Source organism: Paracoccus spongiarum, assembly GCF_030732095.1.
In the GTDB taxonomy this organism is placed as follows: domain Bacteria; phylum Pseudomonadota; class Alphaproteobacteria; order Rhodobacterales; family Rhodobacteraceae; genus Paracoccus; species Paracoccus spongiarum.
Genome location: NZ_JAVAMQ010000012.1, coordinates 1 through 54,297, shown reverse-complemented (window position 1 = coordinate 54,297; position 54,297 = coordinate 1). Strand labels below are relative to the sequence as shown.

Here is a 54,297-nt window from a genome sequence, read left to right as displayed (position 1 = left end):
ACCCGCGTTGCAGCTGTCGGACATCCTGCGGCAGGATGCCTCGGGCAAGGGGGTGATCAACATCCTTGCTGCGGACCGGCTGATGCAATCGCCGCGGCTTTACGCCACCTTTCTGCTGTGGCTTCTGTCGGAACTGTTCGAGCAGCTGCCCGAGGTCGGCGATCCCGACCGGCCGCGGATCGCCTTCTTCTTCGACGAATCGCACCTGCTGTTCGCCGACGCGCCCAAGGCGCTGGTGGACAAGGTCGAGCAGGTCGCCCGGCTGATCCGCTCGAAGGGGGTCAGCGTCTGGTTCATCAGCCAGAACCCCGCCGACATCCCCGAGGACGTGCTGGGCCAGCTGGGCAACCGCGCCCAACACGCGCTGCGCGCGTTCACGGCCAAGGACCAGAAGGCGCTGCGGCTGGCCGCGCAGAATTATCGCCCGAACCCCGACTTCGACATTGCCGAGGCGATCCAGTCCGTCGGCACCGGCGAGGCGGTGACATCGCTGCTGGAGGCGAAGGGGGTGCCGGGCATCGCGCAGCGTACCCTGATCCGGCCGCCCTTCAGCCGGATGGGGCCGGTCAGCGCCGCCGAACGGGCCGAGACGATGAACGCCTCGCCGATGGGGCTGAAATACGGCGCCCGCCTTGAACGCGACTCGGCGCAGGAGATCCTGGCGAAGCGGGCCGAGGAAGCCGCGCGGGCCAGCGCCGAGGCAGAGGCCAGGGCCAAGGCCGATGACGGGCTGTTCGATCTGGGCCGCGAGGAATATCGCAATGCGCGCCGCTATCAGCCGCCCCGCGAGGCCGCAACGCCTCGGCGCAGCGGCGGCGGGTCATCGCGTGGCGACAGCATCGCCGAGACCTTCGGCAAAAGCCTCGCGCGGCAGTTGGGCACCCGCTCGGGCCAGGCGCTGGTCAGGGGTGTGCTGGGATCGCTGTTCCGAGGCCGCTGAGCGCCGATCCCGCGGCGCGGGCGATCCGTTCGGCCGCGCCTGCCACCGCGCCGGCCTCGGGCACCGGCTGCGGCGCGGCGGCGACGGCGGCGCGCATCTCGGCCAGGATCGCGATCATCAGCAGCACATGGCGGCGCATGTCGTAATCGGCGGCGCGCTCGGTCCGGGCGTCGTTCAGCATCGCCTCTTCCGCACGCAGGCGGGGCAGGGCGGCGCCCGGGGCCGGGCACCGGTCGCTGTGCAGCAGGCGGGGCAGGTCGCGGTCGCGCCTCCAGCCGGCCTGGCCTTCCCGCGCGGCGCGGATCAGCACGGCCGGACGGCGCAGACCCGAGCGGACGGGGCGGGGGCGGAAGGCAATCACATTCGGCATCGCGGTCATGGCAGTTGATCCTTCTGGCAGTCGATTTGCGCAGCTTCACACAACCTTAACGTGCGTTGCCAAGACCCTGACAGCAGCGCGCGCTGACACTACGCATCTTTAGGGTTTGTTAGTGAATGTTGCGGCTATGTGCAGAAATCAGCCTGTTTTTCACAGGGCGCAACACAACCCAGGGTGGTCGTCTGCCAGGCTGCCCGAGGATGACAAGGGACCTGACATGACCATACTGACCGGTGATTTCGCAATCGGGGCGAAAGGCGCGGATTACCGTTCACACGCCGCCTGCCACGGCCCGACGCGCGGCGATCTTCCCGATGATGCGCGGCTTTATCTGCGCCATGTCGAGGATGGCGAGACGATCCGTGCTCTGGCGCGCGAGGCCGGCTGCCACGCCTCGACCATCCTGCGCCGCATCCGCCGTTTCGAGGCGCGGCGCGACGATCCGCTGATCGACGGGGCGCTGTCGGCGCGCGCCCGGCCTGCGCCCGACGAACAGGATCGCGCCGCGCTGCGCGTGCTGCGGCGCCTGGCCGAGCCGGGCGCGGTCCTGGCCACGGCCGAGGGCATGGACAAGGCGATCGTCAGCCGCGACGACATCCGCACCGCGGTGCTGGACCGCAGCCTGGCCGAGACGATGGCGCTGCGGGGCTGGGTGGTGCAGGTCGGGCGGGGCGGGCGGCTGCAACGCTATACGATTGCCAGCGCCGGACGCGACGCACTGCGCGAGATGCTGGGCGCGATGCGCCAGTCCGGCGCTGTGCCCGGTCCCGGCGATTTCAGCGATGCCGAGCCGGTGACCGGATCGCCCGAGACGGGGATGGCCGAGGCCGCCGCGGCCTTCGATCACGCCGCGCGGCATCGCGTCTGGCAGGATCGCAGCATCGAGGATCCCGAGGACGGGCAGCGCCGCACCGCGCGCGTCAACATCGCCGAAAGCCCGCTGCTGATCCTGGCGCGGCGGCGCGACGCGAACGGCCAGCCGTTCCTGACGCAGGGCATGGTCGCAGCGGGCGAACGGCTGCGCGAGGATTTCGAACTGGCGCAGATGGGGCCGCGCGTCACCCAGAACTGGGACGGGTTCATGACGGCGGGCATCGATGTCAGCCGGCAGGGCGGCGGCTATCGCGGCGGCTCGGAAACGGCGCGCGACCGCGTGGCCGTGGCGCTGCGCGACCTGGGCCCGGGGATGGGCGACATCGTGCTGCGGGTCTGCTGCTTTCTGGAGGGCATCGAGACGACCGAGCGGCGCCTGGGCTGGTCGGCACGGTCGGGCAAGATCGTCCTGCGCCTCGCCCTGATGCGGCTGGAACGGCATTACCAGGAAGTCTATGGCGGCGGCTCGCGGCTGATCGGCTGAGGCGCCGAAGTGCGGGACGCCGACCTGCGCATGCGTGCCATGCGCAGGTCGGCGTTGAACTTTGGCGCCGTTTGTGACTATGCACGGGGGATTTCATCCGAAAGGTCGGACATGTCCGAGACGACGATCCCCCAGCCGCCCCGCCTGCGCCACCCCGAGAAGGCGCATCGCTCGGATCAGGCGCAGCCGAAGAAGCCCGACTGGATCCGCGTCAAGGCGCCCACATCCGAGGGGTATCGCCAGACCCGCGACATCCTGCGCGAGAACCGCCTGTCGACCGTCTGCGAAGAGGCGGGCTGTCCGAATGTCGGCGAATGCTGGAGCCAGGGTCACGCCACCATGATGATCATGGGCGAGATCTGCACACGCGGCTGTTCCTTCTGCAATGTCATCACCGGCAAGCCGCAGGCCCTCGACGTGTTCGAGCCGGGCCGCGTCGCCCATGCCGTCCAGAAGCTGGGACTGAAGCATGTGGTCATCACCTCGGTCGATCGCGACGATCTGGACGATGGCGGCGCCGAGCATTTCGCCCAGACCATCCGCGCGATCCGCCACCGCTCGCCCGATGCGACGATCGAGGTGCTGACGCCCGACTTTCTCAAGTCCCGCCCGGGCGCGCTCGAGGCGGTGGTCGAGGCGCGGCCCGACGTCTTCAACCACAATCTTGAAACCGTGCCGGGCCTTTACCCGACGGTGCGGCCGGGGGCGCGCTACTTCCATTCGCTGCGGCTCTTGCAGCGGGTGAAGGAGCTTGACCCCGCCATGTTCACGAAATCGGGGATCATGGTCGGGCTGGGCGAGGATCGCCAGGGCGTGCTGCAGGTCATGGACGACATGCGCGCCGCCGACATCGACTTCATGACCATCGGCCAGTATCTGCAACCCACGCCCAAGCATCACCGCGTCGACCGCTTCGTGACCCCCGAGGAGTTCGCCGGCTACGAGAAATCGGCCTATGGCAAGGGCTTCCTGATGGTCTCGGCGACGCCGCTGACGCGATCCTCCTATCATGCGGGCGACGACTTCGCCCGCCTCCGCGCCGCGCGCCTGGCAAGGCTCGGCCGGGCCTGATCCGCGGGCCTTGCGCGGCAGGCAACACCCGCGTCTGCCCGATGGGGCCGTCTGCGGCCCCGATCCGGCGCGCGATGTCGCGTTGCGGAACCGCGTTCCGGACTGCATTGATCCTGCCGAAACCGCGCATTATAGAGAAGCCGTCCCCCGCGACTACCATCCGGGGGGTCTGACCTGCGGGTGTGGCGGAATGGTAGACGCGAGGGTCTCAAACACCCTTTCCGCAAGGAGTGTCGGTTCGAGTCCGACCACCCGTACCAAGGCTCCGCGCGGGTGTTGCGCCAACCGGCAGGCCGCGACAGGGCCACGCGCCCGCTTCCGGTTCCGGACCCCGGGCGGGCGCTGGCGCACAGGTTGCGTATCGCGAGCCCGGCGAAGCCTGCTCCGGCACGACCTTTGCCCGCGCGGTCAGGGCCGCTTACCCCTTCGCACGGGCCGGTGACGTCTGCCGCCACCCAGACCCGCGTGCCCGCCGGACCCCGGATCGCGTCGCAAGCGCCGGATCAGCCGCGGCGGCGCCTTTCGCGAAGGACGGTAACCTCCCGGGACGTCCGGTGCCGATCCCTTTCCCTGGCCAGGCTAGCCGGCGGTCAACGCGCCCTGTCGCGACCGGACGGGGCTCGGGACCCCGGATGCGATGGTGTTCATCCCTGACGAGGGTGGCGCCTGCGCCTGGACGCGCCACACTGACCGGCAGCGAGGCCGGCTGACCTGCACCCTGGCGCGCAGCGTTCCGCCCCGTGGGTCTGCGGTCCTGATCCGCGACCTGTGACGGTCCCCGCCGGCCCCATCGCGGCAGGGGCAACCGATCCGCGACCGGACGATCCCAGCACCCCTCCGGGCGGCAGGCGCGACTTCACGAGAGCGGAGGCGCCAGCGCCGCGGCGCCAGACAAATTTGCCGGGCCGGCGCGAAGCCCCGGAACCCTGACCGGCGCGACCGGCAGCGATCGGGCCGGGGTGCAGATCGACCGCCCGGGCGGACGATGCCCGCGCTTCGGGCGCCCGCGATCCGCCGCGGGGTCTTGGCTTGCAGGGTTCGTTTCGAGGGTGCGGATGCGCTGCCCGTCATCAGCAGAAGGGCCAGACCGAACCGCCCGGTCTCGACGCGGCGGGCCCGGGGGGGGGGCGACGACCGTCTTCGGGGGGACGCCTGCATGACCTCGCGCCCGGGGACGCATCGGTCATTGTCCACGGCTTGCCGCCGCGTCCTGTCGATACCGTCGCGCGGGCCGGAATCCGGACAAGCCGAGACATGCGTGGGCAGACAACCGGATCGTGCGGCTAAATCGCCTCGTCAAGGACCGCGACAGTGAAGTTCCGGACTTGCCCCATCCAGCGGGGACCGGCCCGCCCGGAGGGCGTGTCCGCGGGGAATGGCACGCTGCGACCGACATCGCCGTTTCACCGTCATCCAGACGACCGCCAGCACCGTCCCCAGGGAGTTCGCTCGCGTGACCCATCTCGAGATGCTGATCCGCAAATATCGGGAAGACGAGTTGTTCCGCCGCCTGACCGTCGGATCGCCGACCTGGTCCGAAATGGTTGCCGAGGCGATCATGAAGGACCGCACCGGGGTCGATCATCGCATGACCAGCCACGGCAGTGCCTCGATCGACCTGGTTGCCGCGGATGGTCGGCATGTTCAGGTCAAGACGGTCGGGACCCGCGGATCATTGGCCGCCATCAGGCGCGGCCGCGACACGGCGCCTGAAATCATGGTGATCGCCACTTTCGGGGACGCGCCGCGCTTCTTCCTTGTGCCGATGGAGGCTTTCAAGGAGCGGTCCGCCATCTACGATTATCCGCATCGAGATCACTATTCCTGGGAGATATCCGGATCCCGCATCGCCAAGGGGGTGCTGGACGCCTACGAGATCACCCCCTCGGTCGATCTGCGCGCGTGCATCGTCGCAAAGGGCCGGGCCACCGCGCCATGATCAGGTCTTGCCGGCCGCCATCCCGCGTCACGGCGTTGTGACGCCTCTGGCCGGACGCGGGGTTGGACGTCATCGCGCAGAATGCCTAGCATCGAGACATGCTCCTGCGCGCCCTCGCCCTGCTTGCCCTGCTTGCCATCACCCTCGCGACGACGCAGAGCGGTGCGCATCTGGCGCGGGCAGGTATTGGTCCCGGCCCGGAACAGGCCGCGCATCTTGGCCATGCGGGACCTGCGGTCAAGCGGGCCGATGCCGCCTGCGCGGGCGCGCAGCACTGTCCCTCGGGCGATGCCGCGCTGTGTGAGATGGCCTGCGCAAGCCTTGCAGTCCCGTTGATGGCGCCCGGCGGCACCGAGGCCGCCGCCTGCGGTCCGGTCCGGAAGGGCCTGCCTGCCCATGACTGCGGCTCGGGACGGCCGTCGGACCTCGACGACCGACCGCCCAGACCTCGTCTCCTCTGATCGCGCCCGGGCGCGGCCCGCGGCATTCCATCGACCGTGATGAACGGGACCTGGTCCCGAGGAGACGACATGACCCAACTTTCCCGCCGCGGCTTCCTTGCCGCGAGTGCTGCCGCCATGGCTGCGGCGCAGATGCCCCGGCTTGCCCGTGCGCAATCCGCGGCCCCGATCGCCCTTGCCGCCGCGTCCCGCACGCTGGATATCGACGGACGCGCGGCCACCGTCTTCGGCCTTGCCGGTCCCGCTGGCCAGGGCCTCGTGCTTGACCCCGGCCAGAGGTTCCGGGTCTATCTGACAAACACCCTCGACGAGCCGACGATCATCCATTGGCATGGCCAGATCCCGCCGAATGCGCAGGATGGCGCGCCCAACACGGCGCCCCTGCTCGCCCCCGGCGAGACGCGCTCCTACGATTACGAGACCCGGCCCGGCACCTTCTGGATGCATGCCCATGTGGTGACGCACGAGATGAACCTGCTGGCCGCACCCCTGATCGTGCGAACCCCCGAAGACCTGACGGCCGACCGGCAGGAGGTGATGCTGTTCCTGCACGACTTCTCCTTCGCGCCGCCCGAGGAGGTCCTGGCCGAGATCAGCAACAGCGGTGCAGATCACGGCGCGGCCCCGGCCAAGGCAGGCATGGCGATGGGCGGCATGCCGGGCATGGATCACGGCGCCATGGGCAACATGCAGGGCATGGGCGGCATGGCCATGGACCTCAACGACTACGATTTCGACGCCTATCTCGCCAATGACCGCACGCTCTCGGACCCCGAAGTGGTGCAGGTCGAGCGCGGCGGCCGCATCCGTCTGCGCGTGGTCAATGCCGCCGCGGCAACGGTGTTCTGGATCGACACCGGCGCGGTCGCGGCGCGTCTGGTCGCGGTCGATGGCGATCCGGTGCAGCCGCTGACCGGCACGCGCTTCGGCCTCGCCATGGCGCAGCGGATGGATTTCGAGATCGACCTGCCCGCCGGGGGCGGCGCCTTCCCGATCCTCGCCCTGCGCGAAGGCGCCCGCGATCGGACCGGGATCATTCTCGCCACCCCAAAGGCCGAGGTGCGGCGCATCGAGCCCATGGCGGATGCGGAGGCGCCGGCCTTCGATACCGGCCTGGCGCAGGAATCGCGGCTGATGGCGCTGCACCCGCTGCCCGACCGGCCGGTGGAACGCAGCCATATGGTGATGCTGGGCGGCGCGATGCAGCCCTATGTCTGGACCATCAATGGCGCGGTCTGGGGCCAGCACCAGCCCATCGCCGCGCGGGCCGGTGAACGGGTCTCGCTGATGTTTCACAACATGTCGATGATGGGTCACCCGATGCATCTGCACGGCCACGTTTTCCAGGTCGTCGGGCTGAACGGCCGGCGCGTTGCCGGCGCGCTGCGCGACACGGTCTATGTGCCGCCGATGGCGATGGTCGAGATCGCCTTCGATGCCGGAGAAACCGCGCCATGGCTGCTGCATTGTCACCACATGCCGCATATGGCGACCGGCATGATGACCACGTTTTCCCTGACCGCCTGATCCGGTCGCGGGGCAGGGCTACCGGCGCAGCGTCACGATGTTGCCTGCGCCGGTGATCTCGACCGCGCCGATCCGCGCCAGCTGCACCGAGGACAGCGGCAGGGCGGCGGTGATCTGGTCGGTCTCGACCCGGGCGGGCAGGGCGGCGGCCGGATTGTCCGGGGCAGGGGGGACGCCGACCATCCGCAGCCGCAGCACGCCGTCTGCATCGGGGCTGATCCGGCCGGCCGGTTGCGGGCGCGCGGTGATCAGCGCGACCGAGGAATAGCCCTTGGTCGGCGCCATCGCGGTGACGACCAGCAGGCGGCCCTCGTTCGTCGGCTCCCACCGGGCGCCGGTGATCTGGGGGATGCCCGGCCGCAGGTCGCCCGACTGGGCATAGCCCGCCTCGGGCGCCAGTGTCGCGGGCGGCGCCTCTGGGCCGAACCAGCGCAGCGGGTTCAGACCGCTGTCGCTGAAGCGGCCGCCGCATCCCGCCATCAGCAGGATCACCATCAGCATCGGCGCCCTCGAAGTCCTCATCGCATCATCCCCCGGATCTTTGGCCCGATTGTTAGGGGAAAGCGTCTGGCGGTGAAAGCCTCTTTGACCTTGGCGGGCGCGCGCGCTAACCCTCGGGCCAAAGGAGACCCGCATGGCCAGCCCCGCATTCGAAGAGATCGCCGAGACATTCGACTTCCTCGACGACTGGGAGGAGCGGTATCGCCATGTCATCGAACTGGGCAAGGCGATGCCGGCGATGGACCCCTCGCTGCAGGTCCCGGCCACCCGTGTCGAGGGCTGCGCGAGTCAGGTCTGGATCATGCCGCGGGTCGAGGAGGGGCGCTTTGACTTTCAGGGCGACAGCGACGCGATGATCGTGCGCGGTCTGATCGCCATCCTGCACGCGCTGTATGCCGGCCTGCCGCCCCGCGAGGTGCTTGGCGTCGACGCCCCGGCCGAGCTTGCGCGGCTGGGCCTAGACGAACACCTGTCCTCGCAGCGATCGAACGGGCTGCGCGCGATGGTGGAACGGATCAGGCTGCTCGCCGCCGACGCAGGCTGATCCAGCCGCCGCCCAGAACCCGGGTGCCGCCGCTTTCGTAGAACACGCAGGCCTGGCCGGGGCTGACGCCCTCCTCGGCCTCCAGCAGTTCGACCTCGGCCCGCCCGCCGCCCAGCGGGCGCAGCAGGGCCGCCCGCGGCGGCCGGGTCGAGCGGATGCGCACCATGCAGGACACCTCGCCCTCAAGCGGCTGATCGCCCAGCCAGTTCACCTCGCTGACCGGCACGATGGTGGTGGCCAGCGCAGATTTCGGGCCGACGACGACCTGCCGGCGCTCGGGATCGAGGCGCAGGACATAGAGCGGATCGCCCAGCCCGCCGATCCCGAGGCCGCGCCGCTGCCCGATGGTGTAGTGGATCACGCCGCGATGCCGCCCCAGCACCTGCCCGTCCTGATCGACGATCTCGCCCGGATCGGCCGCGCCCGGACGCAGCTTCTCGATCACCGCGGCATAATCGCCGTTCGGCACGAAGCAGATATCCTGGCTGTCGGGCTTGTCGGCGACCGCCAGCCCGTATTGCGCGGCCAGTGCGCGGGTTTCGGCCTTGCTTTCCAGATGCCCCAGCGGGAAGCGCAGGAAATCCAGCTGTTCCTGGGTGGTCGAGAACAGGAAATAGCTCTGGTCGCGGGCGCTGTCGGCGGCCATGTGCAGTTCGGCCCGCTGCGCGCCGTCGCGGCGGCGGATATAGTGGCCCGTCGCCATGCAGTCGGCATCAAGATCGCGCGCGGTTTCCAGCAGGTCGCGGAACTTCACCCGCTCGTTGCAGCGGATGCAGGGCACCGGCGTCGCCCCGGCCAGATAGGCGTCGGCGAAGTCGTCGATCACGCTTTCCCGAAAGCGGTTCTCGTAATCCAGGACGTAATGCGGAAAGCCCATACGCTGGGCCACGCGGCGGGCATCGTGGATGTCCTGGCCCGCGCAGCAGGCACCCTTCTTGGCCAGCGCCGCGCCGTGATCGTAAAGCTGCAGCGTCACGCCGACCACGTCATAGCCTTCCGTTTTCAGGCTGGCGGCGACCACCGAACTGTCGACGCCGCCGGACATGGCGACCACCACGCGCGTCTCGGCCGGCGGCTTGGCAAAGCCGAGGCTGTTCACGGCGGCGGTCTGCGCCGGGGCGGGCTGGGGCGTCATCATCGTCATCTGGATCCTGGGGGCGGGCGGCAACTGCGGCAAAATATAGGCAAATGCGATGCATTCTCAACCCGCACCGGGGGAAAAACCCGGCCTGCCCTAACCTCGACTTAAAGGCTTTGCGTCAGGGTCGACGGACACGACCGAAGGACAGGTGGAATGTTCGTGAAAAAGACCAGTGGCCCCCGCATCGTCACCTTGCCCAACGGCAGCATCCTGACCGTGGCCGACCTGCCGCCCAAGGACACGCGATGGGTCGCCAGCCGCAAGGAAACCGTGGTGCTGGCGGTCACCCACGGGCTGATCACCCGTGACGAGGCGCTGCGCCGCTATGGCCTCTCGGAAGAGGAATTCGATGCCTGGACCGAGGCGGTCAGGCGGCATGGGCGCGCGGCGCTGAAGGTGACGGCATTGCAAAGATTCAGACAACCATAGGTTGCGACATCTGCAAATTCGGTCCATAAGTAACGACATATTAACCTTAAGGGTCGATGGTCGGGACATGACCTAGACGAATCGGGGGCTAGACCACTCATGCGTATACTTCTGGTTGAGGACGATCCCAGCACCGCGCGCGCAATCGAATTGATGCTGACCGCCGCCAGCTACAACGTGTTCCTGACCGACATGGGCGAGGAAGGCATCGATCTGGCCAAGCTTTACGATTACGACCTGATCCTTCTCGACCTGGATCTGCCCGACATGCACGGGATGGAGGTCCTGCGCCACCTGCGTCTGGCCCGCATCGACACCCCCATCCTGATCCTGACCGGATCGGACGACACCGAAAGCAAGCTGCGCGGTTTCGGCTTCGGCGCCGACGACTACATGACCAAGCCCTTCAACCGCGAGGAATTGCAGGCCCGCATCCAGGCCATCATCCGCAGGTCCAAGGGGCACAGCCAGGCGATCATCCGCACCGGCGAGATCATCGTCAATCTCGACGCGCGCTCGGTCGAGGTGAAGGGCAAGCCCGTGAACCTGACCGGCAAGGAATACCAGATCCTCGAACTGCTGAGCCTGCGCAAGGGCACGACGCTGACCAAGGAGATGTTCCTGAACCATCTCTATGGCGGCATGGACGAGCCGGAACTGAAGATCATCGACGTGTTCATCTGCAAGCTGCGCAAGAAGCTGTCCGAGGCGATCGGCGGCGAGAACCACATCGAGACGGTATGGGGGCGCGGCTACGTGCTGCGCGATCCCGGCCCCGCAAACGAGGAACGACTGGCGATCGGCGCCTGACAGCGGCCGGTCGCGGGGGATGAAAGGGCCGGCACCCGGACGGGTCCGGCCCTTTCCGCTGGCGGCCTTCCCGGTGACGGGCCTCGTTTGAGGGGCCTCGCTTGACGGGCCTCGTTCGAGGGGGCCGCACGGGCTGCTCCGGCCGGCGGCTGTGCGCCGCGGGGCGTCTTGTTTCCGGCCGACGCGCGCCCCCGATCGCTGCGCCTTGCACCGAGGACGCTTCTGCGCGACATCTCGGCATCGGGTCCGCCGGCCGCAAGGCCCGCGGGCGGGCAGGGCAGGACGGCGGGGCAGGCGCGGGGCGCGGGATGGATCACGACAAGCAGGACCGGGCAATGCAGGAGGGCGGCGACGCGACCGCGCGAACCTCGGGGCTGACCGCGCGTCAGGCCGCCGCCGAGATGGCCGACCTGGCGGCGCGGGTCGCGCGGGCCGATGCCGAATATCACGGCGCGGACGCACCGAGCCTCAGCGACGCCGATTACGACGCGCTGAAGCGGCGGCTGGCCGATCTCGAGGCCGACTTCCCCGACCTCGCACGATCCGACAGCCCGACCCGCAAGGTCGGCGCCGCCCCGTCCGAGGGGTTCGGCAAGATCACTCACGCCCAGCGGATGATGTCGCTGGAAAACGCCTTCACCGATGCGGATGTCACCGATTTCGTGGCCCGCATCCGCAGCTTTCTGGCTCTTGGCGCCGATCGCGACCTCGCCTTCACCGCCGAGCCGAAAATCGACGGGCTGTCGCTGTCCCTGCGCTACGAGGATGGCGTGCTGGTGCAGGCCGCGACCCGCGGCGATGGCAGCGTGGGCGAGAACGTCACCGAGAACGCCCGGACCATCGCCGATCTTCCCGCGCGCCTGTCGGGCGATCTGCCCGCGATCCTCGAGGTCCGCGGCGAGGTCTACATGGCGCAGGCCGATTTCGCGCGGCTGAACGCCGCAGACAGCGGCCGCACCTTCGCCAATCCGCGCAATGCCGCCGCGGGATCCCTGCGCCAGCTTGACCCGGCGATCACCGCCAGCCGGCCGCTGCGCTTCTTTGCCTATGGCTGGGGCGAGGTCTCGGCGCCGCTGGCGGCCACCCAGATCGAGGCGGTCGAGCGTCTGAAGGCGTTCGGCTTTCGCACCAACCCGCTGATGCGCCTCTGCGCCGATGCGGAAGGGATGATCGCCGCCTGGGCCGAGATCGAACAGCAGCGCGCGACGCTTGGCTATGACATCGACGGCGTCGTCTACAAGGTGAACGACCTTGCCTATCAGGCCCGGCTCGGCTTCCGTTCGACGACGCCGCGATGGGCGCTGGCGCACAAGTTCCCCGCCGAGACCGCCTGGACCCGGCTGGACCGCATCGAGATCCAGGTGGGGCGCACCGGCGCGCTGTCACCCGTGGCCCGGCTTGAACCCGTGACGGTGGGGGGCGTCGTGGTATCGAACGCGACGCTGCACAACGAGGATTACATCGCCGGCCGCGACAGCGCCGGGGCGCCGATCCGCGAGGGGCGCGACATCCGCGAGGGCGACTGGGTCAAGGTCTACCGCGCCGGCGACGTGATCCCGAAGATCGCCGATATCGACCCGCAGCGACGTCCCGCCGACAGCCGGCCCTATGACTTTCCGACACGCTGCCCCGAATGCGGATCCGACGCCATCCGCGAGCCGGGCGATTCGGTCAGGCGATGCACCGGCGGGCTGGTCTGTCCGGCGCAGGCCATCGAGAAGCTGAAGCATTTCGTCGGCCGCGCCGCCTTCGACGTCGACGGGCTGGGCGCCCGCCAGATCGAGATGTTCTTTGCCGACGACAGCCTTCCGATCCGCGAGCCGGCCGACATCTTCACGCTGGCTGCCCGCGACGCGGCGCAAATCGGCCGGTTGAAGAACCGCGACGGCTTTGGCGCGCGCTCGGCCGACAAGCTGTTCGCGGCAATCGAGGAACGGCGAAGCATCCCCCTGAAACGGCTGATTTTCGCGCTTGGCATCCGGCATGTCGGCGAGGTGGCGTCGGCGACGCTGGCGCGGCATTTCTCGACCTGGGAGGCACTGGTGGCCACCGTCGATGCCGCCGCCCGCGAGCCCGCCTTCACCGCGCCCGACGACAAGGCCCGCCGCGCGGTCCTGCCCGACAGCCCGAACTGGGCCGAGCTGGCCGGCATCGACGGAATCGGCGCGGTGCTGGTGCAGTCCCTGGTCACCACCTTCGGCCAGCCTGCGGAACGCGCCAGCATCGACCGGCTGGCCGGGCAGCTGACCATTCTGCCCGACGAGGCGCCGCGGCGCGACGACAGCCCGATCAGCGGCCAGACGCTGGTGTTCACCGGCACTCTGGAACGGATGACGCGCGCCGAGGCCAAGGCCCGCGCCGAGGCGATGGGCGCCAAGGTCGCAGGCTCGGTCAGTGCACGGACCGACCTCCTGATCGCGGGGCCCGGCGCCGGATCGAAGGCGCGCAAGGCCGCCGAACTGGGTGTCAAGGTCATCGACGAGGACGAATGGCTGCGGATCGCGGGCCAGTGACGCCGCCGAAGGGCCGGCCACCGGCGCTGTTTCCGCTGTTCGCGGGGCTCGATACGTTGCCCGGCATCGGCCCCAGGGGCGCGGCGGCGCTGGCCCAGATGGGCATTGAGCGGCCGCGCGACCTGATCCTGACGCTGCCCGCCAGCGGCGTGACCCGCCGCCGCATCGCGCGGCTGGCCGACGGGTGCCCGCCCGAGACGATCACCGTGACGATCACCGTCGGCCGCCATCATCCGCCGCCCGCGCGCGGCCGTCCCTGGCGTGTCCATTGCGGCGACGGGGCGGGCGGCGACCTGACGCTGGTGTTCTTTCACCCCCGCCGCGACTGGATCGAGGCGCAGCTGCCGGCCGGGGCGCGCCGCGTCGTCAGCGGAAAGCTGGAACTGTTCGACGGCCTCGCGCAGATGGTCCATCCCGACCACATCCTGCGCGAGGACGCCGCGTTGCCGCCGGAGTTCGAGCCGGTCTATCCGCTGTCCGCGGGGCTGACCCAACGCAGCATGGCCCGCGCGACCGAGGCTGCGCTGGCGCGGATGCCCGAGGTCGCCGAATGGATCGACCCGCAGCTTGTGGCGGCACGGGGATGGCCCGGTTTCGCCGAGGCGCTGTGCAGCGCCCATGCGCCCGCGGCACCGCGCGATCTGTCGCCCGACAGCCCGGCCCGCGCGCGGCTGGCCTATGACGAGTTCCTGGCCCACCAGATGACGCTGGCCCTGGTGCGTCGCGACCGGCGCCGGGCAAGGGGCCGGGCCAGCACCGGCGATGGCCGCCTGCGCCGCGCGGTGCTGGACAGCCTGCCCTGGCCGCCGACCGCCGCTCAGCGCCGGGCGCTGGCCGAGATCGAGGCCGACATGGCCGCGCCGCTGCGCATGAGCCGCCTGTTGCAGGGCGATGTCGGCGCCGGCAAGACGCTGGTTGCGCTGCTGGCGGCGCTGATCGCGGTGGAGGCGGGCGGGCAGGCGGTGCTGATGGCCCCGACCGAAATCCTGGCCCGTCAGCATGCCCGCGCGCTGGAACCCCTGGCGCGGGCCGCGGGCATCCGGCTGGCCGCGCTGACCGGGCGCGACAAGGGCGACTTGCGCGCGCAGTTGCTGGCCGATCTGGCCGAGGGGCGTATCGACATCCTTGTGGGAACCCATGCGGTATTCCAGAAGGACGTGCAGTTCCACGACCTGCGGCTGGCGATCATCGACGAACAGCACCGTTTCGGCGTTGCCCAGCGGCTGCAGCTGTCGGCCAAGGGCGATGCCCCGCCCGACATGCTGGTGATGACCGCGACGCCGATCCCGCGATCGCTGGCGCTGACGCAATATGGCGATCTGGACCTGTCGGTGCTGGACGAAAAGCCGCCGGGCCGCCAGCCGATCACCACCGTGATGATTTCGGACCAGCGGCTCGACGAGGTGGTGGCGCGGTTGGGCACCGCGCTGGCGCAGGGCGCACGGGCCTATTGGGTCTGCCCGCTTGTCGAGGAAAGCGAGGTCAGCGACCTGACCGCCTCCGAGGCGCGCTTTCAGGCGCTGCGCGGCCGCTTTGGCGACACCGTGCGACTGATCCACGGCCAGATGCCGGCTGATGCGCGCGACGCGGCGATGGCGGATTTCGCCGCCGGCCGCGCCGCGATCCTGGTCGCGACCACGGTCATCGAGGTCGGCGTGGACGTGCCCGAGGCGACGATCATGGTGATCGAGCGCGCCGAAAGCTTTGGCCTTGCCCAGCTGCACCAGCTGCGCGGCCGGGTCGGGCGGGGGCAGGGCGCCTCGACCTGCCTGCTGATCTATCACGCGCCGCTGAACGAGGCCGGCGCGCGGCGGCTGACCACGCTGCGCGACACCGAGGACGGCTTTCGCATCGCCGAGACCGACCTCGAGATGCGCGGCGCGGGCGATGTCATCGGCACCGCGCAATCCGGCCTGCCGCGGTTCCGGGTCGGCGATCTGGAACATCAGGCGGGACTGATGGCTGTTGCCCGCGACGATGCCCGCGCGCTGCTGGAACGCGATCCGGGGCTGGAAAGCCCGCGCGGTCAGGCGCTGCGGATGCTGATGTGGCTGATGAGCCAGGACGAGGCGATCCGCCTGATCGCGGTCGGCTGACCGGAACCGGTAACCTTCGTTAAAATGTTCCTAAAAAGTTCTTTACTTCCTCGCGGGAAAATGAGAACAAAGAGGCAACAGAGAGGAGTTGCCATGCCGCATCATCTTGTGTCCCGCGAATTCATCTGTGACGCCCTCGGGCTTGCCGCGCTGTCGGTGACGACCGCCGTCATGCTGTACATGCCCTCGATCCTGCAGTCCTGATCTTCTGCCCCGCGATGCATCCCCGGCGCCCCACGCCTGTGCGCCGTCCTGTCCTGCACGCGCAACTTGACCGGCCCCCTCGCGGGCCGGTTCTTTCATGCGCTCAGGCGGCGGCCAGGGCCTGGTCCATCGCCTCCAGCGTGGCATCCCATGCCAGAAGGATCGAGGCGTGACGGTTGGGATAGTCGCGCGCCGGCAGCAGCGCCTCGAGTGCCTCGAAGGGCGGCGCGGGCGGATCGCCCGCCTCCTTCAGCATCGCGCGCAACTGGTCGCGGGCCGCAAGGATCTCGTCGCGGCTGCGGCCGATCACCGCGCCGCCCAGCACCGCCGCCGAGGCCTGGCCAAGCGCGCAGGCGCGGACCTGCTGGGCAAAGCGCGCGATGCGGCCGCCCTCGGTCGCAAGCTCGACCGCCACCGACGACCCGCATTGCGGCGACCGGCGCATCGCGGTGGCCTCGGGCGCCTCGAGGTGGCCCTGATGCGGAATGGCCGTCGTCAGCGCCAAGATGCGGCGCGAGTAAAGCTTCATCAGATCGCTGTCGGCCATCGGTTCTTTCCCGCCCGCACCATCCATCCTAGATAGGTCGGGATGTCCCGAAAGGAAACCCGATGTTCGATCCGGCCAGCCTGAAATACGATGCGAACGGCCTCATCCCCTGCATCGCCCAGCAGCATGACAGCGGCGAGGTGCTGATGCTGGCCTGGATGAACCGTGACGCGGTGGCGCGCACCCTGTCCAGCGGGCGGGTCACCTACTGGTCGCGCTCGCGGCGGGCGTTCTGGGTCAAGGGCGAGACCTCGGGCCATGTGCAGGAGCTGGTCGAATTGCGGCTGGATTGCGACCGCGACTGCCTGCTGGCGATCGTGCGCCAGACCGGCCCGGCCTGCCACACCCGGCGGCGCAGCTGTTTCCACACCGCGCTGCGCGACGGCGCCGAGGTGACGATCATGGAGCCGGTGGCCTAGAGGCCGACCATGCGGCGGATGTCCTGCGGCGTGGCGCCTGCCGCGCGGTAGTGGCGGATGGCGCGGGCGTCGTCGCGCTTGGCCAGCCGCTTGCCGGCATCGTCGCGGATCAGCGCGTGATGGTGGTATTCGGGCGTCGGCAGGTCCAAGAGGCGTTGCAGCAGCACATGGATCCACGTCGCCTCGAACAGGTCGGCACCGCGCGTCACGCGGGTGATCGCCTGATCGGCATCATCGACAACCACCGCAAGGTGGTAGGAGCTGCCCATGCCGCGCCGCGCCAGGATCACGTCCCCGATCCCCGTGCGGAAGCCGTCCCGGTCGAGACAGGGGCGGCGCGCGGCGCCCGGCGCGGTCTCGCGGAACTGCAGGCGGTCATCGCCAAGCGCGGCAAAGGCCCGCGCCGCGTCCAGCCGGATCGCATCGCCCGGTCCGGCCTCGGCCATGCTGCGCGACCGGCAGGTGCCGGGATAGATCAGCCCGTCGGGGCCGGCTGGCGGCATCCCCTCCTGCGGGGCGGACAGCGCGGCGCGGATGTCGCCGCGCCGGCAGCGGCAGGGATAGCACAGCGGCGCAAGCCGGCGCAGCGCGGCGCGATAGGCGTCCATCCGCTCCGATTGGCGCATCACCGGCCGCGGCCAGTCCAGCCCCAGCCATGCCAGATCCTCGAAGATCGCGGCTTCATAGCCGGGCCGGCAGCGCTCGGCGTCCAGATCCTCGATGCGCAGCAGGAACCGGCCCGGATCAGCCTCGCGCGCGGCGATCAGCGCCGCATAGGCATGGCCCAGATGCAGCAGCCCGGTGGGCGAGGGCGCGAAGCGCGTGCGCGTTACTGCGTCGCCAGCCATGCGCTGAAATCGTCCTTGGCCCGCCCGGTATAGGCCGGATAGCGGTCCTTGCGGCCCCGGCGGCCGCCGCGCGCGTCGTCCAGCGGCGGAAACAGCCCGAAATTCACGTTCATCGGCTGAAAGGTCTTGGCCTCGGCGCCGCCGGTGATGTGGTTGACCAGCGCACCGGTCGCGGTGGTCGACGGCGGCGGCGGCAGGTCGCGGCCCAGCGCCTGCGCCGCTGCCATGCGCCCGGCCAGAAGCCCCATCGCGGCGCTTTCGACATAGCCCTCGACCCCGGTGACCTGCCCGGCAAAGCGCAGGTTCGGCCGCTGGCGCATCCGCATCCGGTCATCCAGAAGCGTCGGCGAATTCAGGAAGCTGTTGCGGTGGATGCCGCCCAGCCGGGCGAAGGCCGCGCGTTCCAGACCGGGGATCATGCGGAACACGGCGGTCTGCGCGCCATATTTCATCTTGGTCTGGAAGCCCACGATATTATACAGTGTTCCCAGAGCGTTATCGCGGCGAAGCTGAACAACAGCATAAGGTTTTTCCTGCGGCTTGTGGGCATTGGTCAGCCCGACCGGCTTCATCGGCCCGTGGCGCAGAGTCTCGCGGCCCCGCTCGGCCATGACCTCGATGGGCAGGCAGCCGTCGAAATAGCCGGCGGTCTCGCCCTCGCGGAACTCGGTCTTCTCGGCGGCCAAGAGGGCGTCGATGAAGGCCTCGTATTCGGGCCGGGTCATCGGACAGTTGACATAGGCCTTCTGCTCGGCCTCGGTCTCGCCCTTGTCATAGCGGCTCTGTTCCCAGGCCACCGACATGTCGATGGTCTCGGCATGGACGATCGGGGCGATCGCGTCGAAGAAGGCCAGCGCCTCGGTGCCGGTCACCGCGCGGATCGCGCCGGCCAGGCGGTCCGAGGTCAGCGGCCCGGTCGCCACGATCCAGTTGCCGTCCTGCGGCAGGTCGGCAACCTCGCCGGCGCGAATCTCGATCAGGGTCTCGGCGCGAAGGGCCGCGGTGACGGCGGCCGAGAACGCCTCGCGGTCGACGGCCAGCGCACCGCCGGCGGGCAGGCGGTGGCGGTCGGCGGTGGCCATGATCAGCCCGCCCGCTGCCCGCATCTCCCAGTGCAGCTGCCCGACCGCGTTCATCACGTCGTCATCCGACCGGAACGAGTTCGAGCAGACCATCTCGGCGCAGTCGCCGGTCTTGTGGGCGAAGGTCGCGACGGCGGGACGCATCTCGTGCAGGATGACGGGCACCCCGGCGCGGGCGATCTGCCACGCGGCCTCGGACCCCGCCAGACCGGCGCCGATGATGTTCACGGGCTGCATGGCTACCTCTTGCGCGGTGACGACCGGCTGCCGGTCCTAGCAGCGCGGCCCGAAAATGGAAAGGGCGGCGCCAGCGGCACCGCCCCCGATGACCCTCGCGCCCCGCGACGGGGGCGCGGGCCTCATGCGTCGGCCTCGTCCGCGGCCTCGTCGGCGCCGTCGTCCGACGTGTCATCGCTCGAGCGCAGCGCCGAGGGCGCCGTGATGTTGGCGATGGCGAAGTTGCGGTCGATGGTGGCCTTGGTGCCGGCCGGCAGGGTGATGTCGTTGACATGGATGTTGTCGCCGACTTCCAGGCCTTCCAGATCGACGGTGACGTGATCGGGAATGTCGCCGGCCGTGACCACCAGCTCGATCTCGGGGCGCACCGTGACCAGCGTGCCGCCCTTGCGCAGGCCGGGGCACTTGTCGTGGTTGATGAACTCGACCGGGATGAACAGGTTCACCTTCGAGGTGCGGCGCAGGCGCATGAAGTCGATGTGGATCGGCAGATCCTTGACGACATCCTTCTGGACGCCGCGGCAGATGACGCGCACGTCCTCCTGGCCCTCGACCTTCAGGTTCCACAGCGTGGACATGAAGCGGCCGGCCCGCAGCGTGGTCAGCAGCTTGTTGAATTCGAACGCGATTGCGACCGGGTCCTTGTGGTCGCCATACACGATGCCGGGCACCTTGCCTTCGCGGCGAGCTTGGCGGGCGGCCCCCTTGCCTGTCCCCGCGCGTGCCTCGGCCACCAGATCCGGGATCTCTTTGGCCATGATGTATCTTCCTGTAACAGTTGGTGACGCCGCCATCCTCCAAGGGTGCATGGCGGCAGAGCGCGGGCCATACAGCAGATCGGGCGGCAAGGAAAGGGGGCATCGGACCCGGCGGGGGGACGAAAGGTTTGACAGGGGGTGTCGGCGGATATATGCCGAAAGCGGGTTTTCGGGTGCTTTGCCAGCCATCGCGGCTTGCACATCGGGCGCAGTCAGTAACGAGTTTCGGGTCGTGCAGGAACGTATCTATTCCATCGACTATCTGCGCGTTCTTCTGGCCGCGTTCGTGGTTATCGGCCATGCGGGGCTGGGGCGCGAAAGCTTTGGCGTGGCGGGGCTGATCGTGCTGAACACGGTGCTGCGGCTGGCCGTGCCGCTGTTCGCGATGACCGCCGGCTTCTTCCTGTTCCGCACGCGCCTGCGTGGCCGCTACTGGCTGTGGGTGCGTCGCATGGCGATGATCTATCTGGTCTGGTACGCCATCTATTTCGTCTTCATGGGGCTTTGGGACCAGAGCCTGCGGCAGAGCCTGCGCGAACTGGTGCTGGGATTCCGGCATCTGTGGTTCCTCGAGGGGCTGGTGCTGGGCGCGGCGATGATGCATTTCGCCATCCCGCGCGGGCCGCGCTTCATGCTGGCCACGGGCGTTGTGGCCGGGCTGCTCGGGCTGGCGATGGAATACCCGGCCGTCGCCCATCTGGTGCCGATACCGCTCGAGCTCTTCCGCAGCGGGCCGTTCTTCCTCTATCCCTTCATGGTGATGGGCTACCTGTTCGCGATGCAGCGCGACGACGCGGCCTCGGTCCCGTGGCGCATTCCCGCGCGCGGCAGGCTGATCGCGGTGGCGCTGGCGGGGCTGGTGATCGCGATGGTCGAGAACACCGTCTTCCTGACGATGGTCAGCAAATACGCGCTGCTGGAGGTGCAGGTCGGCATGTATCTGATGGCGCCCATGATCTTCGCGCTGGCGCTGGGCATGTCGGCCCCGGCCACCGACCTGCCCCTCGGGACCATCGCCTCGGCGGTCTATGTGATCCATTATCTGGTGCTGCATTTCGCCAACCAGTTGCAGCCCGATCACCCGCTTGGCCCGGCTCTTGCCGCCTTCTTCCTGCCGGCGCTGCTGGTCCTTGCGATGACGCGCCTGGGGCGCGGGCAACGCTGGATGGCGCAACTGTTCTAGGTCGAAGGGGCGCCGCTCAGGCGCCGTATTCGGTCTCGAATCCCTGCGGGACCAGCAGGTTGTGGCGGCCCAGATCGGTCACCCGCGTCTCGCCGCACAGCGCCATCGTGATGTCCAGTTCCTTGCGGATCACCTCCAGCGCGGCGGTGACGCCCGCCTCGCCCATCGCGCCGAGGCCGTGGATATAGGCCCGGCCGATCCAGGTGCCCGTCGCGCCCAGGGCCAGCACCTTCAGCACGTCCTGGCCGCTGCGGATGCCGCTGTCGAGATGGATCTCGACACGGTCGCCGACCGCGGCAACGATGTGGGGCAGCATGCGGATCGCGCTCAGCGCGCCGTCAAGCTGCCGGCCGCCATGATTCGAGACGATGATCGCGTCGGCGCCGAAATCCGCCGCGATGCGGGCGTCGTCGGGATCGAGGATCCCCTTCAGGATCAGCTTGCCGCCCCACATGTCGCGGATGCGTGCGACCTTGTCCCAGTCCAGCCGCTCGTCGAACTGCGCCGCGGTCCAGTGCATCAGCGAGGCCGCGTCGCCCGCCGAAACGCCCTTGGCATGGCCGACGATATTGCCGAAGAACCGCCGCCGCGTGCGCAGCATCCCCATCCCCCACCGCCAGCGGGTCGCCATGTCCATCAGCATCGGCAGGCTCAGCCGGGGCGGGGCGGACAGCCCGTTCTTGAGGTCGCGGTGCCGCTGGCCGAGGATCTGGAGATCCAGCGTCAGGACCAATGCGCTGCACCGGGCGGCCTTTGCGCGCTCGATCAGGCCGGCCAGAAATTCCTGATCCTTCATCACGTAAAGCTGGAACATGAAGGGATCGGGCACCGCCGCCGCGACATCCTCGATGGAACAGATCGACATGGTGGACAGACAATAGGGCACGCCCGCCTGCGCCGCCGCCCGCGCCGCCAGGATCTCGCCATCGGCATGCTGCATCCCGGTCATGCCTACCGGCGCCAGCGCCACGGGCATCGACACGTCGAGGCCTGCCATCCGCGTGGCGGTGCTGCGGCCCGACATGTCCACCGCGACCCTCTGGCGCAGCTTCAGCCGGGCGAAGTCCGCGCTGTTCTCGCGGTAGGTCTGCTGGGTATAGCTGCCCGAATCGGCGTAGTCGTAGAACATTCGCGGCACGCGCGCCCGGTGCAGCGCCTTCAGGTCCTCGATGCAGGTGATCACGGGCATGGCGTTCCCTGAATGACGTGGCGGCGGATCATGGGGCGGCGGATCATGGGGCGGCGGATTGCATCCGCGCGCGGGTGGCGGCGTCGATGACCGGGCGGCGCAGCGCCTCGGCCCGCCGGCGCAGCGCCGCGGCGCGGGCCTCGCTGTCGGCCTCGGCGGCGGCCGGGCCGTCGGCCGCATCGGTCGCGTGGTCGGGCAGCCGGGGTTCGGCCAGGATGCGCTCGGTCGGCAGCAGCGCGGGATAGGTGTCCTGGCCGGTCGCGCAGGCCGCGGGCGACAGCAGCAGAAGGCAGGCGGCAAGGCGGCGCAGGGCGTTCATCCGCGCAGGTTATCGTCGCCCCGCTGCGGCGGCAACCGTCGCCGGTCGGGCGCGGCCATGCGCCGGGGGTCTTTAACCCCGGGCGCGGGCGTCCTATGACGGCGCATGGCCCGCACCCAAGGTTCCCGCGCCGAGATCACCGGCCCCCTGATCCGCGACGAGGCCCGCCGCCTCTTCGCGCGGCAGGGTTTTGCCGCCGTCTCGATGCGCCAGATCGCCGCCGCGGTCGGCGTCCAGGCCGGCGCGCTTTACGCCTATACCGACGACAAGCAGGCCCTGCTGCACGAGTTGCTGCAATCGCACATGCAGGATCTGCTGGGTGCATGGCGCGACGATCCCGCGGCCGATCCGCTGACCCGGCTCGAGGCGTTCGTGCGCTTTCACATCGGCTTCAGCCTCGACCATTCGGACGCGGTGTTCCTGTCCTACATGGAGCTGCGCAACCTGACCCCCGAGAACTTCCAGGACATTGCCGAGCTGCGCGGCCGCTACGAGGACGGGCTGCACCGCATCCTCTGCGACGGCATCGAGGCCGGCGTCATGCGCGTGGCCGATTCGCGGCTGGCCACGATGGCGCTGATCGCGATGCTGACCGGGGTGACGAACTGGTATCGCGAGGGGGGGCGGCTGGACCGCCGGCGCATCGGCGATGTCTACTGGGCGCTGACGCGCGGTGCCGTCGGTGCCGACTAGGCGCGCGCCGGCCGCGACCGCGCGCGCCTTTACCTCGGGCCCGGCAGAGCCGATAGTTTCGCCATGAGTATTCCGCCGGGCTTTCTTGACGAGTTGCGCAACCGCGTTCCGATCAGCCGGGTGATCGGGCGCAAGGTCGTGTGGGATCTGCGCAAGTCCAATCAGGCGAAGGGCGACTGGTGGGCGCCTTGCCCGTTTCATCAGGAAAAATCCGCCAGTTTTCATTGCGATGACCAGAAGGGCTATTACTACTGCTTCGGCTGCCAGGCCAAGGGCGACGCCATCGGCTTCCTGCGCGAGGCCGAGGGGCTGGACTTCATCGAGGCGGTCCGGCTGCTCGCCGCCGAGGCCGGGATGCAGATGCCCGAGGCGGACCCGCGCGCCCGCGAACGCAGCGACCGGCACAGCCGGCTGTTCCAGCTGACCGAGGCCGCCTGCCGCTGGTTTCGCCTGCAGCTTCAGACCGGCGCCGCCGCCGCGGCCCGCGACTATCTGGCCCGGCGCGGCCTTGACGAGGCGGCCTGGGCGCGTTTCGAGATCGGCTTTGCCCCCGACAGCCGCCATGCGCTGACCGCCGCCCTGCGCGAGAAGGGCTTTGACGAGGCCATGATTGTCGAGGCGGGCATATCAGCCCGTCCCGAGGGCGGCGGGGCGGCCTATGACCGGTTCCGCGACCGGATCGTCTTTCCGATCCGCGACGCACGCGACCGCTGCATCGGCTTCGGCGGCCGGGCGATGAACCCCGATGCGCGGGCGAAATACCTCAACAGCCCGGAAACGCCGCTCTTCGACAAGGGCCGCAACCTCTACCACCTCGGCCCGGCGCGGGCGGCCGTCGCCAAGGGCCAGCGGCTGATCGTCGCCGAGGGCTACATGGATGTGATCGCCCTTGTGCGCGCGGGATTCGAGGGCGCGGTGGCGCCCCTTGGCACCGCGATCACCGAGGATCAGCTGCGCCTGATGTGGCGTGTCAGCCCCGAACCGGTGATCGCGCTCGACGGTGACGCGGCCGGCCAGCGCGCGGCGCAGCGGCTGATCGACCTGGCCCTGCCGATGACCGGTCCCGGACAGGCGCTGCGTTTCGTGGTGCTGCCGGCGGGGCAGGACCCGGACGACCTGATCCGCGCGGCCGGGCCGGGGGCGATGGCGGCGCTGCTGGCGCAGGCGCGGCCCCTGGTCGATCTGCTCTGGGCGCGCGAGACCGAGGGTCAGGTCTTCGACAGCCCCGAACGCAAGGCCGCCCTCGACCGGCGCCTGAACGAGGCCATCGCCCGGATTCCCGACGAACTGACCCGCCGCCACTACGCCGACGAGATCCGCGCCAAGCGCCGCGGCCTCTTCGAGGCGGACCGTCCGGGCCCGGGCCGCCCGGGCCGATCCGGGCGGGCGGGGCGGCCGGGCGCGGCGGGCCACGGGCCCGCCCGGCGCGTCGGGGCCTCGAGGGCCCCGCACGGGCCGCGCCCCCCCGCGACCCCGATCCAGCCCGTCAGCGCGCCGCAATCGGGCGAATGGCTGCTCGAGGGCGCCAGCCTGCTGATCTGCGCCCTGCGCCCGGCACTGGTTGCCGGGGCCGAGGCACGCCTCGAACGGATGGCCCCGCAGGATGCCGACCGCGCCGCGCTGCTGCACGACCTGCTCACCGGCGGGCAGGGCCCGGCCGGGCTGCGCGCCCTTGAAACGCTGCGCGGCGACGCCCATCTGGGCCTGACCCCCGGCGTGATCGAGGCGCAGGACGAGGCCGCGGTCGCGGCCATCCTGAACAATCTTCTGGACCGCCTCGAGGCGCGGCGCGCGGCCGGCGCGGAACTGGCCCGCGCCGAATTCGAGATTCAGGGCGAGGCCGATGAGGGCCTGACCTGGCGCATGCAGCAGATCGCCCGCGCCCGCCACCGGGCCGAGCGGCCCGAGATGGAGGACAGCGGCGATCTGAACGAGGATCGCGACGCGATGACCAGCCAGCTTCAGGCATGGCTCAGCGCGCAGATCTGGCGCAAGCCGCCGCGTCGCTGAAACCGGTCGGCAGGGCGCCGAATCGCCCCGCGATCAACTTGCGAATCATCAACCGGGCCGATCTTTGATCCGCTTCGGATTCACGTTAGAACAGCGACAGGATTCGCGGCGATTCGCCGGTGATTCGCGAATCGCTGCCCCGAGAAGGAGCCCCGGATGGCCGCCAAGGACGACGATCACGACAAGACCGACAAGGATGACAACGCGCATACGCTGGACATGAGCCAGGCGGCGGTCAAGAAGATGATCGCCGAGGCGCGCGAGCGGGGCTACATCACCTATGACCAGCTGAACTCGGTGCTGCCCCCGGAACAGGTCAGCAGCGAGCAGATCGAGGACGTGATGTCGATGCTGTCCGAAATGGGCATCAACGTCATCGAGGACGAGGACGAGGCCGAGGATCCCGAAGGCGGCGCGGTGGCGACCACCGCCTCGACCTCGCGCGAGGTTGCCGTCGCCACCTCCGAGACCGAGAAGCTCGACCGCACCGACGATCCCGTGCGCATGTATCTGCGCGAGATGGGCTCGGTCGAGCTGTTGTCCCGCGAGGGCGAGATCGCCATTGCCAAGCGCATCGAGGCCGGCCGCAACACCATGATCGCCGGGCTCTGCGAAAGCCCGCTGACCTTCAAGGCCATCACCATGTGGCGCCAGGAACTTCTGGACGAAGAGATCCTGCTGCGCGACGTGATCGACCTCGAGACGACCTTCGGACAGTCGATGGATGGCGAGGGCGGCGAGGAAGAGGAACTCGACGAGGAGAGCGCCTCCTCGGAGGCCGCGCAGCCCCGCGAGGAGCTGGATGCCGACGGCAACCCGATGCGCAGCGACGACGAGGACGAGGAAGAGGACGGCGCCAACGTGTCGCTGGCCGCGATGGAGGCAAGCCTCAAGCCCAAGGTCCTCGAGACGCTGGAAATCATCGCCCGCGATTACGAACTGCTGGCCGACATGCAGGACCAGCGGATGTCGGCGACGCTGAACGAGGATGGCAGCTTCTCGGCCACAGCCGAATCCGACTACCAGAAATTGCGCAGCGAAATCGTGGCATTGGTGAACGAACTTCACCTGAACAACAGCCGCATCGAGGCCCTTGTCGACCAGCTTTACGGCATCAACCGCCGCATCGTCACCATCGATTCGGGGATGGTCAAGCTGGCCGATGCCGCGCGCATCAACCGCCGCGAATTCATCGACGCCTATCGTGGCAGCGAACTGGACCCGGCCTGGGTCGAGCGGCTGTCGAAAAGCGCCGGCCGCGGCTGGCAGGCGCTGTTCGAACGCTCGCGCGACAAGGTCGAGGAACTGCGCGGCGAGATGGCGCAGGTCGGCCAGTATGTCGGCGTCGACATCGAGGAGTTCCGCCGCATCGTCGCCCAGGTCCAGCGCGGCGAGAAGGAGGCCCGTCAGGCCAAGAAGGAAATGGTCGAGGCGAACCTGCGGCTGGTCATTTCGATCGCCAAGAAATACACAAACAGGGGCCTGCAATTCCTTGATCTCATTCAGGAAGGCAATATCGGCCTGATGAAGGCCGTGGACAAGTTCGAATACCGTCGCGGCTACAAGTTCTCGACCTATGCGACCTGGTGGATCCGCCAGGCGATCACCCGGTCCATCGCGGACCAGGCGCGCACCATCCGCATCCCGGTGCACATGATCGAGACGATCAACAAGCTGGTGCGCACCGGCCGGCAGATGCTGCACGAGATCGGCCGCGAACCGACGCCCGAGGAACTGGCTGAAAAGCTGCAGATGCCGCTGGAAAAGGTTCGCAAGGTGATGAAGATCGCCAAGGAACCGATCAGCCTCGAAACCCCGATCGGGGACGAAGAGGACAGCCAGCTTGGCGATTTCATCGAGGACAAGAACGCCGTCCTGCCGCTGGACAGCGCCATTCAGGAGAATCTGAAAGAGACCACGACCCGTGTTCTGGCCAGCCTGACCCCGCGGGAGGAACGTGTCCTGCGCATGCGGTTCGGCATCGGCATGAACACCGACCACACGCTGGAAGAGGTGGGCCAGCAGTTCAGCGTCACCCGCGAACGCATCCGCCAGATCGAGGCCAAGGCGCTGCGCAAGCTGAAGCATCCCTCGAGAAGCAGAAAGTTGCGGTCCTTCCTTGATCAATGATGTCGCCCCCTTCGATGGGCTTGGCCATTTCCTGTACCGCAGCACCGCTGTCGAGGGGCTGAACGCAACCGATCTCGAGGCGATCCTGACCGTCGCCCGCGAGCGCAATGGCGCGGCCGGGCTGACCGGCTGCCTGCATCACGAAGACGGGCTGTTCTTCCAGTGGCTGGAAGGTCCCGCCGTCGCCCTGCGCCCGGTGGTCGAGGCGATCCTGCGCGACACCCGGCATCGCGACATCACCGTGCTGAACGAGGGTCAGTTGGACCGGCGCCGGTTCCAGGACTGGCGGATGCGCTTTTCGGATCGCGACCAGGCCTCGCTGCTGGACTGGTTCGCGACCTCGAAGGCCTCGACCGTGGACCGGGGCGACTATGCCGGCGGGGTCGTGGCCTTTCTGCAGGCCCTGGCGATCTGATCGGCGCCCGGCGTGATTGTCGCGCGCCGGGGGTTGCGCTTCCGGCACAAAGCGTGAACAGTTGCACGTGACGCGCGACTGCAGACGGATCGGACATGCCCGCAGACCTGACGGAACGACTGGCCCTGTGGTTCGGCGACCTTGCCACCGTGCAGGCGCTTCTGGCGGCGGCGGTCGCGGCGCTGTGGCTGGCCTGGTATCTGGCGGCACGCTGGCGGCGCGGCATGCTGGCGCTGCAGGCCCAGCTTGCGCGCGAGACGGCCGAGGCGGCGGCCCTGCGCCAGCGGCTGGCCGAGGCGACCGACCGGGGGGGCGCGCATGAACTGCGGGCCGGGCAGGCCGAGGTGCGGCTGGACGGCCTCTCGGCGCGGCTTGCCGAACTGGCCGAGGAACGCGACGGGCTGACCGACGCGCTGCACCAGTCGCGCCAGCAGATGGGCCGGTTGCAGACCGAACTGGCCGAGGCCCGCCTGCGGGCCGAGAACGACCGCGAGGCCGCCGCCCGCGAAATCGCCACCTTGCGCGAATTGCGCGACGAGATGACCGGCCAGTTCAGGCTGCTCTCTGCCGAGACGCTGCGGGTCCAGCAGTCGGACATGCAGAAGGCGCAGGGCGAACAGCTGGCCGCGCTGCTGAACCCGTTCCGCGACCAGGTCCATCGTTTCCAGACGGAATTGCAGACCCGCAACAAGGTGCTGGACGAAGAGGGCGCGCGGCTGCGCGAACAGATCCTCTCGCTGCATCGCCGGTCCGAGGACATCTCGCGCGAGGCCGTCAACCTGACACGCGCGCTGAAGGGCGAGAAGCAGCGGCAGGGCGCCTGGGGCGAGATGGTGCTGGAACGCATCCTCGAGGAATCGGGGCTGCTGTCGGGCACCCATTACGAGATGCAGGCCAGCTGGCGCGACGACGAGGGCAAGCTGTGGCGCCCCGATGTCGTGGTCAGGATGCCCCGCGACAAGGTCATGGTGATCGACAGCAAGGTGTCGCTGAACGATTACGAGGTCGCGGTGAACAGCGACGATCCCGATCTGGCGGCCGAGGCGCTGCGCCGCCATGTTGCCGCGATCCGCACTCATATCGCGACGCTTGGCGACAAGGGCTATCATCGCATGGATGACGCCTCTGTCGATTACGTGCTGATGTTCATTCCCATCGAGGGCGCCTTCTCCGAGGCGCTGCGGGCCGATCCCTCGCTGGCGCGGACCGCGCTGGAACGCGGCATCGGACTGACCACGCCGACCACGCTGATGCTGACGCTGCGCACCGTGGAACATATCTGGGCGGTCGAGCGGCGCGAGACCAACGCGCTGGAGATCGCGCGGCGGGCCGGGGCGATCTATGACAAGGTCGCGGGCTTCGTCGATTCGATGGAGGGCGTCGGCAAGGCGCTGGATCAGGCCGCGCGCGCCCACGGCCAGGCGATGGACCGGCTCAGCCGCGGCTCGGGCAATGTCATCCGCCAGGTCGAGATGCTGCGCGAGCTTGGCGCGCGCACCCAGAAGCAGATCGCCCTGGACCATGACCGCGACCCCCCGGACGAGGCCTTTGCGGCCCTGACGCCGCCCGGAACCGAGGCGGCCGAGTGATCCGCCAGTTCCAGATCGCCACCGCCGGCCCGGCCCTGCACGAGATGACCGGCGAGCTGGCCGACTGGCTGCACGACGCGGGCGATGGCGTGCTGACGCTGATGGTGCGCCACACCTCATGTTCGCTGCTGATCCAGGAAAACGCCGATCCCGATATGCGCCGCGACCTGCTGGGCTGGCTTGACCGCATCGCGCCGCCCGCCGACCACCCCTCGATGCGCTGGCTCACGCATCGCGACGAGGGGCCGGACGACATGCCAGCCCATCTCAAGGCCGCCATCCTGCCGGTCAGCCTGCAGGTCCCGGTCGCGTCGGGGCGGATGATGCTGGGCCGGTGGCAGGGGGTCTACCTGGTCGAACATCGCCGCGCGCCCCATTTGCGGCAGGTCGCCGCGCATTTCCGGGCAGGCTGACCCATCGCGGCTTTCAGGTCACAGAGATGTCATCGCTCATCTAGTGGGCTGTGGATAACGCTACCCAACTGCTGCCGGGCTGCCTATAGTTGCTGCGATCCAAGGGGCCGAGGGGACAACAGATGCGCTGCCCGTTTTGCGGAAATGTCGATACGCAGGTCAAGGATTCGCGCCCGGCCGAAGATCACGTCGCGATCCGGCGGCGACGCTTCTGCCCGGCCTGCGGCGGCCGCTTCACCACCTATGAGCGGGTCCAGCTGCGCGATCTGGTCGTCGTCAAGACCAATGGCAAGCGCGAGGATTTCGACCGTGACAAGATGGCCCGCTCGATCCGGATCGCGATGCAGAAGCGCCCGGTCGAACCCGAGCGGATCGAGCAGATGATCTCGGGCATCGTGCGTCGGCTGGAAAGCACCGGCGAGACCGACATCCCCTCGAAGCTGATCGGCGAGATCGTGATGGAGGCGCTGTCGCGCATCGACAATGTGGGCTATGTGCGTTTCGCCAGCGTCTACAAGAACTTCCAGGACGCAGACGATTTCGACAAGTTCGTGTCGGAACTGCGCCCCGGCGCGGCCAACGATTGAGCCCTGGGCATCACGACGACGGTCGGCACATGGCCCATGCGCTGCGCCTGGCGCGGCGCGGCCTCGGCAATGTCTGGCCCAATCCGGCGGTCGGTTGCGTGCTGGTCGCGCAGGGTGAGGTGGTCGGCCGCGGCTGGACCCAGCCCGGCGGCCGCCCCCATGCCGAGGCGATGGCGCTGGCGCAGGCCGGCCCGCGGGCGCGCGGCGCCACCGCCTATGTCACGCTGGAACCCTGTGCCCATCACGGCCGCACCCCGCCCTGCGCCGAGGCGCTGATCGCCGCCGGTGTCCGCCGCGTTGTCAGCGCGCTGACCGACCCCGACCCGCGTGTGGCCGGGCGCGGCCATGCCATGCTGCGGGCGGCTGGGTGCGAGGTCCGCGAGGGCGTGCTTCAGGCCGCGGCGTGCGAGCTGCAGGCCGGATTCCTGTCGCGGCTGACGCGGGGGCGGCCCTTCGTCACCCTTAAGCTGGCCAGCAGCTTTGACGGTCGCATTGCCACGGCGCGCGGCGAAAGCCAGTGGATCACGGGTCCCCCTGCGCGACGGCACGTGCATCTGCTGCGCCTCATGCATGACGCGATCATGGTCGGCGGCGGCACGGCGCGGGCCGACCGGCCGTCGCTGAACGTGCGCGGCCTCGGCGCGCCGCTCCAGCCGGTGCGCGTCATCGCCAGCCGCCGGCCCTTGCCGGACCTGCCCGCCGAGGATGCCGCGCATGGACCCTTGTGGCAGGTCGAGGGCGACATTTCCGATATCATGCGCGAGCTGGCGCGGCGCGGGATCACCCGGCTGTTCTGCGAGGGCGGCGGCCAGTTGGCGGCGGGCATGCTGGGCGCAGGCGCGGTCGATCAGCTGGTCGGCTATACGGCCGGGCTTGCGCTTGGCGCCGAGGGTCGGCCCGCGATCGGCCCGCTGGGGCTGGAGCGGCTTGCCTCTGCGCCGCGGTTTCGGCTGGTCGAGAGCCGCCGGCTTGGCGACGACCTGATGCATCGCTGGCGTCGCGTCACCGACGATCCCGCTCAGGACCGCCACAGCCAGCTGTGACCCGACAGCGCGCCCTGCAGCTTTGACAGCGTCCGCAGGGCGGGCGCGCGCCGCGGCAGGGCAGGATCGGCCAGCCGATGCACCGCGATCTCGGGCGGGCAGGGCAGCCCCGTCACCGGATCGCGATAGCGCGGATAGGCGATCAGGCAGGCATGGGCCAGCGCCGCCAGATCGGGCCGCGCCTGCCGCCGCGCGGGTGGCGCCGAAAGATCGCGGGTCAGCCCCCAGCCGGCATAGAAGGGCATGCCGAGGGTGGTGACCGGAACCCCGCGCAGCAGCGCCTCGAACCCCAGGGTCGAGGTGATGGTCCAGACCTCGTCCACGATCCCCAGCAGGGCGACGGTGTCGTCCTCCGCCGCCACGCGATCGGCAAGGCCCGCCAGCGCCGGGGCCTCGATCGCCCCCGGCCGCAGCCCGGCAACGACGTCCGGATGCGGCTTGTAGATCAGGAAGGCGCCCGGATTCTCGCGCCGCGTTCGCTGCAGCAGCGCGAGATTGCCCCGTTCCGCGACCGCGCCGAGGCGGATCGAGGCGTCGTCCTCGACTTGCCCCGGCACCAGGATACAGGGCCGTCGATCGGGCGGCGGGGAAAGCGTCGTGCCGGGTGCGGGGTTGTATTTCGTCAGCCGCGCCTGCCGGATGACGGCGATCAGGCGGGCGGCGCGCGCGGCGCCCCCGGGCGGGGGGCCCGCCGCGATCAGCCGTTCGAGGCGGCTTTCACGCGCGGGATCGTAATAGATGCCCAGATCGTCCGCCACCAGCGACAGCGGCGGCACCAGCGCGGCGCCAAGGCCCCGCGAACGCAGGAAGCCGTCCTCGACCCGGGCCGCATGGGGCACGTCGCCGCACCGCCCCGCCCAGGCCAGCGTGACCTGTGGCGAGGGCCGCGCGGTGAAGCGGACGGGCCGCGCATCGCCGAATTCCCGCCCGATGAAGCGCCGTTTCCACAGCCGCATCCCATAGGCCAGATGGCCGTCGCGATCCTGCCGGAAACTGCGCGCCTCGGCCTCGATCTGGTCGGTCGCCCCCTCGAAATCGGTCAGCCGGTCAAGGCAGGGGTCGTACCAGACAGGCGCCAGCAGGTGGCTTGCCGCGAACAGCGCCTCGCGGGTGGTGCGACCGCGCCGGTCGGGCGGCGGCGGCGTTTCGTCGTCGCTGAGATCCCAGCCGGCATAGAAGGGGCGTCCGAACAGGCGCGGGCGCTGGCCGGCCAGGATCGCCTCGTAACCCAGCTGCGAGCTGACCGCATAGACGGCCCGCGCGCCCTCGACCAGCCGCCAGGGCGATATCGCCGCGTCGCACAGCAGATCGCCGGGGTGCAGGTCGGCAACGGTCAGATGGCCGGGGCGCAGTCCCGCGCTGGTTTCGGGATGGCTGCGCAGCAGGATTCGGGCGCCCGGATGCTCGGCCCGCGCCGCGGCAAGCATCCGCAGGAAGGCCTCGCGCCCGGCACCCATCAGCGAGGCATCGCCGCGAGTCTGGTCGATGACCAGTACATGGCCCGGCTCGGGCGCGGGAAGGTCGGGACGGTGGCTGTTGTATTTCGACAGATCAAGGTGACGCAGCCGCGCGATGCCGCGTGCCGCGCGATGCAGCAGCGCCGGGTCGTCGCCGCAGCTGCCCGCCAGGGTCTCGATCCGCGAGGGGCGCGCGGGATCGAAATGCAGGCCCTGATCGTCGATCAGCAAGCCGATCGGGCCGCGTCGCGCCAGCCTGCCGCGCGCCCGACCCGGCAGGATGGATCGCAGGAAGGCATCCTCGACGGTGACCAGATCGGCGCCGCAGCGCGCCGCGACCGCCCGGCCGCGCCAGGCCGTGGGGCTCGCACCCCAGACGCCCACGGCATCGCCCGCGCGCGGCCAGCCGAGAACGGGGGTCCATCCCGCCAGACCCAGGATGCGCCGCAGCCGCGGACCTCGCCAGAAGCCCGCGTTGAAAACGCAAAGCCGCCGGGGATTGTCCCCGGCGGCCATCGCTGTCGGATCGTCCATCCGCGTCTTATTCGCCGAAGCTGGCCACCGAGTCGGCCGAGTCCACGCTGCCGGTGATGGCGGCGATGGTCTTGTTCCACTGAACATAGGGCGCTTCGGTGACATAGATCGTGTCGCTGTCGCGGATCAGGAAGTCGCGCGCCAGGAACAGCCCGTTCGGGCGGGTCAGGTCCAGCACATAGGCCATGCGCTGGGTGCCGTAGACCGGCTTGCCCAGAACCCGGCTGGCGACCGATTCAGGTTCGTCGCGCAGCACGAAGACGCCTTTGGGATCGGCCAGCGCGGTGGCGAGGCCGCCGACCATGGCGATCGCCTCCACCGCGTTGATCATGTCGTTGCCCAGAGGCACCCGCGTCTGCCCGCCGATCGCGCCCAGTGCGGTGAAGCTGCGCTGATCCTCCTCGACCAGGATGATGTCGCCGGGCCGCACCGCGATGTCGTTGGCGCGGCTGCTGTAGAGATCGGTCAGCCAGACCTTGCCCTGTTCATTGCCGCGCTTGACGGTGACGACCGCGATCTCGGGTTCGATCGAGACGCCGCCGGCACCGGCCAGCATGGCCGACAGGGTGCGGGTCGGCCGTTCGATCGGATAGACACCCTGCGCCATCACCTTGCCCATCACCGAGACGGTGGCGCCGTTGCCGGCGACGCGCGAGACGGTCACCTGCGGGTCGGGGGTCTGGGCGCTGAGACGCTGCGTGATGATCTCGCGCAGCTGGTCGGGGCTGTTGCCCGCCGCGCGGATGCGGCCGGCATAGGGCACGAAGATATAGCCCGCGCTGTCAACCTGGATCTCCTGCAGCGAGGTCGAGCTGGTGCCAAGCGATGTCAGCAGCCCGTCATCGACGTTTTCCCAGATCGACAGGCCCAGCACGTCGCCGGCCCGGATCTCGTCCGCGCCCACCTGGCCGGCGTTGCGGAAGCTGCTGGAAAAGCCGTAGGCGGGCACGAAATTCGTGGTCCGGGTGACGTGATCGTTCACATAGATCACATGGGCATTGCCGCCGCGTTCGACCGCGCCGGCGTAGATTTCCTTCTTGTTCGGACCCGACCGCGGCAATCCGCAGGCCGCCACCAGCGAAAGTGCCACCATCATGCCCAGCCGCAGGATGCCGGCCCTTGACGTCATAACTGTCACCTCTGAACTCCTGTCTTGCCTCTGTCCGGCTGCCTGCCCGGTTTTGCGCCAATCTATCGGTCCCGCCCGCCCGATACCACCAATTCCTTGGGTTTCACCCATTGTCGTCGGCGATCTGGTGCCGATGTGCGACATGTCCCTTGTCCAGGGCCTCGTAGGGATCGTCGGGCGACAGCATCATGTCGGCCACCAGCCGCAGCGTGTGGGCGCGCGACCGGCGCGCATAGAAGCCGCCCGGGATCTGGCTGGTCTTCAGAAGATAGTCGCGCAGCGTCCGGTAGGCGTTCGGGTCGGGTGGCGTCGGGCTGGCCAGGAACTCGGCCAGGCTCTGGTCGGACACGATCCCGGGCTTGGCATAGATCGCGTGGCCCAGGGTCTTGACGGGGATGCCGCGCCACAGCGCCTGCTGGGCCGCGGTCGAGTTCACCGTCACCACCGAGCGCGCATGGGCCAGCAGTTCCGCCAGCTTGCCGCCGCGCAGGTAATGGACCCGGTCGCCGATGCCGTGGCTGTGCGCCGCGTCGATGATCGCGCGGCGATTGCCGGCCCGGCCGTCCTCCAGCGGATGGGCCTTGAACAGCAGGTGGTGGTGGCGGGGCGCGGAATGCGCGAATTCGGCCACCACCTGCGCGATGAACTGGCTGTTGCGGGTGAAGGGCGAATGGCCGAGGAAGTTCGAGTCGTGTTCCAGTTGCATCGGCACCAGCGAATAGGGCCAGCCCGCGAACTTGCAGCGCCGCCATTGCAGCGCCGTGCGGGCATTGTGCAGCGGCGACAGCAGCAGGCGGCGCAGGTTCAGCCGGAATTCCTGCAGCACCGGGATACCGCGATGCCCGGCATAGCCGCGATAGCGGCCGTTCGCGGTCAGCACCAGGAAATGATACAAGGCGCCATAGAACTTGTGGTGGCGCATGTCGCCCCATTGCGCGGGCGGGCGGCGCACCTCGTTGACCGAATCGCGCAGCGCGGCGCGCATCTGCGAAAGCGGAATCCGCATCAGCGCCGAGTTCCCGTTCGAGCCGCCGCGTTCATAGCTGACCCAATAGGGGCGCAGATAGCCCTCCTCGAAGACATGCAGCCGCAGCCCGCGCGCCGCTGCTGCGTCGCGTGCGGCCGCGTGGATCGCGCGCACGTCGCCATACAGCACGATGTCGGTCACGCCGCGGTCGGCCAGGATGCGGTCCAGATGGTCGGGCCAGTCTGCCAGGCTGGTGTCGTGATGCAGCAGCGATGCGGCATCGGACCAGAAGAAGGCATCGCCCGCGTTGAAGGCGCAGCGCCAGACGATCGCGCCGGCCGCCCGCAGCAGCGTGGCGAGGCGATCGAAGAACGGGCCATGCGGTCCCTGCAGCATCAGGAAGACCCGCTGCGCGCCGTCATCCGGCCGGGCGGGCGGGACGGGTCGGGGCGGAAAATTCTGGTGAAGCATCTGGTTTCGGCTCGCAACGCGCCATGTCTGGCTTGAAATCCGGCCCTGCATCGCATGGCGGGGTTAAGATTTCCACAATTTTGCGCCATGATCGACATGTTCCGGCACGTCCCTGCGGCCGCCGGGGCGCTTGCGCGGCGCCGGGTGATGGCCTAGGTCAAGGCGGGAAAGACGGGGCAGGCGATGTTTACCGGGATCATCACGGATATCGGCACGGTGCGCGCGGTCGAGATGCGCGGCGACATGCGGGCGCGGATCGGCTGCGGCTATGACATGGCGGGGGTCGAGATCGGCGCCTCGATCGCCTGCGACGGGGTCTGCCTGACGGTGGTGGCCAAGGGCGGCGACTGGTTCGACGTCGACATCTCGGCCGAGACGCTGGCCAGGACCAGCATCGGTGCGGCGGGCTGGGCGGTCGGCAGGCGCATCAACCTGGAACGCGCGCTGCGCGTGGGAGACGAGCTTGGCGGCCATATCGTCAGCGGCCATGTCGACGGGGTGGCCCGGATCACCGCCGCCCGGCACGAGGGCGACAGCCTGCGCCTGACCTTCGAGGCACCGGCGGCGCTGGCGCGCTTCATCGCGCCGAAGGGCTCGGTGGCGCTGAACGGCACGTCGCTGACGGTCAACGAGGTGTCGGGCAACAGCTTCGGCGTCAACCTGATCCCGCATACACGGCAGGTCACCACCTGGGGCGCCGCGCAGGCGGGCGATGCCGTCAACCTCGAGATCGACACGCTGGCGCGCTATGTCGCGCGGCTGGCCGAGGCCGGGGCAGGGTAGGGACGGCGGCCCGGCGCCGGCAGGATGCAAGGACCGCGAGGCGCCGGCCCGGATGCCGGCGGGGCGGCATTTCGAGGGAAGACGACATGCACTACGAACAGCCAGGTCAGGTAGAACGCGATCTGGGCGAGGCGATCTCGCCGATCGAGGACATCATCGAGGATGCCCGCAACGGCCGCATGTTCATCCTTGTCGACCACGAGGATCGCGAGAACGAGGGCGACCTTGTCATTCCCGCACAGATGGCCACGCCGAACGCGATCAACTTCATGGCGACGCATGGCCGCGGCCTGATCTGCCTGTCGCTGCCCGGCGATCGCATCGACGCGCTGGGGCTGACGCTGATGAGCCCCAAGAACTCGTCGCGCCACGAAACCGCCTTCACCATGTCGATCGAGGCGCGCGAGGGCGTGACCACCGGCATCAGCGCCCATGACCGCGCGCGCACGGTCAGCGTCGCCATCGACCCGTCCAAGGGCGCCGGCGACATCGCCACGCCCGGCCACATCTTTCCGCTGCGCGCCCGGGAGGGCGGCGTTCTGGTGCGCGCGGGCCATACCGAGGCCGCGGTCGACATCGCGCGGCTGGCCGGGCTGAACGCCTCGGGGGTCATCTGCGAGATCATGAACGAGGATGGCAGCATGGCGCGGCTGCCCGACCTGGTGGGCTTTGCTCAGAAGCACGGGCTGAAGATCGGCACCATCAGCGACCTGATCCGCTATCGCCGCCGGCACGACAACCTGATCGCCGAACGCGGCCAGCGGGCCGTGCAGTCGGTCCATGGCGGCGACTGGATGATGCGCATCTTTGCCGACGAGACGCAGGGGGCCGAGCATATCGTGCTGACCAAGGGCGACCTGACGGCGCCCGGGCCGGTGCTGGTCAGGATGCACGCGCTGGACCCGCTGCACGACGTGCTGGGGATCGGCCGCGAGGATGCCGGCAGCCTGCCCGCCGCGATGGCCGAGATCGCCCGCGAGGGGCGTGGCGTGGTGGTGCTGCTGCGCGACCTCGATCATGCGCTGGCCGAGCCGGGTGCGGTCGGCCCGCATACGCTGCGGCAATATGGGCTGGGCGCGCAGATCCTGTCGGCGCTGGGGCTGTCGGAACTGGTGCTGCTGACGAATTCGGCGCCCGTGAAGGTGGTGGGGCTTGACGCCTACGGTCTTTCCATCCATTCCACCCGGCCTATCCCGAAGGACTGAGAACATGGCCTCGAACACCCCGCATCACCAGCTTGCGCTGCCCGAATTCGACGCACCGGTGCGGCTGCTGGCGGTGGTCGCGCCCTATTACCGCGACATCGCCGCGGGGCTGCTGTCGGGCGCGCGCGCCATCGCGGCGCAGGCCGGCGCCAGCCTCGACGTGATCGAGGTGCCCGGCGCGCTGGAAATTCCCGCGGCGATCGGCATCGCCTCGCGGCAGGCGGGCTATCACGGCTTCGTGGCGCTTGGCTGCGTGATCCGGGGCGAGACGACCCATTACGACACCGTCTGCAACGACAGTTCGCGCGCGCTGACCCTGCTGGGGCTGCAGGGGTTATGCATCGGCAACGGCATCCTGACGGTCGAGAATGTCGCCCAGGCCGAGGTGCGGGCCGATCCGGGCGGGCAGGACAAGGGCGGCGGCGCGGCGGCGGCGGCGCTGCATCTGGTGGCGCTGACCCGGCGCTGGCCCGCGGCATCGCGGCCCGCGACCGCGCCCGAGGCCGATCGCGACCTGATCCGCCTGGCCGGGCGGCTTGAAGGGCAGGGACAGGCATGAGCGGCGCACGACCAGACCGCCGCGCCCTCAGCGCCGCGGCGCGGCTTTACGCGGTGCAGGCGCTGTTCCAGATGGAGGCCGCAGGGCAATCCTCGGACCGCGTGCAGACCGAATTCCGCACCTTCCGCATCGGCGCCGAGGATGAGGATGGCCGCGCGCCCGAGGCCGACGAGCGGCTGTTTGGCAGGATCGTCGATGACGCGGTCACCTGGCAGTCGCGCATCGACCAGGCCACCGATCGCGGTCTGGTCGCCAAATGGCCGATCGACCGGATCGACCCGGTGCTGCGGGCCCTGTTTCGGGCCGCCGGGGCCGAGCTGGTCACCCCCTCGACGCCGCCCAAGGTGGTGATCGTCGAATATGTGCGACTGGCGCAGGCCTTCTTTCCGGACGGGAAAGAGGCGAAATTCGTCAACGCGGTGCTGGACCATGTGGCCCGCGACCTGCGCCCCGAGGCATTCGCAGGCTAGGCAGGACCGGCCTCCTTGCGCTAGACTGGTCGGGTCGCCTCCGGGGGGAAGCCATGCCGCGCCTTGTCCGCCTTTACACCGCCAGCGTCGCGACCGGGGTCGTGCTGGCCATGCTGTTCACCGGTTTGCTGGTCTGGCTCGACGTGGCCGGGCTGCGCCGGCTGGTCCTCGGCAGCACCTCGGGATGGCTGGGCGCGGGGCTTCTGGTGTTCTTCAACGCGATCGTCTTTGGCGGCGTGCAGTTCGCGATCGCGGTGATGCGGCTGGCAGATGCGCCGCCGCCGCGCGGCGGACAACGGCGGCCGACGCGGGCAGCCGCGTATCCGCCCCGCGTCATTCCCGCGACGGTTGCCGCACCGGCCCGGCGTCGCTGAGGCGCCCGCGCGGCCGGGCAGCGGCCACAAAAATCACACGCATCCGTGCCCAAACTGCAACATTTCGCCACCGCGGCCCGCGTGTTTTGTCTGCCCATTAATCAGGCAATCACGGCGATATTTCCGCGCTTTTCATGTCCCCCGGCGCTCCGGCGCCCGCGGAAATAGCCAAAAACGCAATCAATTCCTGTCCTTCCACCGTGACGCGCAAAGTTCCTCATCCGCCCCTCACGTTAATATTTCGGCAACTTCCCGCGCATGGCGAGAATGCCACAATATCCTCACTTTTTTGGCATTTCCCGCGCTTGCGCGGCGGGGTTTGAACCGCGCGGCAAGCCGCTAGATTAACCGACAGCAGAGATGCACTGGCGCCTTCAGGATGCCAGGACAAGGAAACCCAGTTTGTGAGGTTCGAGATGAAACAAGTTACCCTGCTGACCGGCACTGCCGCCCTTCTGGCCGCCCTGTCCGTGCCCGCCTTCGCCCAGACCGAGATCGCGACCGGCGCCGATGCCGTGGGCGTGTCGGCCGTCGACGATCGCATCACCGACATCGAGGACGCGGTCACGGACGATTTCGACCGTTCGGCCGATGCCGACCGCTTCGGCCCCGCCGACCGCCGTCAGGGCCTGTTCGGCAACATGTCGCTGAGCTATACCGGCCGCACCGGCAACACCGAGAACCAGGACTTCGCCCTGGCCGGCCGCGTGTCCTACAACCAGGCGCCCTTCGCGCAAAGCCTCGGTCTGGCCATCGAGTTCGGCGAGGACGACAACGGCAACAAGGATCAGGAAGAAGTCAGCGCGATCTATGACGCGCAGTACTACTTCAACGACCAGTTCTATGCCTTCGCCCTGGGTCGTTTCCAGATCGACGGTCTGGTTGACGGCGTTGCGAACGCACCGGGCGACGATCCGGCCGAAGAACTGACCGACCTGCGCCGCGACGGCTTCCTGGGCTTCGGTCCGGGCTACCGCATCATCAACACCGACACGACCACCTGGCGCGTCCAGGCCGGTGTCGGCGTCCGCTACACGCAGACCGGCGCGCAGTACCTGTCGGACGACTCGGACACCGAAACGGGCTACATCGCGTCGTCGCGCCTGTATCACCGCTTCAACGAGAACGTGTTCATCACCAACGACACGGACATCCTGTCGTCGGACGCCAACGACATCGCGACCAACGAGTTCGGTGTGAACTTCAAGGTCTCGGACCAGCTGGCCACCCGCATGAGCTACACCACCGAGTACCAGTCGGACCGCGCCATCCGCACCGACAACACGCTGGGTCTGGCCGTCGTCTACGGCTTCTGATCCCCGGATCGGAAACTTCTGGAAAAGGGGCGGGCCATCCCGCCCCTTTTTCATGTGCGCGTGACAGGCCGGGGCCGCAGGGCGGCACGGCGCATCGCACACCCCGCCAGGCTGTGGCGCCGCGATGCCCGCCCGGGCGGTGTCGATCTAGGAAGATGGCGGCGGGAACCGCAGCAACCGCGGCGGCACGAGATTTCCCGAAAGCCTGGAGTACCAGGTGGGCGCCGGTTAACGAGACCAGGGTCACGCCAGAGCCAGCCCCCTCGGAAAGATTATAGGCCAGTGGAAATAAGGCCGATCGCGAGAAGAGCAGAAGCCCGCCTGCCTCGACAGATAGGCGTTCGGCCCCGCGCTTTCAAGCAGGCAATGGCGACCGTCCCGACAGGGGCCGCTTGCGCGACGTTGTCGTTTTGTTCTAGGCTGTGGCATGGATCGCCCCCCGCCTGACCCCGGCCCGACGCCGAATTCCTGCCCGCCAGTGCCGCTGCCCGCGCTGCCGGGCCAGCGCCTGGCCCGCGGCGTGGCGCGGCTGCTGGTGGGCCTTGGCCATGCGGTGCTGTGCGAATTCGTGCCCGTCCGCGGGTTGCGGGTCGACCTGATCAGCATCGGGCCGAAGGGCGAGATCTGGATCGTCGAATGCAAGAGCAGCCGCGCCGACCTGCGCGCCGACCGCAAATGGCAGGGTTATCTGGGCTGGTGCGACCGCTATTTCTGGGCGGTGGATGTCGATTTTCCGCTAGGGCTGCTGCCTGAAGAGGGCGGGTTGATCCTGGCCGACCCCTACGGCGCCGAGATCGCCCGGATGGCCCCCGAGACGCGGCTTGCGGCCCCGCGCCGGGCCCGGCTGACGCGCGACATCGCGCGGGTGGCCTCGCTGCGGCTGCAGGGTCTGGCCGATCCGGGGCTGGTCAGCGGCGCGGCCCCTTAGGCTTGCCGGGCTTGCCCGCCTTGCCGCGCGTCTGGCTGACCGCCTCGGCCGCCGCCATCAGCTCTTCGGCGATCTCGATGGCTTCCTCGGGCTCGAAATCCAGCGGCAGGTCGATGCCCGGCGCCTCGACATAGATGCGCACCATACCCTTGTCGGTCGGCCCCACCTGAAGGTTGGCGGCGATGTTGCTTTCGCTGTTGATGCTCACGGCGCGATCCTTGCTGTTCTGTGACGCTTTCTCTAGCGCGCGGGGATTTTGGCGGCAAGTGAGGCTTGCAACCACGCCGTCGCGGCGTTAAAGGACGCATCCGTGCCGCCTTAGCTCAGTTGGTTAGAGCGCTGGATTGTGGATCCAGAGGTCCCCCGTTCAAGCCGGGGAGGCGGTACCATCTCCCTTCGACGCCGACCTCGTCCCTTCCGGCCCCGACGCGCCATTTTTCTGCGCATCGGTGGAACAATGGGCATGGCCTTCGGGTTTCCCATCCGAAGCAGGACTGGACCTGCGGAAAGGACATTCAGATGGCTGACATGAACCAGACGACCGAGAAGTTTCAGCGCGATGCCCAGGCTGCCGCCCGCGAGGCCAAGGACGACCTGCGCGAAGGCGCGCGTCGCGTCGCCGACGAGGTGCGCGACACCGCGGATCGCCTCGCCGACAATTCTGGCGCCCAGAGGATCCTTGATCGCGGCGCGGAACTGGCCGAGACGGCCCGCGAAACCGGACGCGAATATGTCGAGCGTGCCCGCGAGAAGGGCGGCGAATATGCCGAGCGCGTCCGGCACGAGGCCGACCGGTTGTATGTCGAGGGCCAGCGCAAGGCCGAGGAAGTCGCCCATTACGCCGAGGAACGCTATGACGAGCTGTCCGAGATGGTGCGCCGCAACCCCGCGCAATCGCTGGGCATCGCGGCGGGGATCGGGTTCCTGGTCGGCCTGATCCTGGCACGTCGCTAAGTCGTCCGGCATGTTCGACTACGCGCAGAAGCTGCAACTGGCCGTGTCCGATGCCGGCAGGCGCCTTGGGATGAAGGCCGCCGCCGGCGTGGTGGTGGCCGTCGCGCTGGGCTTCCTTATCGCCGCGCTGTGGTCCTGGCTTGCGGTCGAGATGGCACTTGGCTCGGCCATGGCATCGCTGATCGTCGGGGGCGGGCTGCTGCTGTGTGCCGCGATCCTGATGGCGATGGCAGGGCGCAAGCGCCACGCGATGCCCACGACCGACGAGCTGAAACGCGAGGTCGAGGCGCGCGTCTCGCTGGCGGCCGATGCCGCCGCCGACCGCGCACGCGCCGAAGCCGCGCGGCTCGCGGACATGGCCCAGAACCGCGTCCACGCGCTGATGGACGATGCGGGATACCGCGCCAACAAGCTGGCCGAGGATGCCGAGCGTCGCGTCACCGGCCTTGTGCGCGACACGGCGCAGACCGTCGGGCTGACCAGCGGCAATCTGCAGGCCGCCCGCGAGGGGGTTGCGCGGGTGAGACAGGGCGCGACCCGTGCCAGCAGCAGCAATGCAGGCAGCATGGCCAAGCTGATCGGCGCCTTCGCCGTCGGTGTGACCATCGCCGCACGGCTGCAGGAAGGCCGGCGATCTGCGGATCGCGACTTTGATCCCGATGACGTGATGTAGGCCCGCGCGCCCCGCAGGCACCGCTTCTTGAAACGGCAATGGCGGCCCCCGGGGCCGCCATCTGCATGTCCGGGATCGTTGACCCCGCCCTGTCAGGCCGCGGATCTGCGGCCCCGCAGGTCGCCCGCCAGATCGCTGAGATCGTCCCAGGTGAAGGGCGAGGCGAGGCTGAACCAGCCGCGCGCAGCCACTGCCTCGGGAGGGTCGTCGCCACGGCGCACGACCATCTCGGCCCGGTGGCGGCTGGCGGCGTCGGTCAGGCCCAGCAGGTCGATCTGGTCCACCGAAAGCTTCGTGACGATCACCACGCGCGGCGCGGACCCGTTCTGCGCCTCGGTCTCGGCGAGTGCACCGTGGATATCCTCGGGCAGCGACAGGCATCGGATGTCGCAATCCGGCAGCGCCATGCGCAGCCCTTCCTGCATGTCGCGGGCGACGAAGAGATCCTTTTCGATGAGCAGAAAGCGAAATGTCTGGTCCGACATCGTAGCGACTCCTGTCGGTTGCCGGTGATCCAGCTGTCACCATCCCATTGCAGACCGCGCAATGCAATTAAACCTTTGTGAACCTGGCGCCGCGCGGCAGCGCCGACCGGATTCAGGGGCAGGGGCGCAGGCGGATCGGCGCCGAGGCGGTCCGGCCCAGATCATGGCAGCGCGCCGCATCGCACAGCCGCCAGCCCTGACCGGTGGCGCCGCTGGCGGCCAGCAGCAGCGAGGTCTGCGCGGGCAGGGCGGGCGACCAGACCCACCAGCCGTCTTCCAGGACCGCACCCGGCCCCGGCTCCATCCCCGCGCCGCTGCCCTTCACGGCGGCGCGGGTCAGCCGCATGAGCCCGTCCTCGTCGATCCTCCAGGTCTCGCGCCAGGTCTGGCGTTCGACAGAATGGGTCCATTCAAGCCGGAATTCCGGACCAGACAGCGCGAGGACGACCATCCCGGCCAGCAGGCAGGCGCTCATCGCGGGCGGCGCAGCCGGATCAGCGCGGCAAAGGCGAGAAACAGGCCGAAGCCGATCTCGTCGGTGACCGGCAGCGCCGCGATCAGCGCGACCGCACCCGCCGCCGCCAGCAGTCGTTCCCAGACCGCCAGCCTGCGCCCGAACCAGCCGATCACCGCGATGCCCCACAGCCCGATGGCGATGACGCATTTCACCACGATATAGGCCACGGCGGGCACATAGCCGACCGCCTGCGCCATCGGCCCTCCATCCTGCAGCATCAGCGCCGGGGTGTAGACGGCCATGTAGGGGATGACGAAGCCCGCCGCGGCGACCTTGACGGCCTCGAAGCTGATCTTCAGCCCGTTCTCGCGCGCGATGGGGGCCGCGGCAAAGCAGGCCAGCGCGACCGGCGGCGTCAGGTCGGCGAGGATGCCGAAATAGAACACGAACATGTGGCTGACGATCAGCGGCACACCCAGTTGCAGCAGCGCCGGCGCCGCGATGGTCGAGGTGATGATGTAGTTGGGGATCGTGGGGATGCCCATGCCCAGCACGATGCAGGTGATCATGGTCAGGACCAGCGACAGGATCAGGCTGTTCTGGCCCACCGACACGATGTAGAGCCCGAAGGTATTGGCCGCGCCTGTCAGCGTCATGGTGCCGATGATGACGCCCACCAGCGCGCAGGCGACGCCGACGGGCAGGGCGGTCTTGGCCCCGTCGGCGAGGCTGTCGACGACCTGCCGGATGGTTTGTCGCCCCCCCGCCCGCGCGGCGTTCCACACCAGCAGCGCGCCGATTCCCGTCCACAGCGCGTTGTTGCCAAAGCGCAGGAAGCTGGCCGCGACCAGTCCGAGCCCGATCCAGAAGATCGCCCGCAGCATGCCTTCGGGCAGGCCCAGCGCCGCCGAGGCGCCCAGGATCAGCATGATCGTCAGCGCGAGGCCGACGGTGCCCGCGAACAGCGGCGTGTAGCCCGAGAACAGCAGCCAGACCAGCACCGCCAGCGGCAGGATCAGATACCAGCCCTCGCGCAGGGCGCGGCGCGCCGAGGGCAGATCCTCGCGCGCCATGCCGCGCAGGTCGCGCCGCCCGGCCTCCAGATGGACCATCCAGAAGGTCGAGGCGAAATACAGCAGCGCCGGAATGATCGCGGCGCGGACCACCTCGACATAGGCGACGCCCAGGGTCTCGGCCATGATGAAGGCCACGGCGCCCATCACCGGCGGCATGATCTGCCCGCCCATCGAGGCGGTGGCCTCGACGCCGCCCGCGAAGGCCGCACGATAGCCGAAGCTTTTCATCAGCGGGATGGTGAACTGGCCGGTGGTGACGACATTGGCCACCCCGGAGCCCGAGATGGTGCCCATCAGCCCCGAACTGATGACCGAGACCTTTGCCGCCCCGCCCATGCGATGCCCGACAAGGCCAAGGCTGACATCGGTGAAAAGCCGGATCATGCCCGCCTTCTCGAGAAACGCGCCGAACAGGATGAACAGGAAGATGTAGGTCGCACTGACGTAAAGCGGCGTGCCATAGATGCCCTCGGTGCCGAAGGACATCTGTTCGACCACCTGCGCCAGGTCATAGCCGCGGGTCACCAGCGGGCCCGGGAAATACTGCCCGAACAGCGCATAGACGAGGAACAGCCCCGACACGATCGGCAGGGCCGGCCCCATCACCACCCAGGCCGCGGCGAAGGTGGTGATGAGGGCGAGGATGCCGATGACGACATCGATCTGGTTCAGGCTGCCCGACCGCATCATCAGCGGCACGTATTCGGCCCATTGATACCCGGCCACCACCACGCCCAGCCCGGCCAGCACCCAGGCAAGGGCGCGCGTGGCGGGCCCGCCCCGCCGCAGCGCCGCCAGCAGCGGAAAGCACAGCAGCATCAGGAACCCCAGATGCAGCGCCCTCTGGATCTGGCTGGACAGGCTGACCACATGCGCCGCAATGGCGATCTGGTACAGCGAGAAGGCGACCGCGATCCAGTAGAGAAGCCGCCCCTCGAGGCCCGGAGGAAAGCTGTCGGCCAGCGGATCGTGAAGGGCCGGACCCGACGCCGGGTCGGGCGGCGGGGTCCGGTCCATGTCGGCGGGGCGATCCATGCGCGAGGCGCCCTATTCCGCCGCGACGCCCACCTCGTCATAATAGCGCTTGGCGCCCGGATGCAGCGGCACCGGCATGCCCTGCAGCGCATTCTTGACGTCGATGCCCGCCGTGGCGGCATGGGCGGCCGCCAGCTCGTCGAGGTTCTCGTACATCGATCTGGTCATCTGGTAGGCCAGATCATCGCTGACCGCGTCCGAGCTGACGAGGTAGTTGATGACCGCCACCGTTGGCACCGCCTCGGCCTGGCCGTCATAGGTGTTGGCCGGGATCGTCTCGGCAACATAGGGCGCTCCGAGGCTGGCCGCCACATCCTCGGGCACCGAGACCACGGTGATCGGGATCGAGGTCGACAGATCCTTCAGCGAGGCCACGCCCAGCCCCGCCGATTGCAGCGTCGCGTCAAGCTGGCGGTTCTTCATCAGCTCGACCGATTCCGCGAAGGGCAGGTATTCGACCTTGCCTAGATCCTCATAGCTCATCCCGGCGGCCGCGAGGATCGCGCGGGCGTTCAGCTCGGTGCCGGATTTGGGCGCGCCGACGCTGAGCGCCTTGCCCTTCAGGTCGGCCAGGGTCTTGATGCCGCTGTCCTGGCTGGCGACGATCTGGATGAAGTTCGGATACATCGCCGAAATGCCGCGCAGCTTGTCCAGCGGCTGCGGAAAGCCCGCCTCGGCGTTGCCCTCGACCGCCAGCTTGACGCTGTCGCCCAGCGAGATCCCGATCTCGCCCTTGCCCTGCTGCAGCAGGTTCAGGTTCTCGACGCTGGCCTTGGTGGCCTGCACCTGAACCTTCGCGTCGGGCATCGCCTCGGTATAGATCTTCGACAGCGCGCCGCCGACCGGGTAATAGACACCCGAGGTGCCGCCGGTCAGGATGTTGATGAACTGCTGCGCGCCGGCCAGCCCCGGCAGCGCCGCCAGAGCCAGCCCCGCCGCGACGGCCACGACCCGGTTGCGAATGGTCATCATTTTCCTCCCTGATGCCTTTTGTTTCGAAAAGGTTAGGGGGGAATGCCGCACAGGTCAAAGGCCAATCGCCACCGTGACGGCGGGTGAGAGACAGACCGGCACGCGCCCCGCAGATTGCGGCGCGCGCGCGCAAACCATTGGAAAGGCTTTCGGATCAGGCGTTGGCAGCGCGGATCTTGTCGGCCGCATCCTTGTCGTAGCCGACGCCCTTCTGATCGAACAGCTGGTCCAGTTCGCCCGACAGGGTCATCTCGGTGACGATGTCGCAGCCGCCGATGAACTCACCCTTGACGTAAAGCTGCGGGATCGTCGGCCATTCCGAGAACTCCTTGATCCCCTGGCGCACCGCCTCGTCGGCCAGCACGTTCACGTCGCGGTAATCCACGCCCATGTAGTTCAGCACGCCCGCGACCCGGCTTGAAAAGCCGCATTGCGGCATCTCCTTGCTGCCCTTCATGAACAGGACCACGTCTGCCGTGTCCACGATCTCCTGGATTCTGGTCGTCACATCGCTCATCGCGTCGGTCCTTCTTTCGGTCTTCTGGCCCGCGGCGGGCGGGCCGATTGTCGGGGCTGCGGGGCAGGGCGCCAGCCGCTCAGTCGGGGGCCTTCGTGGTCAGGGCCAGCGCGTGCAATTCGCCCGCGGGACCGTCCATCCGGCCCTGCAAGGCGGCATAGACGGCGCGCTGCTGCTGGACCCGGTTCTTGCCGCGGAAGCTTTCGTCGATCACCTCGGCGGCGTAGTGGTTTCCGTCGCCGGCCAGATCGGTGATGGTGATCTGCGCGTCCGGGAACGCCGCCCGGATCAGCGCCTCGATGTCATGGGCTTCCATCGCCATAAAGCAGTCCTTCTCGCTTTGCCCTCATATGTAGGTGAAGCGGGCAGGGCCCGCAAGGCTGCGGCGCGGCGGTCCTTGGGTTCGACGCGGGCGACGCGCATCCTGCCAGTGCCGCAAGGCTGCCGCGCCACGCATCCGCGAGTGTCCGATCACCCGGCGACCAGGTACGGACATGCCGATCGCGAGGCTGTCCGATACCTGCCCCTTGCCGTAGCCTGGGGTCTCATCCGCCGCAGAGGGCCTCGTGCTGCCTGCGCTGTTCATACCGGGCAGGGCCGCGGCTGCCTGTTTCGCAGAGAGGGTCGGCAGCAGCGGTCGGGCGCGCCAGTGCCTGACTGCCTGCGGCGCGCGTGCGAAGGTTGCAAAGCAGGATCACTCCGATATCTTGATAATCTGTATTATGGAACAAAGATGGCTTGTTGCTGGGCCACACCTGGGCCGCGGACCTCGTTCATGCCGTGTGAAGCGCCATTCGCTTTCGCTTGGTGTCAAGGCATGTCACGCGCCGCGGCAGGTCAGCCACGCAGTGCGGCGTTCATCGACATTGCATCAACATCCGCGCGCAGGCGGTTGGAAATATCCCGCAATCGAACGAGATCCTGAATCCTGGACTGTTCGGCGCCGCGCTGCCGAGTTCCGTGCGCTGGCAGACCGCGCGATATGGCCTGCCACCATTTCGGGGCTTGCCGCCGGCGTCGCAGCACCCGAAAGTCACCGGGCATCAGAAGGAGGCGTCCATGGCTGTTTCCCCGCCGGTCTGCGATTTCGGGGCCGCATGGCATGATTTCACGCTGCCCGGCACGGATGGGCAGCAATACACACTGGCCGATGTCGCCGGTCCTCGCGGCACGCTGGTGATGTTCATCTGCAACCATTGCCCTTATGTCCAGTCGATCATCGACCGGATCGTGCGCGATGCGCGCCTGATGCAGGACGCGGGCGTCGGGGTCGTGGCGATCTCGGCCAATGACGTTGCCGAATACCCCCAGGATGGCCCCGAGCAGATGGCGGCCGAGGCACGCCGCCACGGCTTCGTCTTTCCATATCTCTACGACGAGACCCAGCAGGTGGCGCGGGCCTATGGCGCCGAATGCACGCCCGACTTCTTCGGATACAACGCCGACGGGCGGTTGCAGTATCGCGGCCGCTTCGACGCCTCGACGCGCATGGCCGGACCCGGCGATGCGCGGCGCGAACTGCTCGAGGCGATGCTGCAGATCGCCGAGACCGGCGAGGGGCCCGAGCATCAGATCCCCTCGATGGGATGTTCAATCAAGTGGAAAAGCGCATGACAGTCTGCATGGCCCCCTGCCCGGTCGTCTTCGACCTCGACGGCACGCTGATCGATAGCGCGCCCGACATCCATGCCTGCGTGAACGCGGTGCTGACCCAGCATGGCGTGGCGCCGCTGACGCTGGACCGGGTGCGCAGCTTCGTCGGCGGCGGCGTCGAGGTGCTGTGGGCCAGGATCGCCTCGGCCACCGGCCTTGATGCGGAACAGCGGCGCGACATGATGGCCTCGTTCATGGTGCGCTATCACGATGCGACGCGGCTGACGCGGCTGTTTCCCGGCGTGACCGAGGCGCTTGGCGCGCTGGCTGATCGCGGCCATCCGCTGGGCATCTGCACGAACAAGCCGCTGGGGCCGACCCATGCGGTGCTGGATCATTTCGGAATCCGGCAGATCTTCGGCGTCGTGATCGGCGGCGACAGCCTGCCCGAGAAGAAGCCCGATCCCGCACCGCTGCGCGCGGCCTTCGCGGCGCTTGGCGCGGACCCGGCGGCCCCGCAGGCGCTGTATGTCGGCGACAGCGAATTCGACGCGACCTGTGCCGCGGCGGTGCCGGTGCCCTTCCTGATCTACAGTCGCGGCTATCGGCTGACCCCGATCGATCAGCTGCCGCACCGCGCCGTCTTCGACGATTTCGCCCACCTGCCCGGCCTGATCGAGGCCCATGCCGCCGCCTGAGGCGCGGCGGGCGCGCAGGGCTGCCCGATCGGGCGGCGCGACCGGGCCCCGCGGGCCGCGCAAGGCCGCGCCCGCTTGACAATCGGGTGCGCTTGGCGCCAATCCGGGGCATCGCCATCAGGAGGGACGCCATGGATCTGCGACAGCTCAGCCCGACCCTTGCGGTTTCAGGCCAGATCCAGCCCGAGGACGTGTCGGCCCTGGCGGCTGCGGGTTTCCGGGTGCTGGTGAACAATCGCCCCGACGAGGAGATCGACCCCTCGATCGACCACGAGGCGATGGGCAAGGCGGCCGATCTGGCGGGCATGGCCTATCACTACCTGCCCTTCCATCCCGGCCAGGTCACGCCGCAGCTGATCACCGACTTCACCGAGGCGACGGCCGGGCGCGGCCCGACCATCGCCTATTGCCGGTCCGGCCATCGCTGCACGGTCCTGTGGGCGCTGAGCCAGGCGGGCAAGCGCCCCGAGGCCGAGATCCTCGAAACCGCCACCGCCGCAGGCTACGACCTGTCGGCGGTCCAGCCCCTGATCGCCTCGCTGGCCAGCCGGAAACGCTGAGCCGGCAGCCGCTCAGGCGGGAACGTTCAGCGCCCGCTTGACATTCGCCGTCCAGCCCAACAGGCGCTGATCGCCGGCAACGATGGCGGGGCGCTTCATGACGCTGGGCTTGGCGCCCATCATGGCGACCGGATCGAGGGCGCGGTCCTCGTCGGACATGCCGCGCCATGTCAGGCTGGCGCGGTTGATGATCTTGTCGCCGAACTCATCGACCATGCGGCGGCGTTCGTCCTCGGACAGGGGATCGGCCTGCACGTCGCGGAACGTCACCGTCCAGCCCCCCTCCTCAAGCGCGGCCTGCGCCTTCTGGCAGGTCGAACAATGCGGCAGGCCGTAAAGCGTCAGCGTGTCGGGCATCACGAAACTCCGGTCGGTCAGATGAAGGGGACGAAGGGAACGCCGCAGGCCGAAAGGCCCAGAAGCGCCGCAAGGGCAAGGAAAAGGCGCATGGGTCAGGTCTCCTGCAAGGGGCACCGGGCGGTTATCGCCACAGGGGCGATCGGGCGCAATTCACAAATCGTGACCCTCGCCCGGACGCTGCAGCCGCTTGCGGACCTGCCGCATCGCCCCCCAGACCAGCAGCACCGCGACCGGCGTCGCGGCCGCGATCAGATAGGCCTTGTCGATCCCCGCGGCCGCAGCCAGCGGATACAGCGCATAGGAGAGCAGCCCCACCGCGTAATAGCTGATCGCCACCACCGACAGCCCCTCGACGGTATGCTGCAGCCGCAGTTGCAGGTCGGCGCGGCGATCCATGCGTTCCAGCAGCGACTGGTTCTGGGCCGAACGTTCCACATCGACACGGGTGCGCAGCAATTCGCCCGCCCGCGCCGCGCGTTCCAGCATCGCCTTCAGCCGCGCCTCGTTGGACGCCACCGTGCGCATCGCGGGCTGATAGCGACGGCGCATGAACTCGGTCAGCATCTGCCGGCCATAGAAGCGCGTCTCGCGCAGCGCATTGATGCGATCCATCACGATCGCCTCATAGGCCCGGGTCGCGCCGAAGCGGAACGAGTGCTGCACCGCCTGCGCCTCAAGCTCGGCCGAGACGGACAGAAGCTCGTGCAGCACGGTATCGGCGGGGCGGTGGTCGTCAGTCATGCCGTCCACGATCGCCGACAGCCGCGGCTCGACCTCGTTCAGCCGGCGGCTGAGCGAGCGGGCGCGGCCCAGCCCCAGCATCGACATGGCCCGATAGGTCTCCAGCTCGACGATGCGGTGAACGATGCGACCGATCCGGCCTTCGCCGACATCGGCACGCACGAACAGCGCGAAGCGCATCCAGCCATCGGCGTCGATGCGGAAATCGCCGGCGATCATCGCCGCTTCCTCAAGCACCCAGACGGCGGTCAGGCTGTCGCGCGCGAACCAGTCACCCATCCGGTCCAGCGCCTTTTCGGGATCGTCAGGCAGGCGGTCGATCTGCACCATCACCGCCGCGACGCGCTTGCCCGGGGCGTGCATCTGCCATTCCTCGGGAAAGATCGCCGCCGCGCTGGGATCGAAGGGCCGGATCGGCAGGCCCGGCGTCGTGGCCATGTAAGTCACGAATTCGGTATGGCTTTCCCATTTCAGCGCGTGGCGGCCAAGGGTGCCCTGGTAATGGCTGTCATCGGCATCGGGCCGCTGGCCGCCGTGACGGTTGGTGAGTTCGGTCAGGTGGTCCACGTCGCGCTGCCGGTCGCGGCTGGCCGCGTCGCGCGGTTCCTTGAAGGCCACGAAGACGCAGGTGGCGGGCGCTTTCAGGCGTGGCGAGGGCCGGGCATGAAGTTCATTCACCAGCGCATAGCGCAAGGGATGTTCGGTTGCCGGGCCCACGCCGTTCTCCTGTCCTTACCTGCGGCCGCACAGCAGGATGTACAGCACCCCGCCAAGCACCGCGCCGATCAGCCAGCCAAAGCCCGACAGGGCCTGCAGGGCTGGCAGCCACACCGTTCCGATCGAGAACAGCGCGGCGATCCCGACCGCCGCGATGGCCCGCATGTTCCACCCGCCATCATAGTGATAGCGGCCCGACGGGTCTTCGGTGAAAAGCTGATCGATTGCCAGCTGTCGCTTCTGCACCACATAATAGTCGGCGATCAGGATGCCATACAGCGGCGCCAGGATCGCGCCCAGGGTATCGACGAAGCCCGCGATGCCGATCTGCGAGATCAGCGACACCCACAGCGCACCGATGACGAAGGCGATCGCCGCCGTGATCAGTCCGCCGGTCTTCGCGCTGATCTTCGAGGGCGACATGTTGGCGATGTCATAGGCCGCAGGGATGAAATTTGCGACGAGGTTGATGCCGACCGTCGCGGCAAAGAAGGTGACCGCGGCGATCAGCGTCAGGGCAAGGCTGTCCACCCGCGCGACGATGGCGGTCGGATCGGTCAGCCTTTCGCCGAACAGCACCACCGCGCCCGCGGTGATGAACAGCGCGATGAAGGAAAAGAACGCCATCGACACCGGCAGGCCCCAGAAGTTTCCGGTCCGCATCTGGCCCTCGGTCTTCACGAAGCGCGAGAAATCCCCGAAATTGATGACCACTGCCGCGAAATAGGCGACCATCGTGCCGACCACCGCGATGAAGCCCGCGACGGCGCCGCGATCGCCCTCGCCGCCGCCCTGGAAGATCGCCCCGATCTCGCCGAAGATGCCGTTGCCGGCCTTCCACCAGATCATCAGCGCCAGCGCGATCATCACCACATAGACGAAGGGCCCGGCCCAGTTGAGGAACTTTCCGACCCATTCGATGCCCATCAGGAACAGCCCGATCTGAAAGCCCGCCACGATGATGTAGGCGACCCAGTCCACGCCGCCGAGGCCCAGAAAGCCCCCTGCCCCTGCCCCGGCCTCGGTCCCCAGCAGCGCATGGATCGCCAGCGCCACCGCAGTCGAGGCGAAATAGGTCTGCACTCCATACCAGAAGATCGCGACGATGCCGCGCACCAGCGCCGGAAACCGCGCGCCCTTCACCCCCATCGAGGCCCGCGCCATCACCGCATAGGGGATGCCATAGCGGACAGAGGGCCGCCCCGAGAGGTTCACCAGCCACATGACCAGCAGGCCCGCCACGACGATGGCCGTGAAGGTCAGCCAGCCGTTCAGCCCGTAGGACAGGAACAGCGACGCCGCCAGCGTATAGCCGAACAGGCTCTGGATGTCGTTGTTCCAGACGTTGAAGATCTCGAAGGCACCCCAGTTGCGCCGCTCATGCGGGATGGGCGCCAGATCCTCGTTGTAAAGCGACGGATCGCCGCTGCTGACATGGACATAGTCTGAATGGTTCATAGCGCTGTCCCCGTGAATTGTTAACAATCACATCACAGCGCGCCTCCGCGCGTGCAATCAAGAAGATTTCGGCAAGGAAAATAGCCGAAAGGCTTGAAACAGTTTCGCGGTCTTATGAGTGGACCGGATGCCCGTCTTGTGGGCAGGCCCGACGCGAATCGGTCGGGCAGAGGGGCCGCCGGGCGCATGGCACGCCCGGCGGCAAGGGATCACTCGATCATCGGCAGCAGCTTGTTGACCGAATCCTTGGCGTCGCCATAGAACATCCGGGTATTCTCCTTGAAGAACAGCGGGTTCTCGATGCCGGAATAGCCGGTGCCCTGGCCGCGCTTGCTGACGAAGACCTGCTTGGCCTTCCACACCTCCAGCACCGGCATGCCGGCGATGGGGCTGTTCGGGTCGTCCTGGGCAGCCGGGTTCACGATGTCGTTCGA

56 protein-coding genes and 2 tRNA genes (1 of these 58 only partly in view) are annotated in these 54,297 nt (G+C 68.7%); 35 read left to right on the top strand and 23 right to left on the bottom strand.

The window, feature by feature from the left end; genetic code table 11:
* Positions 1–940, top strand: partial view of a helicase HerA-like domain-containing protein gene (locus Q5Y72_RS13535; RefSeq protein WP_305963956.1) — the 3' portion only. 641 nt of this gene lie to the left of the window's left edge; only the last 940 of its 1,581 coding nucleotides appear in the window; its start codon lies beyond the left edge, outside the window; it ends in the stop codon at positions 938–940.
* Here the strand turns inward: Q5Y72_RS13535 and Q5Y72_RS13530 are convergent.
* Positions 903–1,319: a DUF6477 family protein gene (locus Q5Y72_RS13530; RefSeq protein ID WP_305963955.1), complete on the bottom strand. Its 417-nt coding sequence runs from the start codon at positions 1,317–1,319 to the stop codon at positions 903–905. The genes Q5Y72_RS13535 and Q5Y72_RS13530 overlap by 38 nt on opposite strands.
* A 217-nt stretch (positions 1,320–1,536) precedes the next feature.
* Between Q5Y72_RS13530 and Q5Y72_RS13525 the strand changes: the two genes are divergently transcribed.
* From Q5Y72_RS13525 to Q5Y72_RS13500, 6 genes are all read left to right on the top strand, one after another.
* Positions 1,537–2,676 carry a DUF6456 domain-containing protein gene (locus Q5Y72_RS13525; RefSeq protein ID WP_305963954.1) on the top strand — a complete coding sequence of 380 codons (1,140 nt, stop codon included), beginning with the start codon at positions 1,537–1,539 and terminating at the stop codon, positions 2,674–2,676.
* Between the two features lie 111 nt (positions 2,677–2,787).
* Positions 2,788–3,747, top strand: coding sequence for a lipoyl synthase (gene lipA, locus Q5Y72_RS13520; protein WP_305963953.1), 960 nt, complete (start codon positions 2,788–2,790; stop codon positions 3,745–3,747).
* A 176-nt stretch (positions 3,748–3,923) separates the two neighbouring features.
* Positions 3,924–4,007: transfer RNA gene (locus Q5Y72_RS13515), tRNA-Leu, on the top strand.
* Positions 4,008–5,200: 1,193 nt separating this feature from the next.
* Positions 5,201–5,686: a histone H1/H5 family protein gene (locus Q5Y72_RS13510; protein WP_305963952.1), complete on the top strand. Its 486-nt coding sequence runs from the start codon at positions 5,201–5,203 to the stop codon at positions 5,684–5,686.
* Positions 5,687–5,784: 98 nt separating this feature from the next.
* Positions 5,785–6,147, top strand: coding sequence for a hypothetical protein (locus tag Q5Y72_RS13505; protein ID WP_305963951.1), 363 nt, complete (start codon positions 5,785–5,787; stop codon positions 6,145–6,147).
* A gap of 69 nt (positions 6,148–6,216) precedes the next feature.
* Entirely contained in the window at positions 6,217–7,674 is a 1,458-nt protein-coding gene (locus tag Q5Y72_RS13500; protein WP_305963950.1) for a multicopper oxidase family protein, read from the top strand.
* An 18-nt stretch (positions 7,675–7,692) separates the two neighbouring features.
* Here the strand turns inward: Q5Y72_RS13500 and Q5Y72_RS13495 are convergent, their stop codons facing one another.
* The gene (locus tag Q5Y72_RS13495) at positions 7,693–8,196 is read right to left on the bottom strand and encodes a hypothetical protein (protein WP_305963949.1); all 504 of its coding nucleotides are present in this window, start codon (positions 8,194–8,196) and stop codon (positions 7,693–7,695) included.
* A gap of 112 nt (positions 8,197–8,308) precedes the next feature.
* Here Q5Y72_RS13495 and Q5Y72_RS13490 point away from each other — a divergent pair, with 112 nt between their 5' ends.
* Positions 8,309–8,719, top strand: coding sequence for a SufE family protein (locus Q5Y72_RS13490; RefSeq protein ID WP_305963948.1), 411 nt, complete (start codon positions 8,309–8,311; stop codon positions 8,717–8,719).
* On the opposite strand, the gene mnmA is transcribed toward Q5Y72_RS13490, so the two are convergent.
* Positions 8,691–9,854, bottom strand: a complete 1,164-nt coding sequence (gene mnmA, locus Q5Y72_RS13485) for a tRNA 2-thiouridine(34) synthase MnmA (RefSeq protein WP_305964005.1) — start codon at positions 9,852–9,854, stop codon at positions 8,691–8,693. The genes Q5Y72_RS13490 and mnmA overlap by 29 nt on opposite strands.
* A 159-nt stretch (positions 9,855–10,013) precedes the next feature.
* Here mnmA and sciP point away from each other — a divergent pair, with 159 nt between their 5' ends.
* The 4 genes from sciP (at position 10,014) to recG (ending at position 15,708) form a co-directional block, all read left to right on the top strand.
* On the top strand, positions 10,014–10,289 hold the full coding sequence (gene sciP, locus Q5Y72_RS13480) for a CtrA inhibitor SciP (protein WP_305963947.1): 276 nt from the start codon (positions 10,014–10,016) through the stop codon (positions 10,287–10,289).
* A gap of 99 nt (positions 10,290–10,388) precedes the next feature.
* Positions 10,389–11,099 (top strand): response regulator transcription factor CtrA, encoded by a 711-nt coding sequence (ctrA, locus tag Q5Y72_RS13475; protein WP_305963946.1) that lies wholly within the window; start codon positions 10,389–10,391, stop codon positions 11,097–11,099.
* 308 nt (positions 11,100–11,407) lie between these two features.
* On the top strand, positions 11,408–13,612 hold the full coding sequence (ligA, locus tag Q5Y72_RS13470) for an NAD-dependent DNA ligase LigA (protein WP_371930829.1): 2,205 nt from the start codon (positions 11,408–11,410) through the stop codon (positions 13,610–13,612).
* Positions 13,588–15,708, top strand: a complete 2,121-nt coding sequence (gene recG, locus Q5Y72_RS13465; RefSeq protein ID WP_305963945.1) for an ATP-dependent DNA helicase RecG — start codon at positions 13,588–13,590, stop codon at positions 15,706–15,708. The genes ligA and recG overlap by 25 nt, the downstream gene beginning before the upstream one ends.
* 307 nt (positions 15,709–16,015) lie before the next feature.
* On the opposite strand, the gene Q5Y72_RS13460 is transcribed toward recG, so the two are convergent.
* Positions 16,016–16,459, bottom strand: coding sequence for an iron-sulfur cluster assembly scaffold protein (locus tag Q5Y72_RS13460; protein ID WP_305963944.1), 444 nt, complete (start codon positions 16,457–16,459; stop codon positions 16,016–16,018).
* 62 nt (positions 16,460–16,521) lie between these two features.
* Here Q5Y72_RS13460 and hisI point away from each other — a divergent pair, with 62 nt between their 5' ends.
* On the top strand, positions 16,522–16,878 hold the full coding sequence (gene hisI, locus Q5Y72_RS13455; protein ID WP_305963943.1) for a phosphoribosyl-AMP cyclohydrolase: 357 nt from the start codon (positions 16,522–16,524) through the stop codon (positions 16,876–16,878).
* Here hisI and gluQRS read toward each other — a convergent pair.
* The 3 genes from gluQRS to Q5Y72_RS13440 all read right to left on the bottom strand — a co-directional run bounded on the left by gluQRS (position 16,875) and on the right by Q5Y72_RS13440 (position 19,803).
* Complete coding sequence (gene gluQRS / locus Q5Y72_RS13450; protein ID WP_305963942.1) at positions 16,875–17,726, bottom strand: tRNA glutamyl-Q(34) synthetase GluQRS; 852 nt, start codon at positions 17,724–17,726, stop codon at positions 16,875–16,877. The two genes, hisI and gluQRS, sit on opposite strands and share 4 nt — an antisense overlap.
* Positions 17,708–19,045 (bottom strand): methylenetetrahydrofolate--tRNA-(uracil(54)-C(5))-methyltransferase (FADH(2)-oxidizing) TrmFO, encoded by a 1,338-nt coding sequence (gene trmFO / locus Q5Y72_RS13445; protein WP_305963941.1) that lies wholly within the window; start codon positions 19,043–19,045, stop codon positions 17,708–17,710. Before trmFO ends, gluQRS begins: the two co-directional genes overlap by 19 nt.
* 122 nt (positions 19,046–19,167) lie before the next feature.
* The gene (locus tag Q5Y72_RS13440) at positions 19,168–19,803 is read right to left on the bottom strand and encodes a 50S ribosomal protein L25/general stress protein Ctc (protein WP_305963940.1); all 636 of its coding nucleotides are present in this window, start codon (positions 19,801–19,803) and stop codon (positions 19,168–19,170) included.
* A gap of 232 nt (positions 19,804–20,035) precedes the next feature.
* Between Q5Y72_RS13440 and Q5Y72_RS13435 the strand changes: the two genes are divergently transcribed.
* The gene (locus Q5Y72_RS13435) at positions 20,036–20,986 is read left to right on the top strand and encodes an acyltransferase family protein (RefSeq protein WP_305963939.1); all 951 of its coding nucleotides are present in this window, start codon (positions 20,036–20,038) and stop codon (positions 20,984–20,986) included.
* Positions 20,987–21,002: 16 nt separating this feature from the next.
* Here the strand turns inward: Q5Y72_RS13435 and Q5Y72_RS13430 are convergent, their stop codons facing one another.
* Together Q5Y72_RS13430 and Q5Y72_RS13425 are read right to left on the bottom strand one after the other, a co-directional pair.
* Positions 21,003–22,175 (bottom strand): alpha-hydroxy acid oxidase, encoded by a 1,173-nt coding sequence (locus Q5Y72_RS13430; RefSeq protein ID WP_305963938.1) that lies wholly within the window; start codon positions 22,173–22,175, stop codon positions 21,003–21,005.
* Positions 22,176–22,218: 43 nt separating this feature from the next.
* Positions 22,219–22,494 carry a hypothetical protein gene (locus Q5Y72_RS13425; protein WP_305963937.1) on the bottom strand — a complete coding sequence of 92 codons (276 nt, stop codon included), beginning with the start codon at positions 22,492–22,494 and terminating at the stop codon, positions 22,219–22,221.
* A 105-nt stretch (positions 22,495–22,599) separates the two neighbouring features.
* Here Q5Y72_RS13425 and Q5Y72_RS13420 point away from each other — a divergent pair, with 105 nt between their 5' ends.
* The 8 genes from Q5Y72_RS13420 (at position 22,600) to ribD (ending at position 31,374) form a co-directional block, all read left to right on the top strand.
* Positions 22,600–23,187, top strand: a complete 588-nt coding sequence (locus Q5Y72_RS13420; protein WP_305963936.1) for a TetR/AcrR family transcriptional regulator — start codon at positions 22,600–22,602, stop codon at positions 23,185–23,187.
* Positions 23,188–23,250: 63 nt separating this feature from the next.
* Entirely contained in the window at positions 23,251–25,197 is a 1,947-nt protein-coding gene (gene dnaG, locus Q5Y72_RS13415; RefSeq protein ID WP_305963935.1) for a DNA primase, read from the top strand.
* Positions 25,198–25,353: 156 nt separating this feature from the next.
* On the top strand, positions 25,354–27,327 hold the full coding sequence (rpoD, locus tag Q5Y72_RS13410) for an RNA polymerase sigma factor RpoD (protein WP_305963934.1): 1,974 nt from the start codon (positions 25,354–25,356) through the stop codon (positions 27,325–27,327).
* A complete protein-coding gene (locus Q5Y72_RS13405; RefSeq protein WP_305963933.1) occupies positions 27,317–27,742 on the top strand; it encodes a BLUF domain-containing protein in 426 nt (141 codons plus the stop codon). Before rpoD ends, Q5Y72_RS13405 begins: the two co-directional genes overlap by 11 nt.
* Before the next feature lie 95 nt (positions 27,743–27,837).
* Entirely contained in the window at positions 27,838–29,331 is a 1,494-nt protein-coding gene (locus Q5Y72_RS13400) for a DNA recombination protein RmuC (protein WP_305963932.1), read from the top strand.
* Positions 29,328–29,744 (top strand): secondary thiamine-phosphate synthase enzyme YjbQ, encoded by a 417-nt coding sequence (locus Q5Y72_RS13395; RefSeq protein WP_305963931.1) that lies wholly within the window; start codon positions 29,328–29,330, stop codon positions 29,742–29,744. The genes Q5Y72_RS13400 and Q5Y72_RS13395 overlap by 4 nt, the downstream gene beginning before the upstream one ends.
* A 122-nt stretch (positions 29,745–29,866) precedes the next feature.
* Positions 29,867–30,331 (top strand): transcriptional regulator NrdR, encoded by a 465-nt coding sequence (nrdR, locus tag Q5Y72_RS13390; RefSeq protein ID WP_305963930.1) that lies wholly within the window; start codon positions 29,867–29,869, stop codon positions 30,329–30,331.
* Positions 30,332–30,360: 29 nt separating this feature from the next.
* The gene (gene ribD, locus Q5Y72_RS13385) at positions 30,361–31,374 is read left to right on the top strand and encodes a bifunctional diaminohydroxyphosphoribosylaminopyrimidine deaminase/5-amino-6-(5-phosphoribosylamino)uracil reductase RibD (protein WP_305963929.1); all 1,014 of its coding nucleotides are present in this window, start codon (positions 30,361–30,363) and stop codon (positions 31,372–31,374) included.
* Here ribD and Q5Y72_RS13380 read toward each other — a convergent pair.
* The 3 genes from Q5Y72_RS13380 to Q5Y72_RS13370 form a co-directional block, all read right to left on the bottom strand.
* Positions 31,350–33,365, bottom strand: a complete 2,016-nt coding sequence (locus Q5Y72_RS13380; RefSeq protein ID WP_305963928.1) for a capsule polysaccharide biogenesis protein — start codon at positions 33,363–33,365, stop codon at positions 31,350–31,352. The genes ribD and Q5Y72_RS13380 overlap by 25 nt on opposite strands.
* Before the next feature lie 7 nt (positions 33,366–33,372).
* A complete protein-coding gene (locus Q5Y72_RS13375) occupies positions 33,373–34,494 on the bottom strand; it encodes a polysaccharide biosynthesis/export family protein (protein ID WP_305963927.1) in 1,122 nt (373 codons plus the stop codon).
* Positions 34,495–34,597: 103 nt separating this feature from the next.
* Positions 34,598–35,932 (bottom strand): capsule polysaccharide biogenesis protein, encoded by a 1,335-nt coding sequence (locus Q5Y72_RS13370; protein WP_305963926.1) that lies wholly within the window; start codon positions 35,930–35,932, stop codon positions 34,598–34,600.
* A gap of 183 nt (positions 35,933–36,115) precedes the next feature.
* Here Q5Y72_RS13370 and Q5Y72_RS13365 point away from each other — a divergent pair, with 183 nt between their 5' ends.
* The 7 genes from Q5Y72_RS13365 to Q5Y72_RS13335 all read left to right on the top strand — a co-directional run bounded on the left by Q5Y72_RS13365 (position 36,116) and on the right by Q5Y72_RS13335 (position 41,567).
* A complete protein-coding gene (locus Q5Y72_RS13365; protein WP_305963925.1) occupies positions 36,116–36,715 on the top strand; it encodes a riboflavin synthase in 600 nt (199 codons plus the stop codon).
* Between the two features lie 86 nt (positions 36,716–36,801).
* Positions 36,802–37,920, top strand: a complete 1,119-nt coding sequence (gene ribB / locus Q5Y72_RS13360) for a 3,4-dihydroxy-2-butanone-4-phosphate synthase (RefSeq protein WP_305963924.1) — start codon at positions 36,802–36,804, stop codon at positions 37,918–37,920.
* A 4-nt stretch (positions 37,921–37,924) separates the two neighbouring features.
* Positions 37,925–38,479, top strand: coding sequence for a 6,7-dimethyl-8-ribityllumazine synthase (locus Q5Y72_RS13355; protein ID WP_305963923.1), 555 nt, complete (start codon positions 37,925–37,927; stop codon positions 38,477–38,479).
* Positions 38,476–38,949 carry a transcription antitermination factor NusB gene (nusB, locus tag Q5Y72_RS13350; protein ID WP_305963922.1) on the top strand — a complete coding sequence of 158 codons (474 nt, stop codon included), beginning with the start codon at positions 38,476–38,478 and terminating at the stop codon, positions 38,947–38,949. Before Q5Y72_RS13355 ends, nusB begins: the two co-directional genes overlap by 4 nt.
* A gap of 53 nt (positions 38,950–39,002) precedes the next feature.
* Positions 39,003–39,323, top strand: a complete 321-nt coding sequence (locus Q5Y72_RS13345; protein WP_305963921.1) for a hypothetical protein — start codon at positions 39,003–39,005, stop codon at positions 39,321–39,323.
* Positions 39,324–39,739: 416 nt separating this feature from the next.
* A complete protein-coding gene (locus Q5Y72_RS13340) occupies positions 39,740–40,639 on the top strand; it encodes a DUF481 domain-containing protein (protein WP_305963920.1) in 900 nt (299 codons plus the stop codon).
* Positions 40,640–41,117: 478 nt separating this feature from the next.
* Positions 41,118–41,567: an MmcB family DNA repair protein gene (locus Q5Y72_RS13335; RefSeq protein ID WP_305963919.1), complete on the top strand. Its 450-nt coding sequence runs from the start codon at positions 41,118–41,120 to the stop codon at positions 41,565–41,567.
* Here the strand turns inward: Q5Y72_RS13335 and Q5Y72_RS13330 are convergent.
* Positions 41,548–41,775, bottom strand: a complete 228-nt coding sequence (locus tag Q5Y72_RS13330; RefSeq protein WP_305963918.1) for a DUF6324 family protein — start codon at positions 41,773–41,775, stop codon at positions 41,548–41,550. The genes Q5Y72_RS13335 and Q5Y72_RS13330 overlap by 20 nt on opposite strands.
* Before the next feature lie 104 nt (positions 41,776–41,879).
* On the opposite strand from Q5Y72_RS13330, the gene Q5Y72_RS13325 reads away from it, so the two are divergent.
* The 3 genes from Q5Y72_RS13325 to Q5Y72_RS13315 all read left to right on the top strand — a co-directional run bounded on the left by Q5Y72_RS13325 (position 41,880) and on the right by Q5Y72_RS13315 (position 43,194).
* Positions 41,880–41,956 (top strand) — tRNA-His (locus Q5Y72_RS13325).
* A gap of 130 nt (positions 41,957–42,086) precedes the next feature.
* Positions 42,087–42,521, top strand: a complete 435-nt coding sequence (locus tag Q5Y72_RS13320) for an ElaB/YgaM/YqjD family protein (RefSeq protein ID WP_305963917.1) — start codon at positions 42,087–42,089, stop codon at positions 42,519–42,521.
* Positions 42,522–42,531: 10 nt separating this feature from the next.
* Positions 42,532–43,194 carry a phage holin family protein gene (locus Q5Y72_RS13315; RefSeq protein ID WP_305963916.1) on the top strand — a complete coding sequence of 221 codons (663 nt, stop codon included), beginning with the start codon at positions 42,532–42,534 and terminating at the stop codon, positions 43,192–43,194.
* A 92-nt stretch (positions 43,195–43,286) separates the two neighbouring features.
* Here Q5Y72_RS13315 and Q5Y72_RS13310 read toward each other — a convergent pair whose 3' ends face one another.
* The 6 genes from Q5Y72_RS13310 to Q5Y72_RS13285 form a co-directional block, all read right to left on the bottom strand.
* Positions 43,287–43,679 (bottom strand): hypothetical protein, encoded by a 393-nt coding sequence (locus Q5Y72_RS13310; protein ID WP_305963915.1) that lies wholly within the window; start codon positions 43,677–43,679, stop codon positions 43,287–43,289.
* Positions 43,680–43,791: 112 nt separating this feature from the next.
* Positions 43,792–44,154, bottom strand: coding sequence for a DUF1850 domain-containing protein (locus Q5Y72_RS13305; RefSeq protein ID WP_305963914.1), 363 nt, complete (start codon positions 44,152–44,154; stop codon positions 43,792–43,794).
* Positions 44,151–46,247 (bottom strand): TRAP transporter permease, encoded by a 2,097-nt coding sequence (locus Q5Y72_RS13300; protein ID WP_305963913.1) that lies wholly within the window; start codon positions 46,245–46,247, stop codon positions 44,151–44,153. Before Q5Y72_RS13300 ends, Q5Y72_RS13305 begins: the two co-directional genes overlap by 4 nt.
* A gap of 12 nt (positions 46,248–46,259) precedes the next feature.
* Entirely contained in the window at positions 46,260–47,216 is a 957-nt protein-coding gene (locus Q5Y72_RS13295) for a TAXI family TRAP transporter solute-binding subunit (RefSeq protein WP_305963912.1), read from the bottom strand.
* Positions 47,217–47,373: 157 nt separating this feature from the next.
* On the bottom strand, positions 47,374–47,736 hold the full coding sequence (grxD, locus tag Q5Y72_RS13290) for a Grx4 family monothiol glutaredoxin (protein WP_305963911.1): 363 nt from the start codon (positions 47,734–47,736) through the stop codon (positions 47,374–47,376).
* A 79-nt stretch (positions 47,737–47,815) separates the two neighbouring features.
* Positions 47,816–48,058 carry a BolA/IbaG family iron-sulfur metabolism protein gene (locus tag Q5Y72_RS13285; protein WP_305963910.1) on the bottom strand — a complete coding sequence of 81 codons (243 nt, stop codon included), beginning with the start codon at positions 48,056–48,058 and terminating at the stop codon, positions 47,816–47,818.
* A 737-nt stretch (positions 48,059–48,795) separates the two neighbouring features.
* Between Q5Y72_RS13285 and Q5Y72_RS13280 the strand changes: the two genes are divergently transcribed.
* From Q5Y72_RS13280 to Q5Y72_RS13270, 3 genes are all read left to right on the top strand, one after another.
* Positions 48,796–49,350 (top strand): thioredoxin family protein, encoded by a 555-nt coding sequence (locus Q5Y72_RS13280; protein ID WP_305963909.1) that lies wholly within the window; start codon positions 48,796–48,798, stop codon positions 49,348–49,350.
* Positions 49,347–50,027, top strand: a complete 681-nt coding sequence (gph, locus tag Q5Y72_RS13275; protein ID WP_305963908.1) for a phosphoglycolate phosphatase — start codon at positions 49,347–49,349, stop codon at positions 50,025–50,027. Before Q5Y72_RS13280 ends, gph begins: the two co-directional genes overlap by 4 nt.
* 131 nt (positions 50,028–50,158) lie before the next feature.
* The gene (locus tag Q5Y72_RS13270) at positions 50,159–50,587 is read left to right on the top strand and encodes a protein tyrosine phosphatase family protein (RefSeq protein ID WP_305963907.1); all 429 of its coding nucleotides are present in this window, start codon (positions 50,159–50,161) and stop codon (positions 50,585–50,587) included.
* A gap of 12 nt (positions 50,588–50,599) precedes the next feature.
* Here the strand turns inward: Q5Y72_RS13270 and Q5Y72_RS13265 are convergent, their stop codons facing one another.
* The 4 genes from Q5Y72_RS13265 to Q5Y72_RS13250 form a co-directional block, all read right to left on the bottom strand.
* Positions 50,600–50,944 (bottom strand): arsenate reductase family protein, encoded by a 345-nt coding sequence (locus Q5Y72_RS13265; RefSeq protein WP_305963906.1) that lies wholly within the window; start codon positions 50,942–50,944, stop codon positions 50,600–50,602.
* 153 nt (positions 50,945–51,097) lie between these two features.
* A complete protein-coding gene (locus Q5Y72_RS13260; protein ID WP_305963905.1) occupies positions 51,098–52,405 on the bottom strand; it encodes a DUF3422 family protein in 1,308 nt (435 codons plus the stop codon).
* Between the two features lie 15 nt (positions 52,406–52,420).
* Entirely contained in the window at positions 52,421–53,863 is a 1,443-nt protein-coding gene (locus tag Q5Y72_RS13255; RefSeq protein ID WP_305963904.1) for an NCS1 family nucleobase:cation symporter-1, read from the bottom strand.
* Between the two features lie 209 nt (positions 53,864–54,072).
* Positions 54,073–54,297, bottom strand: a 225-nt coding sequence (locus tag Q5Y72_RS13250; RefSeq protein WP_305963903.1) for an NAD(P)(+) transhydrogenase (Re/Si-specific) subunit beta, incomplete at its 5' end; no start/stop codon positions are given.

What these genes read in the sequence shown, in the direction of transcription:
- Q5Y72_RS13345 (WP_305963921.1), top strand. Translation starts at nt 39,003, where the DNA reads ATGCCGCGCCTTGTCCGCCTTTACACCGCCAGCGTCGCGACCGGGGTC.
- Q5Y72_RS13440 (WP_305963940.1), bottom strand. Translation starts at nt 19,803, where the DNA reads ATGGCCAAAGAGATCCCGGATCTGGTGGCCGAGGCACGCGCGGGGACA.
- Q5Y72_RS13530 (WP_305963955.1), bottom strand. Translation starts at nt 1,319, where the DNA reads ATGACCGCGATGCCGAATGTGATTGCCTTCCGCCCCCGCCCCGTCCGC.
- dnaG (WP_305963935.1), top strand. Translation starts at nt 23,251, where the DNA reads ATGAGTATTCCGCCGGGCTTTCTTGACGAGTTGCGCAACCGCGTTCCG.
- Q5Y72_RS13490 (WP_305963948.1), top strand. Translation starts at nt 8,309, where the DNA reads ATGGCCAGCCCCGCATTCGAAGAGATCGCCGAGACATTCGACTTCCTC.
- nrdR (WP_305963930.1), top strand. Translation starts at nt 29,867, where the DNA reads ATGCGCTGCCCGTTTTGCGGAAATGTCGATACGCAGGTCAAGGATTCG.
- Q5Y72_RS13280 (WP_305963909.1), top strand. Translation starts at nt 48,796, where the DNA reads ATGGCTGTTTCCCCGCCGGTCTGCGATTTCGGGGCCGCATGGCATGAT.
- Q5Y72_RS13270 (WP_305963907.1), top strand. Translation starts at nt 50,159, where the DNA reads ATGGATCTGCGACAGCTCAGCCCGACCCTTGCGGTTTCAGGCCAGATC.
- Q5Y72_RS13285 (WP_305963910.1), bottom strand. Translation starts at nt 48,058, where the DNA reads ATGGCGATGGAAGCCCATGACATCGAGGCGCTGATCCGGGCGGCGTTC.
- Q5Y72_RS13255 (WP_305963904.1), bottom strand. Translation starts at nt 53,863, where the DNA reads ATGAACCATTCAGACTATGTCCATGTCAGCAGCGGCGATCCGTCGCTT.
- Q5Y72_RS13300 (WP_305963913.1), bottom strand. Translation starts at nt 46,247, where the DNA reads ATGGATCGCCCCGCCGACATGGACCGGACCCCGCCGCCCGACCCGGCG.
- Q5Y72_RS13420 (WP_305963936.1), top strand. Translation starts at nt 22,600, where the DNA reads ATGGCCCGCACCCAAGGTTCCCGCGCCGAGATCACCGGCCCCCTGATC.
- Q5Y72_RS13315 (WP_305963916.1), top strand. Translation starts at nt 42,532, where the DNA reads ATGTTCGACTACGCGCAGAAGCTGCAACTGGCCGTGTCCGATGCCGGC.
- mnmA (WP_305964005.1), bottom strand. Translation starts at nt 9,854, where the DNA reads ATGACGCCCCAGCCCGCCCCGGCGCAGACCGCCGCCGTGAACAGCCTC.
- Q5Y72_RS13505 (WP_305963951.1), top strand. Translation starts at nt 5,785, where the DNA reads ATGCTCCTGCGCGCCCTCGCCCTGCTTGCCCTGCTTGCCATCACCCTC.
- Q5Y72_RS13370 (WP_305963926.1), bottom strand. Translation starts at nt 35,932, where the DNA reads ATGCTTCACCAGAATTTTCCGCCCCGACCCGTCCCGCCCGCCCGGCCG.
- Q5Y72_RS13375 (WP_305963927.1), bottom strand. Translation starts at nt 34,494, where the DNA reads ATGACGTCAAGGGCCGGCATCCTGCGGCTGGGCATGATGGTGGCACTT.
- gph (WP_305963908.1), top strand. Translation starts at nt 49,347, where the DNA reads ATGACAGTCTGCATGGCCCCCTGCCCGGTCGTCTTCGACCTCGACGGC.
- Q5Y72_RS13495 (WP_305963949.1), bottom strand. Translation starts at nt 8,196, where the DNA reads ATGAGGACTTCGAGGGCGCCGATGCTGATGGTGATCCTGCTGATGGCG.
- ribD (WP_305963929.1), top strand. Translation starts at nt 30,361, where the DNA reads ATGGCCCATGCGCTGCGCCTGGCGCGGCGCGGCCTCGGCAATGTCTGG.
- Q5Y72_RS13320 (WP_305963917.1), top strand. Translation starts at nt 42,087, where the DNA reads ATGGCTGACATGAACCAGACGACCGAGAAGTTTCAGCGCGATGCCCAG.
- nusB (WP_305963922.1), top strand. Translation starts at nt 38,476, where the DNA reads ATGAGCGGCGCACGACCAGACCGCCGCGCCCTCAGCGCCGCGGCGCGG.
- Q5Y72_RS13460 (WP_305963944.1), bottom strand. Translation starts at nt 16,459, where the DNA reads ATGGCCGACAGCGATCTGATGAAGCTTTACTCGCGCCGCATCTTGGCG.
- Q5Y72_RS13400 (WP_305963932.1), top strand. Translation starts at nt 27,838, where the DNA reads ATGCCCGCAGACCTGACGGAACGACTGGCCCTGTGGTTCGGCGACCTT.
- ligA (WP_371930829.1), top strand. Translation starts at nt 11,408, where the DNA reads ATGGATCACGACAAGCAGGACCGGGCAATGCAGGAGGGCGGCGACGCG.
- rpoD (WP_305963934.1), top strand. Translation starts at nt 25,354, where the DNA reads ATGGCCGCCAAGGACGACGATCACGACAAGACCGACAAGGATGACAAC.
- Q5Y72_RS13340 (WP_305963920.1), top strand. Translation starts at nt 39,740, where the DNA reads ATGAAACAAGTTACCCTGCTGACCGGCACTGCCGCCCTTCTGGCCGCC.
- Q5Y72_RS13380 (WP_305963928.1), bottom strand. Translation starts at nt 33,365, where the DNA reads ATGGACGATCCGACAGCGATGGCCGCCGGGGACAATCCCCGGCGGCTT.
- recG (WP_305963945.1), top strand. Translation starts at nt 13,588, where the DNA reads ATGGCTGCGGATCGCGGGCCAGTGACGCCGCCGAAGGGCCGGCCACCG.
- gluQRS (WP_305963942.1), bottom strand. Translation starts at nt 17,726, where the DNA reads ATGGCTGGCGACGCAGTAACGCGCACGCGCTTCGCGCCCTCGCCCACC.
- lipA (WP_305963953.1), top strand. Translation starts at nt 2,788, where the DNA reads ATGTCCGAGACGACGATCCCCCAGCCGCCCCGCCTGCGCCACCCCGAG.
- hisI (WP_305963943.1), top strand. Translation starts at nt 16,522, where the DNA reads ATGTTCGATCCGGCCAGCCTGAAATACGATGCGAACGGCCTCATCCCC.
- Q5Y72_RS13425 (WP_305963937.1), bottom strand. Translation starts at nt 22,494, where the DNA reads ATGAACGCCCTGCGCCGCCTTGCCGCCTGCCTTCTGCTGCTGTCGCCC.
- Q5Y72_RS13305 (WP_305963914.1), bottom strand. Translation starts at nt 44,154, where the DNA reads ATGAGCGCCTGCCTGCTGGCCGGGATGGTCGTCCTCGCGCTGTCTGGT.
- Q5Y72_RS13525 (WP_305963954.1), top strand. Translation starts at nt 1,537, where the DNA reads ATGACCATACTGACCGGTGATTTCGCAATCGGGGCGAAAGGCGCGGAT.
- Q5Y72_RS13295 (WP_305963912.1), bottom strand. Translation starts at nt 47,216, where the DNA reads ATGACCATTCGCAACCGGGTCGTGGCCGTCGCGGCGGGGCTGGCTCTG.
- Q5Y72_RS13500 (WP_305963950.1), top strand. Translation starts at nt 6,217, where the DNA reads ATGACCCAACTTTCCCGCCGCGGCTTCCTTGCCGCGAGTGCTGCCGCC.
- Q5Y72_RS13355 (WP_305963923.1), top strand. Translation starts at nt 37,925, where the DNA reads ATGGCCTCGAACACCCCGCATCACCAGCTTGCGCTGCCCGAATTCGAC.
- ctrA (WP_305963946.1), top strand. Translation starts at nt 10,389, where the DNA reads ATGCGTATACTTCTGGTTGAGGACGATCCCAGCACCGCGCGCGCAATC.
- grxD (WP_305963911.1), bottom strand. Translation starts at nt 47,736, where the DNA reads ATGAGCGATGTGACGACCAGAATCCAGGAGATCGTGGACACGGCAGAC.
- sciP (WP_305963947.1), top strand. Translation starts at nt 10,014, where the DNA reads ATGTTCGTGAAAAAGACCAGTGGCCCCCGCATCGTCACCTTGCCCAAC.
- trmFO (WP_305963941.1), bottom strand. Translation starts at nt 19,045, where the DNA reads ATGCAGCCCGTGAACATCATCGGCGCCGGTCTGGCGGGGTCCGAGGCC.
- ribB (WP_305963924.1), top strand. Translation starts at nt 36,802, where the DNA reads ATGCACTACGAACAGCCAGGTCAGGTAGAACGCGATCTGGGCGAGGCG.
- Q5Y72_RS13365 (WP_305963925.1), top strand. Translation starts at nt 36,116, where the DNA reads ATGTTTACCGGGATCATCACGGATATCGGCACGGTGCGCGCGGTCGAG.
- Q5Y72_RS13430 (WP_305963938.1), bottom strand. Translation starts at nt 22,175, where the DNA reads ATGCCCGTGATCACCTGCATCGAGGACCTGAAGGCGCTGCACCGGGCG.
- Q5Y72_RS13265 (WP_305963906.1), bottom strand. Translation starts at nt 50,944, where the DNA reads ATGCCCGACACGCTGACGCTTTACGGCCTGCCGCATTGTTCGACCTGC.
- Q5Y72_RS13310 (WP_305963915.1), bottom strand. Translation starts at nt 43,679, where the DNA reads ATGTCGGACCAGACATTTCGCTTTCTGCTCATCGAAAAGGATCTCTTC.